Consider the following 51,560-nt stretch of genomic DNA (forward strand, 5'->3'; position numbering starts at 1 on the left):
GACGCCGTCGAACACCGCCGCGGGCCGCAGCAGGATGGCGCCGCCGGTGGCAGGCGCGTCCGGCGGCGCGCCGGCGCCGGTGAGCAGCCCCGCCATCATGATCGCCAACCAGCGCTTGGCCATGTCCCACTCCTCGTTCTAGGCTCGCCTCATGGTTACCCTGCTCCGGCGCGCGCGCAATCCGCTGATCTTCGCAAGCCTGCTGGCGACGACCGCCGCCGCGCCGCTGCCGGAGATGGCGCGATGGCAGGCCGAGGCGGCGCGGGTGACGATCACCCGCGACGATTGGGGCGTGCCGCATATCCGCGGCCGCAGCGACGCCGACGCGGTCTTCGGCATGATCTATGCGCAGGCCGAGGACGACTTCGCGCGGATCGAGGCCAATTACCTGACCGCGCTCGGCCGTACCGCGGAGGCGGAGGGCGAGAGCGCGGTCTGGAGCGACCTGCGCCAGCGGCTGTTCGTCGACCCGGCCGAATTGCAGGCGCAATATGCCGCCAGCCCCGGCTGGTTGCGGGCATTGATGGCGGCCTGGGCGGACGGGCTCAACTTCTATCTCGCGACGCATCCGCAGACCAAGCCGAAGGTGCTGACCCGGTTCGAACCGTGGATGGCGCTGAGCTTCACCGAAGGCAGCATCGGCGGCGATATTGAGCGCATCTCGCTCGCCGACCTCAAGACCTTCTACGGGCAGCCCACGCCGCCCTCGCCGCAGGAGCTGGGCGCCATCCCGCGCGAGCCGTCGGGATCGAACGGCATCGCCATCGCGCCCCGGCTGACCCAGGCGGGGCATGCGCTGCTGCTGATCAATCCGCACACCAGCTTCTACTTCCGCTCGGAAGCGCAGATGACCAGCGATGCGGGGCTCGACGCTTATGGCGCCAGCACCTGGGGGCAGTTCTTCGTCTACCAGGGATTCAACGCGCACGCCGGCTGGATGCACACCTCCGCCACCGTCGACAACGTCGACCAGTTCGCCGAGGCGGTGGTCCGGCGCGGCGACGGCTGGGCCTATCGCTACGGCCGTGAGGTGCGGCCGGTCACCACCCGCAGCGTGACGATCCGCGTCCGCCAGCCCGATGGCAGGCTGGGCGAACGGCGGTTCACCACTTGGGCGACGCATCATGGCCCGATCGTTGCGACGAAGAACGGCCGCTGGATCGCCACCGCTCTGATGTGGCGCCCGGTGCCGGCGCTCGAACAGAGCTGGCTGCGCACCAAGGCCAGGGATCTCGCCGCCTATACTGCGATCGCCGAGCGCAAGGCCAATTCCTCGAACGACACGCTGTTCGCCGACGATCGCGGCGAGATCGCGTTCCTGATGCCGCAATTCATGCCGGTGCGCGACGACCGCTTCGACTATACCCGCCCGGTCGACGGCAGCGACCCCGCCACCGACTGGAAGGGTCTGCACGCGCTCGCCACGCTGCCCAGCGTCGCCAATCCGCGCGTCGGCTGGGTGCACAACACCAATGACTGGCCGTGGAGCGCGGCGGGCCCCGACAGTCCGAAGGCAGCGGCCTATCCGCGCTACATGGACCAGATCGGCGGCAATGCGCGCGGCGACCATGCCGACCTGCTGCTGACCGGAAAGAGCGGCTGGACGCCCGAGCGACTGCGCGCCGCCGCCTATGACCCATATCTGCCCGCCTTCGCGCGGCTGCTGCCCGGCCTCGTCGCGGCGTGGCGGTCGCTGCCGGCGGGCGATCCGCGCCGGCGCACGCTCGCCGCGCCGGTCGCGACGCTCGCAAGCTGGGATGACCGCTGGGGCTATGACTCGGTCGCGACCAGCCTCGCAATCATCTGGGGGGACCAGTTATGGCGCGAGGTCGGCGCCTTCGCCCAGGCCGAGCGGATCAACGTACCCGATTATATCGCCACGCGGGTCACCCCCGCGGCCAAACTCGCCGCGCTCGACGCCGCGGTCACGCGGCTGACCCGCGATTTCGGCAGCTGGCGCACGCCGTGGCGCGCGATCAACCGGTTCCAGCGGCTCGACGACGCGATCCAGCCGCATTTCGACGACGCACGACCGTCGACCCCGGTCCCCTTCACCTCGGCGCAATGGGGCAGCCTCGCGTCGTTCGGCGCCAAGACCTGGCCGGGGACGCAGCGCTATTATGGCACCAGCGGCAACAGCTTCGTCGCGATCGTCGAGTTCGGCCCGCGGGTGCGGGCGATGGCGGTGATGGCCGGCGGCCAGAGCGGCGATCCCGCCTCGCCGCATTTCGCCGACCAGATCGACCGCTATGCCACCGGACGGCTGCGCCCGGTCTATTTCTACCCGGACGAGCTCTCCGGCCATGTCGAGCGTCGCTATCGCCCCGGCGATCCGACGCGCTGACGCGCTACATCGCCACGACGCGGCTGAGCGGGGAAACGCCATTCTCGTCGAACGCCTCGACCGCGACATGATAGCCCTGCCCCTTGGTCAGCGCGCGCAGCGGCAGCGTCGCCGCCGATCCAGTTGCGACGCGATCGGCGAACACCTGATAGGTCAGCGCGAGCCGGTCGGGGCGGATGCCCCAGCGGACGTTATAGCCGACCGCACCGGGAACGCGGCGCCAGCGGATCGTCGCGTCGCGCGAATCGGCGGCGCGCGTCGCCGCGATCAGCGCGGGGGCGGCGGGCGCCGCTCCGCCGGCGGTGCCGAAGACGCGCAGGTCGCTGATCGCGAGATTTGCGCCGCCGATATGACCATGGACATAGCGGACGAAGCGTGCGGCGGTCGGTCGCGGCAGTTCGACATAGGCGTTGGGGCGGTCGCGCCGCGGCTGTCCGGTCCGCGCCAGCGGCCGCCATGTCCGCCCGTCGCGCGACGATTCGAGGCGGAATTCGGTATAGATGTCGGGGGCGTCGCCGAACCGCCCGGCCTGATAGTCGGCGAAGTTGACCTGGACCGCGCGCAGCGTCTTCACCGCGCCGAGATCGATCGTCAGCGTCGCGCCCGGCGCCGCGTCGGGCGACAGCCAGAAGCTGCGCGGGTTCTCGTCGGCGGCATCGCTCGGCGGATGCCCGGCGACGCTGCCGCTCGCCTGCATCGGCTTGTGGTAGGAGAGCAGCATCCAGCCGGTGAACAGCGAGTCCGGATCGGTGACGCGCGTCGTCGGCATGCGCTGCGGGAAGTCGCCGAACCGGGTCGAGACGCGCATCTGCCCGTCGGCGTCGAACACCGTCGGCCACAGGCCGATGCGCCGCTCGAACGTCCAGTTATAGCCGATCCACGGCGTACCGGTGTTCCACCAATTGCCGTGCAGGTCTTGGAAGGTATTGCCGTGCCCCGCCCCCTGGACGAAGCCGCCCGGCTTGTAGCCGACCGGATTATAGGGCGCATAGGTGAACGGCCCCATCGCCGACGCGCCGACATAGGTGCCGGTGGCGTAGGAATTATATTCGGTGCCCGGGGCGCCATATTGCAGATAGTAGCGCCCGCCGACCTTGGTCATCCACGCGCCCTCCATGAACGGGTTGATCGGCGTGCCGTCGGGCAGGGTGCCGCTGTGATCCTGGCCGAACCGTTCCCAGCCATGCCGGTCGGGATCGAGCCGGATGAACGCCTTGCGCGGGCTGCCATAGGTCATCCTGCCCTCGGCGAAGCGGACCGGCGCGCCATAGATCGGAAAGACGTTGGACGAGTTCCAATAGAGGTACCAGCGCTTGTCGTCGTCGCGGAACAGGTCCGGGTCCCACGGGCCGGGCGGCACCTGATCGCCCGTGATGCTGTCCTCGAACCCCGACTTCACCGCCCCCGGCAGGACGGGCATGCGCCGGACGACATAGTCGATCCGGCCGCTCGCCGGATCGGAGGTGCCGTAGATCGCCCCCTGCCCGGTCATCGACGGCATGATCAGCAGCCGCTCGCCGTCCGAACTGACGGCCGGCGCGACGATCCCCTCCGCCGGCCAGCGGCTCGGGGTGACGAAGCGCCACGTCACCAGGTCGGCGGACCGCCAATAACCGTCCGCCAGCGTCAGGAAAAGATAATAGGCGCCCTTGAACGGCACGATCACCGGATCGGCGCCGGTGCGGTACGACACGCCCTCGTTGATCTGTTCGAAATTGTAGCGATAGTCGAGGTCGACCGGATTGGCATAGGTCTGGCCCGGCGCAGCTGCGGCGAGCGCGAGCCAGGCGATCATCATTGCGCCTGCACGAACAGATTGGCGGTCAGCCGCCCCTGCCGCGGATCGGCGCTAAGCGGCAGGTCGTCCGGGATGATCCCCGAATGGAGCAGGCAGCCCTGATAGATGACGACGCGGTCGCGCCGCGCCTCGACCCGGCCGATCTGCTCGAACGCGGCGTTGCTCGCGGTGATATAGCCGGCAGGCGCCGCGCCCTGGTCGCGCGCGGCGGCGACGAAGGCGGCGCAATTGCCCGCGTCGACCCGCTCGATGCCGGTGGCACGCTGGCGGTAGAAAGCGGTGCCCGCGGGCTGATCGGTCAGATAATGGAGCACGGCGATATAGCCCTCGTCGGTCGCGTCGAAATGCGGCGCACGTTGCACCGGGGTCAGCGCCGCGGGCGCGGCGGTGACGATCGAGAAGCTCGCCTCGATCCAGTCGAAGCCATCGACATCGAATGCGCCACCGATGAACGGCGCGACGCGATCGAGCAGCGCCGCCGCATAGTCATAGGCCGCGCCGTCGCCGGTGCCGAGCACGCGTCGCACACCGGGATAATGGCCACCCGCCACCGGGAACGGCGCGAGCGCCGCGGCACTGGCGACGATCCGGTCGACGTCGCCGCTGGCATCGTCGACGATGACGACCGGGCTCCGGCTGTGCCCGACGCGCAGCAGGCTCGGCGTCATCGCACTGGCCTCAGAACTTGTACCTCGCGCCGACCTGGAACGAGCGCGGCACGCCCTGCGTGTCATTCTCGCGCTTGCTCGGATTGACGCCCGATCCCGCGCCCCACGCCGAATAGGTGCGGTTGACCGAATCGAACAGGTTGAACGCCGCGAAATTGACCTCGAGGTCGGTCCCCCACGGCATCCGGAACGTCTTGGAGATGCGCGCATCGACCGAGGCATAGCCGACGATTTGGTCGGGCCAGAATACGCCGCCGAAATTGCCGTAGGCAGAGGCGTTCTCGGGTTTGACGGCCGGGAAGATGACCTGCCCGAACGACGGCCCCGAACTGAACGTCCCGGTGAGCGACAGCTTGGTGTCCCATGGCCCGCGCGCGATGCCGGTGCCGACGAAACGCCATTTCTCGACGCCGGCGACGTAATTCCAGCCATAGGCATCGACGCGCGGGCCGTTGTAGAATTCGTCGCTCTGCAATTCCTGCGCGACGTTGCTCTTCGCCTGCTGCAAGGTCAGCGTCGCGGTGAAACCCCATTTCGATCCGGTGACGAACGGCTTCTCCGCGGTGAAATAGACCGCATTATATTCGGCCTTGCCGTCGTTCGAACCGATGTTGAGCTTGCCGCTATAGCCCGGCAGGATGCCGGAGGCGGGGAAGTTGTCCTCGATCCACTGGTCGCCCTGGCTGGTGTACTGGCCGCTCGGCAGCCGGTTGCCGCGCACATATTTGAAGATGTTGTGGCTGCGGATGTGGCTGAAGGTGATCGAGGTCTGCACCACGCCGAGCCGCTTGCGCACGCCGAAGTTGAACTGGTCGGAATAGGGCAGCTTGGTGTTGTTGTTGAGCAGCCAGACGTCGCCGCCGACGCCGGTCGCCGTCGCGGCGGCGCGCAGATTGTCGACGTTCTTGTAGCTGTCGTTCCACACCAGGGTCGTCGCAGGCAGCACACCGCCGTTGTTGTTACGGACCTGGGCGCAGGTCGTCTGCCCGGCGCCGTCGCAGAAGTTGAGCGTGACGGTGCGCTGGTACAACGCCTTCACCGTCTCGATCGCCGAGGTGATGAACAGCGGCCGGTCGTAATAGCGCCCGGCACCGGCGAACAGCACCGTGTCGCGATCGCCGTTGATGTCGTAGGAGATGCCGAGCCGCGGCTGGAACGCCTTCCAATAGGGCTTCCGGTTGCTGCCGTTCGAAATATAGTCTTCCGGATTGATCCCCGCCGCCTGCCACGGCTGATAGTTGCGCAGCGCGGTGGCGATCGCATCGGGGGTGACGAAGTTATCGTTCTTGGCGTTGGTCTCGTAATCCCAACGGATGCCGGCATTGACCGTGATGTGGTCGTTGACCGTCCAATCGTCCTGGATGAACAGGCCGATCTGCGTGTCCTTGACCTTCGCCGCGGTCACCGGAACCACCGACACCGCCGCCTGCGTCGGCGTCGACGCATCGAACGTCGTATAGGTTGCCGGGGTGAAATAATAGGAACCGTTGCCAAGATTGTCCTCGGCGCGCGACAGATCGTTGAGCGACACCTTGGCGCCCGCCTTGATGACGTGGTCGCCGCTGAAGAAGGTGACGTTGTTCTTGAACGTCCAGGTCTTCTGCTCGTCCGCCTGTTCGAAGCCATTGGCGCCGAGCGCAGCGAGCACGGTGCCGGGCTGGCCGAGGATGATCTCCGGACCTGACGTGACCCGCGGCGTGCCGTTGAACACCGTATTATAGGCGATCGTCGCTTCGTTCAGCCAATTGTCGCCGCGGTGGTTCCACTCGAGCTGATAGAGGTCGATCTTCGATTGCAGCAGATGACCGTGCGACGGCACCGACGTGCCGCTGAAGTCGGCCAGATTGCTTTCACGGCGGAAGAAGCCGCTGAAATTGACCGTGTCGGCATTGCTGACGAAGGCGGTCAGCTTGCCGAAATAGAGCTTCTGGTGGAAGTCCTGCGGATAACTGCCGTTATATTGGTTGATGATCGCCTGCGGCACGCGCTGCGATTCGTCCGTCGTATTGGTCGCCCCGAGCAACACCGCGGTCGACGGCGCCTTCTGGTCGGTCGCCTCGAACGCACCGTAGAAATGCAGCACGTCCTTGATGATCGGGCCGCCGAAATCGCCGCCATATTGCTTGCGGTCGTAATCGCCCTGCTGGAGCGAGCCGTCGCGATTGTTCGCCTTGCCCGGCCGGTCGAAATATTTGGTGCCGTAAAACCCCTTGGGCTGCCATTCGCCGAAGATCGTGCCGTGGAACGAGGTGCCGCCCGACTTGGTCACCGCGGTGATGATCGCCGAACCCGCCTGCTCGTACTCCGCCTTGAAGTTCTGCGTATCGACCTTGAACTCCTGCACCGCGAGCTGCGGGAAGGGATTGCCCTGGCTGAAGTTCTGGCCGGCGACGCCGCCGTGATTGACCTGGTTCTTGAGGCTGAGGCCGTCGATGAAGACGTTGACGTTGTCGGCGCTGATCCCGCCCGCCTGCACCTGCCGGTTGCTGCGTCCCGGCGTCACCGCGACGCCCGGCGCGAGCGCGGCGAAGTTGAGGAAGTTGCGGTCGCTCTGCGGCAGACTCTCGATCTGCTGCTGCGAGACGTTGGTGGCGACCTCGGCGGTGCGCACCTCCTGCGTACGGCGGCCGGTGACGACGATGTCGCTGCCCGAGCCGCTGCCCGCATCGGCGGCGGTCGTCGTCTCGGTCGCGCCCGCCTCGGTCGCGGCGGCCGCGATGTTGATGTCGAGCGTGATCGTCTGACCGACCGGCACCACCACCTGTTGCGGCCGCTGGCCGTCGACCGCGACGCGGTAGGTGCTCGGGCGGATGCCGGGGATGGTGTAGGTGCCGGTATCGTCGGTACGGCCGCGGATCACCTGCCCGGTGGTGAGATCGGTGATGACGACGGCGGTGCCGGGCGCGACGCCCACCACCTTGCCGCGCAACGTCGAGGTCGACTGCGCAAGCGCCGGCGCACCGACGACGAGCGCCGCAGCCAGCGCCACGGCCGAAATGCCGCGACGGAACCGTGCGGCGTGAATCCCTGCTGCCATTGCAAACCCCTCCATCCGTTACCCGATCTTTGCTCCCGCCGGCACGTCGACGAGCGACGGCAGCGGATCGCGCTGGGCGTATGAAACCGGTTACTCGCGTCCGTAACCGGTTACAACCGGGCTGATGCTAAAGGCTGGCAGTGTTGCCGCCCGGCAACAGTCAGGCCTGGCAGTGACGGGCGATGAACGCTTCGTGCGTCGGCATGCCGGCGGCGACCTCGCCGATCACCTCCTCGACATCGTGGAGGAACGCCGTGGCCTGTTCCGCCGGCACCATGTCGACCATCGGATCATAGGTCGCGTGCAGCCGCTGGCCGAGCAGCACCTGCACCCAGCTCTCCTCGCGGAACAGTTCGGCGCTGCCGTGCAGGAAGAAGCGCGCCGACGCCGCGAACAGCGCAAGCCGTTCGGTGAGGCTGTCCGGCACCTCCATATGCTTGACGTAGCGCCAGAACGGCGTGTCCTCGCGCTCGGTGACCTTGTAATGCGCGATGATGAAGTCGCGCACGTCGCGATATTCGAAGTCGGTCTGGCGGTTGTATTCGGCGATGTCGGCGGGATGGAAGCCGCGCCCGGGAAACAGCGCGAGCAGCCGCAGGATGCCGGTCTGGATCAGGTGGATGCTGGTCGATTCGAGCGGTTCGAGGAAACCGCCGGCCAGGCCCAGCGCGACGACGTTCTTCTCCCATGCGCGCAGCCGCTTGCCGGGCCGGAAGCGCACCGGCCGGGGATCGCCGATCGCCGGGGTGTCGAGATACGCGAGCAGCGTCCGCGCCGCCGCCTCGTCCGAGACGAAGCGGCTCGCATAGACATGGCCGTTGCCGGTGCGATGCTGCAACGGGATGCGCCATTGCCAGCCGGCATCGTGCGCGATCGAGCGCGTATAGGGCGTCAGCGGCCCCTGCCGCGCGCTCGGCACCGCGATGGCCCGGTCGCAGAGCAGCCAGCGATCCCAATCCTCATAGCCGACGCCCATCGCGTCGCCGATCAGCAGCCCGCGCATCCCCGAGCAATCGACGAACAGGTCGCCGTCGACCGTCCGCCCGTCGGCGAGCACGACATGATCGAGGAAGCCGTCCTGCCCGCGCCGGTTGGCGGCGACGATCCGCCCCTCGATCCGCTCGACCCCCGCCGCCTCGGCGCGGCGGCGCAGGAAGGCGGCGTAGAGGGCGGCATCGAAATGATAGGCGTAATCGAGGTCGGCGATCGGCGAATGGGGATGCGCCGGATCGGGCAGCGCGAACCGGTTCATCCGCGCCGCGAGCGTGTTGAGGGAGTAATGGTCGAACGGCCGCGCATCGCCCGCCGCGCGCGCCTTGAGCCAGAATTGGTGGCAGTGCAGCCAGTAGAGATCCTGGCCGATCTTGCCGAAGCCGTGGATGTAGCTGTCGCCGACGCCGCCCCAGTTGCGGAATTCGATGCCGAGCTTGAACGTCGCCTGCGTCGCGCGGACGAATTCGAATTCGTCGATGCCGGCGAGTCCGTTGAACGTCCGGATGGCGGGGATCGTCGCTTCGCCGACGCCGATCGTGCCGATCTCCGCCGACTCGATCAGCCGGATGGTATAGGCGCCGAGCAGCAGCCGCGACAGCAGCGCCGCGGTCATCCACCCGGCGGTGCCGCCACCGACGATGGTGACCGTCTTGAGCGGCGGATTGGGATGGGCGGCGGTCATGCGCCCTGCCCTGTCGCGGTCGGCCGCGCGCGCTTGGACTCACGGCGCCGGACCCACCAGTGCTCCCGCGCAGGCAGAAGCCCAGTGTTCTTACCGCCACGCACCGGTGCTCTGCTCGGCCACTGGATCCCCGACTGCGCAGGAATACTGACGTGCGCTGCGGGATTGGCCCGCTCCTCCGTCGGCCGCGACTTTGCGGCAGTGGCGAGGCGTGCCCTCATCCCAGCCATCCCCCCGCGAAGCCGGCGCGCTGCAACCCGCGCCGGATCGTCGGCGAGCGGCGCATCACCTGCCACACGCCCTCGTCGCGCGTGTTGGCGATCGCGCCGAGGATCGCACCCTGATCGATGCCGAGATAATCGCCATCCACCCAGCCCGACGTCGAATCCACCGAACCCGCCTCCAGTCTGGCGTCGGTGTAGCGGAACGACGGGTTGAAGCTGTCGAGGAAGCCATATTGACCGTACAGCCTGGGCCGGGCCTTCATCGCCTCGGCGCAAGGGACGACGATCTCCGGCGCGAAGGCGAGGCTGCCGAGCGCGGCGGTCGGTGCCAGCGTACCGTCGTCGCGCCCGTCAGGCTGGCCGAGCGGTCCGCGCGCCGAATAGCCGAAGAAGGTCGCGGTCCGGCCCTTGAACGGCAAGGTGAGATTGCCCGGCCCGTCGCAGGCGGTCAGCCCCCAGATATCGCGGCCATAGCCGTCCCAGCGCATTGGATTGGCGATGCAATAGGCGCGGTTGGCATAAGTGGCGCGGCGGCTGTTCTCGAAATAGTCGATCCCCGCCCGGCGCATCACCGCATCGCGGATGCCGCGGAAGTCGATCCACATCTGGCTGTATTGATGGCCGAACAGCGGTGCGAAGGCGAGGTGCCGCGTCTTGCCCCGCCCGCGCCAGAAGGCGGGATAGGTCTTGGTCCACGCCTCCCACGCGCCGTCGGCGAGCGGCTTGCCGCGACTGCCGAGGCCGACGACATAGACCATCATCCCCTCGTTATACCCCTCCCACGCCCGGTCGATGAAGCCTTGCCCCGGGTGCCAGCCCATCGACACGTTGCCGCGGGCGTTGGTGAACCACGGCCAGTCGGCGCGATCGGTGATCGTCTGCGCCAGTTGCCGGATCTCCGCCTCGGCCGGGTCGGCGGCATCGTACCAGGCACCGGCGAACAGGATGCCGAGGAAGAGGAGCGTGGTGTCGACGCTGGAGAGTTCGGTGTCGCGGAAGCGCGTGCCGGTCTTCATATCGAGGAAATGGTAGAAGAAACCCTGGTGACCGCTCATCCCCGCCGGCGCATCGCCTTGCGGCGCGGTGGCGAAGAAGCGCAGGGTGGCGAGCGTCAGGTCGCGCGCCTCCTCGCGGCGAATCCAGCCGCGCGCGACGCCGATCGGATAGGCGGTCAGCGCGAAGCCGACCGCGGCGATGCTGGCGAAGGACGGGGTCGGCCAGCGATCCGGCACCAGCCCGTTGTCACGATTGGCGAGATCCCAGAAGAAGCGGAAGGTGCGCTCTTCGAGGTCGTCGAACCAGCCGGGCAGGACGACGCGCGCCGGCGCCGCCCCCGCCGCCGCGGGCAAGCAGGCGGCGGCGGTGGCGAGCGGGGCGCGGGCGAGCAGCGCGCGGCGGTCGATCGGGGCGAAGGTCATGTCGGCAAAGGTCCGGTGGTGGAACGGATGATGAGCTCGGTCGCGATGATCTCGGTGTCCGGCGACAATGCGCCGCCGTCGAGCGCGTCGATCAGTCGCGCGGTCGCCCGCGCGCCCATCTCGGCGAGGGTGATCCGCACCGTCGTCAGACCGAGGTAGCGGGCGAGCGGCACGTCGTCGAAGCCGGTGACGGCGATATCACCCGGCACCGCCATCCCCGCCTCGCGCAGCGCGCTCATCGCGCCCAGCGCCATCATGTCGTTGGCGGCGACGATGCCGTCGCACGTCTCGCCGCTTTCGATCAGCCGGCGCACGGCGGCGACGCCCGATTCCTCGCGGAAGTCGCCCGCGACGACGATCGGGGCGATGCCGGGGGCATGGACCGCCATCGCCGCGAGGAAGGCATCACGGCGTTCGCGTCCGTCGATATTGCCCTCCGGGCCGCTGATGTGCAGCAGCCGGCGACGGCCGGTCGCGGCGAGATGCGCGACCGCGGCGGTGATCCCGGCGGTATTGTCGATCCGGTAGGCGGCGCGGCCGACCGTCTCGCGGCAATTGACCAGCACCGCCGGCACGTCGCGCGGCAGCGCCTCGTCGAGCTCGGCGGTGTCGAGTTGCGGCGCCATCACGATCAGCCCGTCGACGCGGCCGCGCATCGACCGCATCGCCTGTGCAGCCAGCGCCGCATCGGCATGCATGTTCGACAGCAGCAGGTGATAGCCGCGCGCCGTGACCTCGCGATCCATGCCGCGGACAATCTCGGAGAAGAACTCGCCGTACAGATCGGGCAGCACGACGCCGATCGCATGGCTGCGCGCCAGCGACAGGCTGCGCGCGCCGGCATGCGGCACATAGCCGAGCGTCTTGGCGGCGGCGAGCACGCGCGCGCGCATGTCGGGGTGGACGCTGCTGTGCCCGTTGAGCGCGCGCGATACCGATGCGACCGATACCTCGGCGACGCGGGCGACGTCGCGGACCGTGGCGGATGCCTGTTTCATACCCTCCCCTTGCAAGCCATCCCCGGCCGTCTATCGTCGCGACACATCTTGTGCGACGCCTGCGAGCTGTGTAACCGGTTACAGGACAGCGTCAACGCGAAAAGCACCGGGGTCGTTCACGGGTACCGCCGGGCACGCGCTATGACGGCGATGAGGGGACGACCTGGATATGAGCGACTTCACCATCTCGCGGCGCGCGGCGCTGCTCGGCGCCGGAACGATCGCCGCATGGGCGGCGAGTCCGGCGCGCGCGTCGCTCGCCGCCGCGGAGGGCGAGACCCTGCCCGCCGCGATCGAGGCGCTGCTCGCCCGGATGACGCTGGAGGAAAAGGCGGGGCAGTTGCAGCTCAACGCCGCGGCGTGGAGCGGCGGCATCGCCACCGGACTCAACCCGCCGTCGAGCGGTGGCCCGAGCTTCGACGACCAGCTCGCCGACGCGGTTGCGGGAAAGCTCACCGGCGTGTTCAACGGCAATGGCGCGGTGATGGCGCGGCGGATGCAGCAGGCGGTGATGCGCCAGTCGCGGCTCAAGATCCCGCTGCTCTTCGCCGCCGACGTGATCCACGGCCACCGCACCATCTTTCCGGTGCCGGTCGCCGAGGCAGCGAGCTTCGATCCCGATCTGGCGATGCGCACCGCGCGCATGGCCGCCTATGAGGCCGCCGCGGCGGGGATCGACTGGACCTTCTTCCCGATGGTCGACATCGCCCGCGACCAGCGTTGGGGCCGGACGATGGAGGGCGCCGGCGAGGACACGTTGCTCGGGCAGATGTTCGCCGCGGCGCGCGTCCGCGGCTTCCAGGGCAGGAACCTCGCCGATGCCGACGCGGTGATGGCGTGCATCAAGCATTTCGCCGCGTACGGCGCGGCGGAAAGCGGGCTCGACTATAACAGCGTCGACCTGTCGGAACGGACGCTGCGCGAAGTGTACCTGCCGCCGTACAAGGCGGGGTTCGACGCCGGTGCGCTGAGCGGCATGGCCTCGTTCAACGAGATCAACGGCGTGCCCGCGACCGGCAACGCCTGGCTGATGCAGCAGGTGCTGCGCGACGAGTGGAAGTTCCCCGGCATCATCGTCTCCGACTATACCGGTGACGAGGAGATGATCGCCGCCGGCTTCGCCAGGGACGGCAAGGACGCGGCGCGCCTCGCCTTCCTCGCCGGGGTCGACATGAGCATGCAGTCGAACCTCTATGCGCTGCATCTCGCCGACCTCGTCCGCGAAGGCGCGGTGCCGCAGGCGACGCTCGACCGGTCGGTCCGGCGCGTGCTGATGGTCAAGCACCGGCTCGGCCTGTTCGACGATCCGTTCCGCCGCATCGACGCCAAGCGCGAGACGGCGCGCTCGCGCACCAAGGCGGCGCTGGCGCTGTCGCGCGAGGCGGCGCAGAAGTCGATGGTGCTGCTCAAGAACGACGGCGACCTGCTGCCGCTCGATCCGGCGCGGCGGATCGCGCTGATCGGCCCGTTCGCGAGCGGCCAGCACGATCTCAACGGGCCGTGGGTCGTCTATGGCGACAACAATCAGGCGATCGATCTCGCCACCGGCGTCAAAGCGGCGGGCGCGCGCGCGGTCAGCGTGACGCTCGGCTCGGGCGTCGAGGCGCCGCTCGCCGGCGGCATCGACGCGGCGGTCGCGGCGGCGCGCGCTGCGGATGTCGTCGTGCTCGCGATCGGCGAAAGCGAGACGATGTCGGGCGAGGCGCAGTCGCGCACGTCGATCACCGTGCCCGCACCGCAGATGGCGCTTGCCGAGGCGGTCGCGGCGACCGGCAAGCCGATCGTCGTGCTGCTCAAGAACGGCCGCGGCCTCGCGCTGGAGGGCGCGGTCCGGGATGCGCCGGCGATCCTCGTCACCTGGTTCCTCGGTTCGGAGACCGGGCATGCGATCGCCGACGTGCTGTTCGGCAAGGTCGGGCCGTCGGGCCGCCTGCCGCTCAGCTTCCCGCACGAAAGCGGTCAGGAGCCTTATTATTACGCGCATAAGGCGACCGGCCGGCCCGCCCCCGACGGCCCGCGCGAGCCGTACAAGGCACAGTGGCGGACGTCGCCCAATGCCGCGCTCTACCCCTTCGGCCACGGCCTCACCTACGGCAAGGTGAGCTATGCGGTGCCGGTGGTACCCGCGACGCTGGCATGGGACGGGCGGATCGAGGTGGCGGCGACGATCACCAACACCGGCAGCCGCGCCTGCGAGGAGCTGGTCCAGCTCTACATCCGCGACCGCGTCGCCAGCATCACCCGGCCGGTGCGCGAGCTCAAGGCGTTCCGCAGGCTCGCGCTCGCCCCCGGTGCCAGCGAGACGGTGCGCTTCACGCTGACCCGCGCGCAGCTGACCTTCCTCGGCCAGGACCTGCACCCGACCGTCGAGCCGGGGCTGTTCGACGTGTGGATCGCGCCCTCGGCGCAGGCCGACGGCGTGCATGGCAGCTTCACGCTGACCCGCTAGTCGCGCTGTCCTGGCGGGCGCGGGGTGCGGCGGGCGGGGCGGCAGCGGCCGTCCCGCTCGAAACCGGCAAATAGATCAGCCGTGTTGACCATGATGCTCTTGGCCCGCATCATCGGGTTCCGCAGGAGCACGACACGATGAAACGGCTGATACTCGCTGCGATCCTCGCCACCGCGCCGGCCGGTGCCGGCCCCGCCCCCGCGCCCGCCTTTCCGGTGACGATCGAGGTCGACGCGGGCCGGCCCGGCGCGGCGGTCGATCCCGTCTGGCGCTTCTTCGGCGCGGACGAGCCCAATTACGCGACGATGAAGGACGGGCGGACGACGCTGGCGACGCTCGGCGCGCTGGCGCCCGGCCGCGTCTATTTCCGCACGCACAATCTGCTGACGTCCGGCGACGGCACGCCCGCGCTCAAATGGGGGTCGACCGGCATCTACAGCGAGGATGCGGACGGGCGCCCGGTCTATGACTGGACGATCGTCGACCGGATCTTCGACACCTATCGCGCGCGCGGCGTCAAACCCTATGTCGAGCTCGGCTTCATGCCCGAGGCGATGTCGACCAAGCCGATCCCCTATCAGCATGACTGGCGGCCGGGCAGCGGCACCTTGCGCACCGGCTGGGCCTATCCGCCGCGCGACTATGCGCGCTGGGAGGAACTGATCCACCAATGGGTGCGGCATTGCATCGACCGCTATGGCCGCGCCGAGGTCGCCAGCTGGTATTTCGAGACGTGGAACGAGGCGAACCTGCCGCAATATTATTGGGGCGGCAGCCGCGAGCAATTCTTCCGCCTGCACGATGCCGCCGTCCGCGGCGTCCGCCGGGCGCTGCCGGAGGCGCGCGTCGGCGGGCCGGACAGCGCCGGCGCGGGTGACGATTTCCTGGGCGCGTTCATGGCGCATGCGCAGGCCGCCGGCACGCCGACCGACTTCCTCTCCTTCCACGCCAAGGGACAGCCCGAGGTCGTCACCGACGCGACCGGCAGCCATGTCCGCATGGGCCTCAGCACCCATCTCAAGGCCGCAGACCACGAATTCGCCGCGATCGCCGCCAATCCGGCGTTCCGGTCCAAGCCGATCATCATCGGCGAGTCGGATCCGGAAGGCTGCGCCGCCTGTCAGGGGCCGGCCAACGCCTATCGCAACGGCACGATGTATTCGAGCTATACCGCCGCCGTGTTTCCGCGCCTGCTCGCGCTGGCGCAGCGGCGGGGCCTGTCGCTGGCCGGCATCCTGACCTGGGCGTTCGAGTTCGAGGATCAGCCGCCGTTCGCCGGCTTCCGGCAATTGACCTCGAACGGCATCGATCTGCCGGTGATGAACATGTTCAAGCTGTTCGCCAAGATGACCGGCCGATACGTGCCCGCCACATCCGACCATCAGCTCGACCTCGATACCGTCATGCGCGATGGCGTGCGCGGTGCGGCGGACGTCGGCAGTGTGGCGAGCCGGGACGAAAGCTCGCTCGCCGTGCTCGTCTGGCATTATCACGACGACGACCGGCCCGGTCCGGACGCGGCGGTCCGTCTGCATCTCCGCCGCCTGCCGCCGGCTCTGTCGCGCGGCGCGCTGGTGACGCAATATCGGATCGACGACCGCCACGCGAACAGCTTCGCCGCATGGCGCGCGATGGGATCGCCGCTCGCGCCGACCGACGCGCAGCGCGCGACCCTGCTCAAGGCGGCGGAGCTGACGACGCCCGACGCAAGGCCGACCCGGCTGGCGCTGCGCAGCGGGACGGCCGATCTGGCGTTCGATCTGCCGCGTCAGGGCGTGACGCTGCTGATGGTGACGCCGGCGGCGCAATCCGGTGCGACGACACGGCGGCCGGTCGCCGGGTAGACCGCGCCTGCCCTCCTCGTCGCCGGCCGTCGACGGGAGCGAACGGCCATGCCCCGATCATCGACAGGCGACGCCCGGTCGCGTTAGGGATATCTCTCCACCACCACAGGGGGCCGACCTGCAGTTCCTCAACACCCGCCGCGCGTTGCTGCGCTCCGCCATGCTCGCGCCGCTGGGGGTCCGGACGATAGCGCAGGCCGGTGCCGCCGGCAGGTCGGCGGAGGCCGGCCTCGGGCGCGGCATCGCGCTCGATCTCGCGCGGCGGCGGGCGACGCAGCTTACCCGGTTACACTACGACCTGTCGCTCGACGTGACGGCAGCGGCGGTCGCGGTCGGCACCGTCGCCATCCGCTTCGATCGGGTCGCTTCGGCCGACGATCTGATCCTCGACTTTCGTGGCCCGACGCTGGCCGATCTGACGGTCAACGGCCATCCCCTGCACATCGGGCCGCGCACCGACGGGCATCTGGTCCTGCCGGCGCGCCTGCTGACGAAGGGCGCCAACCGCGTCACCGCGCGGTTCGAGACGCCGATCGCCGCCTCCGGCGCGGCGATCATCCGCTATCAGGACGACAAGGACGGCCAGACGTATCTCTACACTTTGCTCGTGCCGTCCGACGCCAATCTGCTCTTCCCCTGTTTCGACCAGCCCGACCTCAAGGCGCGGTTCCGCTGGACGCTGACCGCGCCCGCCGGGTGGACGGTGATCGCCAACGGCGCCTTGGAGGGACAGGAGACGACATCCGCCGGCACCCGCTGGCGGTTCGCCGAGACCGAGCCGATCTCCACCTATCTCGCCGCATTCGCCGCGGGCCCGTGGACACGCTGGACGTCGGCGCCCGCGGGCGAGCGCCCGATCAGTCTTTACGGCCGCGCCTCGCGCCGGGCGGAAGTCGATGCCGAGGCGCAGATCGCGACCAACCGCGCCGCGGTCGGCTGGCTCAGCCGCTGGTTCGATATCCCCTTCCCCTTCGCCAAGCTCGACCTGCTGCTCGCGCCCGCCTTCCCCTTCGGCGGCATGGAGCATGTCGGCGCCGTCTTCTACAATGAGGATCGCTTCATCTTCCGCGAACCGCCGACGCTGCCGCAGCGGCTGGCGCGCGATGCGACGATCTACCACGAGATCAGCCACCAATGGTTCGGCGACGACGTCACCATGCGCTGGTTCGACGATCTGTGGCTGAAGGAGGGCTTTTCGACCTATATGGCCGCGCGTATCCAGGCCGAGCTCCAGCCGGAGAGCAACGCCTGGACCACCTTCCTGCTCTCGACCAAGACGCCCGCCTATCGCGCCGATGCGACCAGCGGCACGCAGGCGCTGTGGCAGCCGCTCGACAATCTCGATGCCGCCAAGAGCAATTACGGCCCGATCGTCTACAACAAGGCGCCGGCGGTCATCAAACAGCTCGCCTTCCTCGTCGGCGAGGCAGGCTTTCGTCGCGGCCTCAACCGCTTCCTGACCGACCATGCCTATGGCAACGCGACCTGGCAGGATCTGCTCGGCGCGGTCGGTGCAGCCTCGGGCGTCGATCTGACCGCCTTCGGTCAGCACTATGTCCTGCGTGCCGGGCTGCCGCGCATCGACACGCAGCTCCGGCTGGCGGGCGGCAGCATCGCCTCGCTCGCCCTCGTCCAGCGGCCGGCGCGGTCGCTGCCGGACGACCGGGGCGGCGCGTGGCCGATGAAGGTGCGCGTGCGGCTCGGCTATCGCGACCGCGCCGACGTGGTGCTCGACGCGACCTTCGACGGCCAGACCGCCACCGTGGCGGCGGCAGCGGGACTGCCCGTGCCGGACTATGTCTGGCCGAACGACGACGATCAGGGCTATGGCCTGTTCCTGCCCGATAACCGCACCGTCGCCTGGATCGTCGCGCAGGTCGGGACGGTGTCGGACCCGCTGCTGCGCGCCATGCTGTGGAGCGCGATCTGGGACATTCTGCGCGAAGGCCGTTTCGCGCCCGCCCGCTACGTCACCATGCTGCTCGATCATCTGCCCGGCGAACGCGACGAGCAGATCTCGCGCACCATCCTGTCGCGCGGCGCCACCGCGCTCGACCTCTATTTGCCGGAGGAAGGCGCTGCACCGCTGAGAGGCCGCTGGGAACAGGCGCTGCTCGCGCGCATCGACGATCCTCGCCTCGGTTACGGCCTGCGCAAGGATGCGCTCGACCGCCTGATCGCGACCGCGCGCACGCCGCTCGCGCTGACGCGGCTGCGCGACCTGCTGGCCGGCCGGGCGACCTTGGTCGGTGCCGCGATCCGTCAGCCGACGCGCTGGGCGATCGTCCGCCGCCTGATCGCGATCGGCGCACCCGACGCGACCGCGCTCTACGCGAGCGAACAACGGCTCGACCAGTCGAGCGAGGCGGTGAAGGACGCCTTCGTCGCGCGCGCCGCGACCCCCGACCGGTCCGTCAAATCATCCTATTTCACCCGCTATTTCGACGATGCGGCGCTCAACGAAGCCTGGGCGAGCGAAAGCCTCGGCGCGTTCAACACGATCGAACAGGCGACGCTCACCCTCCCCTTCCTCCGCCCGGCGCTCGACCGGCTGGAGTGGATCCGTCAGAACCGCCGGATCTTCTTCCTGCCCGCGTGGATCGAGGCGTTCATCGGCGGCCAGCGCGATGCCGCGGCGCTTCAGATCGTCGACCGGTTTCTCGGCGACCATCCCGACCTGCCGGTCGACGTCCGCCGCAAGGTGCTGACGGCGCGGGACGAGCTCGCCCTGACGGTGCGGATCAGAACGACGCGATACTGAGGCCGGCGGCTGACCGGTCAGGGCGCCGTGCCGCCCTGACCGGTCAGCCGGAAGACCTCCTGCAGCATCGTCTGTTCCGCCCCGGTCAGATGGGGGTTCCAGACGTCGAAGATCAGCACGATACGGGATTGGTCGCTGTCGTTCCACGCTTCATGCTCGATGGTATCGTCGAAGGCGAAGGCCTCGCCCTCGCGCCACGCACGGGTCTCGCCGCCGACGCGGAAGCGGCACGGCTCGGGCACGACGAGCGGCAGGTGGACGATCGCTCGCGTGTTGGTCACTCCGGTATGGGCGGGGATATGCGCATGGGGCCTCAGGATCGAGAAGAACGCCGTCGGCGCCTTGCCCGGAATGTCGCTCTGCGGCACGGCGGCGAGCGCGGCCGCCGTTTCGGGGCAGAGCGCGCAGACCGGTTCGTTCCGTTCGCCATATTCCCATAGGAAACAGGCGCTCCAGTCGGCATTGCCGTCGAGCGGCGACCATTTGTTCGCCGGCGTCCCCTTGTCCTGCCGGACATAGGGCCGGATCGCATCGCCGCCCGCCGCGACCAGCGCCAGCGCCTCCGCGCGGATCGCCGGCGCCTTCGCCTCGAGGTCGGCGAACCAGGGAAACAGCGCGCGGTCGAAGAACTCGTCCGCCGGCAGGAACGGAAAATGGATGCCGGCGCACTGGTTGGTGTAGATGGCGCGACGCCCCAGCATATGATCGACGCAGGCGGCCATGCGCGGCGACGGATTGCCGGCAAGCGCGTCGTCGATGCGGCGGCCGAGGGCGGCGGTATGATCGGCGAGATAGGCGCGCCCGCGTTCCAGCACCGTGTCGATGGCGGGCGGGCGTTCCGGCATCGCTGCGGCCATCTGCACCACGCCGGACCAGGCTTGCGCGGCGTCGATCTCGCGCCCGCACCGCTGGTGCAATTCCGCCATGCGCAGCTGCGCCGTGAAGTTGAGCCGGTCGATCGACAGCGCCCGCTCGAGCATATCGCGCTCCGCCGCGTCGTCGCCGATCATGCGATGGACCGTCGCCTGATTGATCCAGAGGATGACGGCCTGCGGATCCTCCGCCGCCGCGCTGGCGAAAAAGCCGAGCGCCTCGGCAAGCGCGCCGTCGGCGAGCGATCGCATGCCGCGGGCATTCAACAGCTGCGGATGCCGGGGCGAGAGCGCCAGGGCGGCATCGAGCAGCTGCCGCTCGCCGGCGGCATCGCCGCGCTCGCGGGCGGCGATCGACTGGGCCACCAGGGTGCGGGCGCGCGATGATAAGTCGGTCATTGTCTAAAGAAGCCTCGCGCAGCAGGGGCTTGGGATCAACGAAAAAAGGGGCGGCCCGCAGTGAGCCGCCCCTCCGCAACGATCGGTGCGACGCCAGCGCTTAGAAGCGCAGCTTGCCCGACACGTTGAACAGCCGTCCCAGGACGTCATAGGTCGAGGGATAGGTGTTGCCGCTGTTGAACGACGTCGAACCCGCGGTGGAGCCGACCAGCGGCGCCTTCTTGTTGAGCATGTTGCGCACGCCGAACGTGAAGGTGAGATGGTCGTTGACTTCGACCTGCGCGCTGAGGTCGAGGTAGTTGTACGCACCGATGCGGTTGAAGTTGTAGGTGCCGCCGGCGAGCGGGGTCGGCCCGGTCACGACGCCCGAGAACAGCGGCGTCGTCACCTGACGCAGCGCGGCGTCGGGGGCGAGGGCCTCATATTTCACCGCACCGATATGCCGCCACAACAGCGACAGCGTGCCCGGACCGAAGCTCAGGCTGGTACGCTGGTTCCAGGCGAAGGCCGGCTGGATCGAGGCGCAGCTGGTGCTGAAATAACCCACGCAATCACGATCGTACGACGTCTCCGACGCACGGAAGTAATTGTGGTTGGTCCAGGTGCCCTGGAAGCCCACGTCGAGGCCGATCTCGCCCAGCGTGCGCTTGTAGTTGGCGTTGAGATCGATGCCGTCGGTGCGCAGACGCCCGCGGTTGGTCAGCGGCTGCGGCAGGCCGGCGACCGACGCGGACGAGCCACTGAGGCTGCCGTCCGCCGAATTGCGGCGGATGCTGGTGCAGGCCGAGGACGCCGCCTGCGCCGCGGTGATCGATGCCGGGCTCGACCCGAAGCAGGCCGACAGGATGTCCGCCGGGGTCGCGAATGCGATCGCGTTTTCGATCTTGATGTTGAAATAATCGACCGCGACGCTCAGCCCCGGCACCACGCCGCGCGGCTGGATGACGACACCGACGGTATAGGTCTTGGCGATCTCCGGACGAATGTCGGGATTGCCGCCGCCGGTGACGTTCGGCTGGCCCGAGATCGGCTCGCTGATCGAACCGATGCTCGATGCGGGCGCACCCTGGTTGCGGCACGCCAGCGCCAGATTGGCGCTGGTCAACGGCAGCGCGCCGACGCAGGGGTCGAGGCCTGGCGACAGATTGTCGAGCCCGGTCGCCACCGGCGAGAACAGTTCGCCGATGTTGGGCGCACGCACCGCGCGCTGGTAGTTGCCGCGGAACTTGATCTCCTCGACCGGCTCGAAGCTGCCACCGACCTTGTAGGTCGTCGCCGAGAACTTCGGACTGTTGGTCGCCTGCACCTTATAGTCGGAATAGCGGACGCCCGCTTCGAGCGTCAGCGAGTGGAAGAACGGCTTGTCGGCGACGAGCGGCGCGATCAATTCGCCGAACGCCTCGCGCACGTCATAGCTGCCCGAGAAGGGCAGCACCGCACCGCCCGCACCGCCCAGTTCGCCCGGGCTGAGCGCATAGGCATCGGGCACGCGGCTGTAGCTGTACTTGCGATATTCGCCGCCCGCCGCGAAGGCGATCGGCTCGTTGGCGAACGGCGAGGTGGTGCCGAAATCGCCGTTGAGCACGGCCTTGGCCTGCGACAGCGCGGTGTGGACGGCGATGCTGCTCTGGCCGCTCAGGAAGTTCGCCTGGTCCGAGCTGATCGAACCGGCGGCGCCGAACAGGTTGACCGGGACGCAGCCATTGGCCGTGTTGTTGCAGGTCGTCGTGTTCGTCGCGTTGAGCGCCTGCTGGACACGGCTGCGCAGCACGTAGCCGGTCTGCGACTGGTTGAGGTCGCTCTCGCCATAGGCGCCCGACACGTCGAGCTTGACGTGATCGGAGAAGCGCAGCCGCAGGCCCGCCTTATAGTCGAACACCGTCGTCGTGTAGGTCGAGACGCGCGGCCCGAGCTCCACCGACCGGCGATAGACCGCACCGAGCGGGATCGCGGTGTTGGTGTTGCAGGTCGCGCCTAATGCGATGCCGTTCGCCAGACACAGCTGATCGCGGATCCCCGACGGCAGATAGGGGTTGTTGCCCGGAATGGTCAGGTTTTCGCCGAACACGCCCGACGGGGCGATGATCTGCTGCACCGTATTCTTCGAGAACAGGCCACGCGTATAGACTTCGAGATTGTCGTTGATCTCGTAATTGGCCTGGCCGAAGAAGTTGTAGCGCTTATACGGCGTCTGGAAGATGTTGTACGGGTTGAAATTGAAGCCGTTGTAGAAGGCGACGAGCCCGGTGCCGGCCGGATTGACCTGCAGATTGCCCGAGGTCGGCACGCCGGCGAGCGCGGCCTGCGCACGATTGAAGGTCAGCGTCGTCGGCACGCTGGTCCGCGACGAACCCGAGGCGACGCCCGATCCCGAATCGATGCCGTAGACGGAGATGTCGCGGGCGCCCTGATACAGCGGATCGGCTTCCTGATAGCCGAGGCTCAGCACGGCGTTGCCGCGGCCGTCGTCGAAATTCGCGCCGACGGTCAGGTCCGCGCGGAAGTAATTGGCATCGCCCTTCTCGGTGATCTGCTGGCTGGCCGAGGCCTCCATGCCCGAGAAGTTCTTCTTGGTGATGAAGTTGACGACGCCGGACACCGCGTCCGCGCCATAGCTGGTCGAGGCGCCGCCGGTCAGGACGTCGAGGCGCTGGATCAGCGCGGTCGGGATGTTGTTGAGATCGACGCTGCCGCCCGACTGAGCCGGCACGATCCGGTCGCCGTCCAGCAGCACGAGGTTGCGCTGCGAGCCGAGGTTGCGCAGGTTGACCGTCGAGAAACCGCCGGTGCCGTTGTTCACGGCCGAGCCGATGCCCGGCACCGAGCCGGGCAGTTCGCGCAGGATCTGCTCGACATTGTTGACGTTGCGCAGCGTCAGTTCGTTCTCGGAGACCACGTTGACCGGGCTCGACGAGACGAGATTGGGGTTGCGGATCAGCGTACCGGTGACGACGATGTCCTGCCCTTCCGCGGCCGGCGGCGGCGTATTGGGATCGTCCGTCTGTTGCTGGGTTTCCTGCGTGGCGGGCGCCGTCTGCGCCAGGGCCGGCGACGCGACGAGCGCGACACCGACGAGCAGGGTCGAGTTGAGCAGATAAGAACGATGGCGTCGCGTCATAATTACCCCTTTGATCGCCGCTTCCCGTAAGTCGGCGCAGCGCCGTGCCTTTTTGGCCGGTCGCAGCAGATCAGTCGCAGGGTCGCGAAACGTTCACAATATTGAATCGCCCATCTGTGACGAAGACAAATCAAACGTGACATTTCAGTCACATCGTATCATCTTGCCGCCCATCATCCTACGTCATTTACCTAATAGACCCTGACCTAATATTCCTTCTGAAAGGTACGTCATGCTGTCCATCATCCTCTTTGCCATGGCGTCCGATCCAGCGCCCGGCCGGGACTTGCTGCAAAAGATGAGCGACTGTCGAACCATCAAAATCGATGCCGAACGACTTGCCTGTTACGATCGTACCGTGGTGGCGATCGATGACGCCAAGACGAAGAAGGATTTCGTCGTGCTGGAGCGTGGCGAGGTACAGAAAGCGAAGCGCGATCTGTTTGGCTTCTCGCTGCCGTCCATTCGCCTGTTCGGGGACGGTCAAGCGGACGAGCCGCTGAAACAACTTGTCGGCGTATTGCAAACGACAACCGGTCTGCCGGGCGGGCTGATGCGGTTCACATTACAAGGGGCTGGCATGTGGGAGACGACCGAGGCTACGATGGTCGGGCTGCGCCAGGGCGATACCGTGACGATCAAGGCGGGATCGTTGGGCAGCTATGTCGCGACGGCGCCGGGGCGGCGGTCGGTGCGGGTGCGTCGCCTGCGCTGAGCGGTCCTCGAATCGCGCTCCCCCACACTGGTTCCGGATCGAATCACCATGACATCACATGCCGTTATCGCCGCCCTGCTTCTCGCCGCGCCGGCGGCGGCCGCCACGCCGGGCGCGCCGGCGATATCGGCCGACCGCCTCTCCGCCGACGTCAAGGTGCTGGCGTCGGACGCCTTCGAAGGTCGCGCGCCGGGCACCGCGGGCGAGACGAAGACGGTCGACTGGCTGGTCGCGCAATTCAAGGCGGCAGGGCTCGAACCCGGCGGTCCCGACGGCGGCTGGACCCAGCCGGTGCCGTTGATCCGCACCCGGCTCGGCGCCGGCGCCGTCACCGCCAACGGCACCGCATGGACGAGCGCGCGCGACGTCTATCTGTCGACCGTCCGCCCCGTCGACCGCGCTACGGTGAGGAACGCGCCGATGGTCTTCGTCGGCTATGGCGTCAGCGCGCCCGAGCGGCAGTGGGATGATTTCAAGGGCGTCGACCTCACGGGCAAGGTCGCCGTCTTCCTCGTCAACGATCCGGATTTCGAAGCGACCGCCGGGGAGGATGCCTTCGACCGCTTCGGCAATCGGCGCATGACCTATTACGGCCGCTGGACGTACAAGTTCGAGGAGGCGGCACGGCGGGGGGCGGTCGCCGCGCTGATCGTCCACGACACCGCCGGCGCCGGCTATGGCTGGGCCACCGTCACCGCACCCGGTGGCGAGAACTACGATGTCGCCGCGCCGTCCGCGTCGCGGGTGACGTTGCAGGGGTGGATCGCGGGTGAGGCCGCAACCCGATTGTTCGCCGACGCCGGGCTCGACCTCGCCCGGCTGAAGGTCGCGGCGCGGCGCGCGGACTTCCGGCCGGTCACGCTGAAGGGCAGCGGCTTTTCCGCCGATCTGCCGGTCGCGGTGACCCGCGCCGAAAGCCGCAACGTCATCGCCAAACGCACCGGACAGGGCCGTCCCGACGAGACGGTGATCTACGGCGCGCATTGGGACGCCTATGGCGAGGGCGCGCCGGATGCGTCGGGGCGACGGATCCGGCCCGGCGCGAATGACGATGCGCTCGGGGTCGCCGGGGTGCTCGCGATCGCCCGCGCCGCCGCCAAGGCGCCCCGCCCCGCCCGGACGCAGGTGTTCGCGCTGTGGACCGGCGAGGAGCGCGGCCTGCTCGGCTCGGAAACCTATGCCGCGCATCCGCTGTTTCCGGTCGAGAAGACGGTCGCCAATCTGACGCTCGACATCCTGCAGACGGCGGGGCCGTCGCGTGACGTGCTGCTCGTCGGCGCCGGCCAGAATGCGCTCGAGGCGCGCCTTACCGCCGCCGCGGCGGCGCAGGGCCGCACGGTGACGCCGGAGGCCCTGCCCGAACGGGGCCTGTTCTACCGCGCCGATCATTTCTCGCTGGCGCGGCGCGGCGTGCCGACGCTGCTGCTGATGGCGATCAGCGGCGCGCCGGATCTGGTCACGGGCGGCCGCGCCGCGGGGCAGCGCTGGCTGGACGACTATATGCGCTGCTACCACCAGACCTGCGACGCCTGGTCGCGCGACTGGAAGCTGGACGGCGCCGCGGCGGACGTCGATCTGCTGCGCCGCATCGGCTTCGATCTGGCGGCGGGCGACGTCTGGCCGACGTGGAACGCAGGCTCCGAGTTCAAGACGGTCCGCGACGCGAGCGCGGCGCAGCGGCCGGGCGGCTAAGGCACCGCTCCGCCGCCCCGCCGCGCGATCAGGCGCGCGCGGCGATCCAGTCGTCGACCTGCCGTTCGAGCACCGACAGCGGCAGCGAGCCGGTGCCGATCAGCAGATCGTGGAAGGATTTGATGTCGAACTTCGGGCCGAGCGCGCGTTCGGCCTTGCGGCGCAATTCGATGATCTTGAGCATGCCGATCTTGTATCCGGTCGCCTGCCCCGGCAGCGTGATGTATCGGCGCACCTCCGACCGGGCCTGATCCGGCGAGGCGCGCCCGCTCGCGACCATATAGTCGACCGCCTGCTGTTCGCTCCAGCCTTGCGCATGCAGCCCGGTATCGACGACCAGGCGCGCGGCGCGGAACAGCTCCGCCTCGAGCCGCATAAAATCCGACGCGACGTCCGGATAGGCGCCCATCTCCTTGCACAAGGCCTCGGCATAGAGGCCCCAGCCCTCTCCGAACGCGACATAGCGCGTCGCCTGCCGGAACTTCGGCCCGCCGCTCTGCCGGACCTGGATGTCGCCTTGCATGACATGGCCGGGCACGCCTTCGTGGCACATCAGGTCGACGATCGCGTCGGGCGAGGGATCGTCGGTGGTGCCGAGCAGATGGACGTAGACGCGGCCCGGTCGCGCGCCGTCGCGGCTCGGCCCGGCGGCATGCGCGGCGCCGCCCGCGACCTCGCTGAACGAGGGTTCGCGCACCACCTCCATCCGATATTCGGGCAACGTGCCGAACAGCGGCGCGAGCAAGGTGCGGTTGCGCGCGATCACGGCGTTGGCGTTGCGGAGATAGTCGGCGCGCGAGGCGTCGGTCCACGGCTGCGGCGGCCGGCGCCTGGCGCGATCCGCATAATAAGCGACCCGGTCGGCAAAGCCCGCCTGCCGCGCCAGCGCATCCTGTTCGCCCTCGATCCGCTTGACCTCGTCGAGGCCGATGCGGTGAATCTGGTCGGCGGTGAGGTCGGTGGTGGTGTTGAGCCTCAGCGCCGCCGCATACCAGGCCTGGCCGTCGGGCAACGTCAGCGCCCCGACCCGTCCCGACGGCGCGGTGGCGAGGTCGCCGTCCGCCCAGGCGATCACCCGCTGATAGGCGGGTCGGATCGTCAGCAATGCCGCCTGCGCGTCGGCGAGCAGGGCCTGCGCTTCGGGCGCGGTGATCTTGCCCGCGGTCTGCAGGCGCGACACCTTGGCCTGCGCATCGGCCCATAAGGGCGAGGCGGTGCCGGCGTCGAACGGCGCCCCGGTGACGATCGCGCGACTGCCGGCGATCACCCGTTCGATCTCGAACCGCGGCGCGCGAATGCCCGCGCGGTCGGACACCCGGCTCTGCGCGATCGCTTCGTCGAGCACCGCCGGGATCGCCCGCAGCCGCGCGATATAGCCGCGCATGTCGGCGGCATCCTGGACGGTGTGCGTGTTGATCAGGAAATTGGGGAGCTGCGCGTGCAGCGAATAGAGGAACGAATAAAAGGGCGGCGACCATTGCCGGTAACGGTAGGCGAGTTCGGCGCGATCGAGCTCGAACGCCCAGATGTCGTAATTCGCCTGCGCCGCGGGCGACAGGCGCGCGCGCACGAACTGCGCCTTCATCCGTGCGACGCTCGCCCGCCGCGCGACGAGCCGCCGCAGGGCCGCGGCGTCGCTGATGTCGTCGAGCCGGTCCTGGCCTTCCTTCATGCCCAATTGCGTGGCGAGCTGCGGGCGGTCGCGCAGCTCGGCGGCGAATTCCTGATCGAGGAAGGCGTAGAGCCGCGCATCGTCGGCGGCCGCGGCGGGCGCAATGGCCTGCGGCGGCGCGACGGGTGCGGCGGCGAGCGTCGGCGCCGCGAGCAGGACCAGGATCGCGGCGCGGTGGGAAGATCGGATCACATGGGTCTCCGGATGAGGATAGCCGCAGCGGGCAAAGGGAGGTCGGCGCCAGCAGGAGGCAGCAGCCTCAGCCGGCGTAGACCTTGATCAGGTCGTAGAGATAGTCGCGCCCGCTATAGACCGCCTTGACGATCGCCCGCTCGTTGAGTCCGTGCGCGCCATTGCCGTCGGGATCGCCGTACAGGCCCGGCGGTCCGTAGGAGGGGATGCCGATCGCCTCGAGATAGATGCCGTCGGTCGCGCCGGTCGACATCAGCGGCGCCAGCGGAACGCCCGGATAATAACGCGCGAGCAGCTTTTCCGCCGGCCCGACGATCTTGGGATCGAGCGGCGGCGGCACCGCGGCGGGGCCGCGATCGTCGACCTGCTTCACCGTCATCCGCGGATCGGCGACGACCGTCGCCAGCGTCGCGCGCACCGCATCGGACGAGACGCCGGGGAAGATGCGGCAGTTGATGTTGACCCCGGCACGCTGCGGCAGCGCATTGTTGGCATGGCCGCCGTCGAGCAGCGTCGCGACGCAGGTGGTGCGCAGCATCGAATGATAGCTCTTGTCGCTGTTGAGCAGCGCCTCCGCCGCATGGTCGGTGGGATCGGCGGCGAATTTGACCATAGCCGCGCCCATCGCATCGCCGCGCGCCTTGCCCGCGACGCGGAAATAGGCGCGCGTCGTATCGGTCATCTGCACCGGAAAGTCATAGTCGCGGATCCGGCCGATCGCGTCGGCGAGTTCGTAGATCGCATTGTCGCGCACCGGCGCGGAACTGTGGCCCCCGGGATTGGTCGCCTCGATCCGGTAATTGACCGCGGCCTTCTCGCCGACATGCATGTTGGCGATCACCAGCCGTCCCTTGCCGTCGGTCCGACCGCCACCGCCCTCGTTGAGCGCGAATTCCGCCGCGATCAGATCGGGCTTGTTCTCAGCGAGCCATTTGACGCCGTTGAACGCCCAGCTGGTCTCCTCGCCGCAGGTGAGCGCCAGCTTGATCGTCCGCTTGGGCGTATAGCCGCTCTGCTTGAAGCGGATCATCGAATCGACCCAGATCGCGTCCATCGCCTTCATGTCGGACGTGCCGCGGCCGTAGAAATAGCCGTTTTCCTCGACCATCTTATAGGGATCGCGCGTCCAGTCCTCGGCCTTGGCGACGACGACGTCGATATGGCCGATCATCAGCATCGGCTTCATCGTCTTGGACGAGCCCGGCAGCACCACGACGATGCCGCCCTCCTTGGGATGATCGGGCACGGCGAAGCGCGTGATCGCCGCGTCGGTATAGCCCGCCGCCTTCAGCCGCCCCTCCACCTTGTCGGCGAGCGCGGTGCAGCTGCCGGTGGTGATGCTGGTGTCGGTCTCGACCATCTCCTGGTAGAGCGCGCGGAACGCCTGCTGATCGGGTCGCAGCGTCGATGGCGGGGCGGGCGCGACCTGCGCGCTCGCCGCCAGCGGCACGGCCAGCGCCGCCGCCCCGAACACGATCCGATGCCCCAGTCTCATGATATGTCCCCCAACGATTGCAGACCATAATGCACGATCGGCGCGCGGCCGGAAGCCGCCGGCCGGTTTTTATCGCTGCGTGAACAGCGCTTTGGGCAGCACGACATGGACGCCCTTGTTGCGATCGACCAATTCGGTAACCTCGACGTCGCCGGCGACGCTGACCAGCATGTAGGCGTCGTCGCGGCTCATGCCCTTTTCGGCGACGAGGAAGTCGATCATGTTGCGCAGCGCCTTGCGCGTCGCATGGCTGAGATCGTCGTCGAAGCCCATCGCGATATAGGCCTTGGGCGTCTCGGCACGCGGATAGGCGATCGCCGTCTTCTTGTGCAGCACGAATTCGAACGTGCCGGTCAGCGACGTCTCCAGCGCGGTGATGTCGACCTCGCCATTCCCTTGCGCGGCATGACCGTCACCGGCCTGGAACAGCGCCCCCGCGGCGTGAACGGGCAGGAACAATGTCGTCCCCGCGACCAGCGCCTTGTCGTCCATATTCCCGCCGTTGATCGTCGGCGGCGCGGAATCGTAGCGGCCGAAGGCGGGCGGCGGCGCGACGCCCATGCTGCCGAAGAAGGGCGCCAGCGGCACCTCGACCCCCGGCGCGAACCGGCCGATCATCCGCTTGGCGTCGAGCGGCACGATCTTCATCCGCGCATAGGGGAAATCGTCGGTGAGGAATCCCGCGCCGTAGCGAAAGGCGTTATAGGCATAGGGAATGGCGAGATCGATCTTGCGGATGCGCACCTCGAGCATATCGCCGGGCTCCGCGCCCTCGATCGCGATCGGGCCGGTGAGGATATGCCCGCCCGGCCCACGCGCGCTCGCCGGCACGCCGTCATAGACGGCGCGCAACGCCGGCTCGACATCGGCCGGCGCGACGCCCGCCTTCTCCAGCCCCGCCGGGCTGTTGGTGAGCAGCGTGTGGATCACCACCGTATCGCCCGACCGTATCGTCAGCACCGGCGTGTCGGTCGCGTCATAATGGCCCCAGGCGACCGTCTGCGGCGTCGCCTTCAGCTCATAGGTCGCGGCGGCGGCCGGCATGGCCGTCGCGGCGAGCAGCGCCGTCATCCAATATCGCATCGTCATCCCCCTCAATAGGCCAAAGCACAGCCGTCGGCGCGCATCTCGCTCGCCGCGGCATAGACGCGGGTGTCGCCGTCCATCCGATGCTCGACGCATTCGTAGCGGCCGAAGCCGCCGTCGGGCTCGCCGATCGTCCAGCCGATCTCCGCCAGCCGCTGCCGCGTCGCGTGCGGCACGCCCGTCTCGAGCCGCAGCAGGCCGCGCGGGCCGAGCCCGGCGGCATCCTCCCCCATCGACTGCGACGAGCCCTCGTGATGCCAGCGCGGCGCATCGCCGGCCGACTGGATCTCCAGCCCATAGTCGACCCGGTTGACGATGATCTGCGTCTGGCCCTGCGGCTGCATGTCGCCGCCCATCACGCCGAAGCTCATCCACGGATCGCGTCCCCGCGTCGCGAAGCCGGGGATGATCGTCTGGAACGGGCGCTTGCCCGGCGCATAGATATTGGGGTGGCCGTCCTGGAGGCTGAACAGCTGGCCGCGATCCTGGAACATGAAGCCGAGGCCGTCGGCGACCAGCCCCGATCCCATGCCGCGGAAGTTGGACTGGATCATCGACACCATCATGCCGTCCGCATCGGCGCAGCTGAAATAGGTGGTATCGCCATGGCTCGGCGCCTGTCCGGGATAGACGGGATCGAGGATGCGATCGGGCCGGATCAGCTTTGCGCGCTGGCGCGCATAGTCCTTCGAGATCAGCCATTCGACCGGCACCTTGCTGAACCGCGGGTCGGCGTAGAAGCGCGCGCGGTCCTCATAGGCAAGCCGCTTGGCCTCGGCCTGGAGATGGATCGACAGCGGCGACTGGAAACCCGCCTCGCCGAGGTCGAACGTCTCGAGGATGTTGAGCATCTGCAACGTGGCGATGCCCTGCGTATTGGCGCCGAGCGCGTGAACGTCGACGCCGCGATAGCCGGTACGATGCGGCTCGACCCATTCGGAATGGTGCGCCGCCAGATCCTCATAGCGCAACCAGCCGCCGATCCGCTTGAAATAGCGGTCGATCGTCCGCGCGATATCGCCGGTGTAGAAGGCGTCGCGGCCACTGGCGGCGATCGCGCGATAGGTGCGGGCGAGATCGGGATTGCGGAACACCTGCCCCGCCGCCGGTCCCTTGCCATCGGCGAGGCCATAGGTGCGCAGCGCGTTCGCCGTCTCTTCGATGCCGTTACCCGGCCGGCGGAACGCCGCCATGCTGCGGCGGATGTAATAGGCGATGATGTCGGGCACCGGCGCCCCCGCCTCGGCATGGGCGATCGCCGGCTCGAACAGCTGCGCCCACGGCAGCCGCCCGTAGCGCCGGTGCATCGTCCACCAGGCATCCACCGCCCCCGGCACCGACACCGACACCGCGCCGAGCGGCGGCAGCGCGCCGCCCCGCGCCCGCGACCGCACCGTCTCCAGGCTCAGCCCGCGCGGCGACGCGCCCGATCCCGCCAGTCCGACGACCTTGCGCTGCCGGGGGTCCCAGATCATCGCATAGGCATCGCCGCCGATGCCGCTCGACGTCGGTTCGAGCATGCCGAGACAGGCGTTGATCGCGATCGCGGCATCCACCGCCGAACCACCGCGGCGCAGGATGTCAATTCCCGCCTGCGTCGCCAGCGGGTGCGCGGTGCCGGCGGCGCCGTGCAGGCCGTAGACGGCGGTGCGCGACGCGAAGCTCGCGCCGACCGGGCGATCACCGGCGGACACGTCGGGGCGCAGGAAGCGATCGGCGCCCGCCTCCCATCGGGGCGGCAGCGCCGGCGCCGCCGGTGACCGCGCGCCCCCCTGCCCCGGCCCCGGCGCGCCCTGTCCGCCCGGCACGCCGCGGCCGTCCTGCCCCGCCGCCGCGCCGGCAGCGGGACCCAGCGCCGCCGCCGGCAGGGCGGCAAGGAACGTACGACGATGCATGATGGATCTTCCCGACGTTGATCGCTGATCCTCGCGAGCTTCGCCCGCGTGCACAAGGGGTTGCTTGACGTAGCTGCGATAGGGCGGCCGCCGGCGCGCAACCGGCTTGCACAGGTCGATCATCGTCGCCTAGCGTGCCGCGTTTCGGGCCTCCTATCAGGATCATCGGCATGGATCGTCGCGTCTTCATCATGTCCACCGCCGCCACCGCCGGGTTGAGCCTGCTGCCCGCCCGATCCGCCCTCGCGCAGGCCGCCCCTGCCAATGCGACGCCGGCGTCGGCGGGTGACGCGCGGCTCAACGCCGCCTTCGATCAGGTGCTCGACGAAACCGTCCGTCAGTCGCCCGAATTCGCCACCTCGCTCGGCCTCGACACCGGCAAGAATGCCGCCCTGCGCCACACGCTCGGCGACAACAGCTACAAGGCGATCGCCGACGATCTCGCCCGCAACCGCCGCGCGCGTGCGCTGATCACCGCGGTCGATCCCGCCTCGCTGTCGCCGCAGGCGCGGATCGATCGCGAGGTCGTCCTCTACAATATCGAATCGAACATGGTCGGCCCGGAGCGGTTCGGGCTCGCCTCGCCGCAGGGGCCCTATCCGATCTCGCAGCAGGACGGTGTCTATTTCTCGCTGCCCGACTTTCTCGCCTCGACCCATCCGGTCAAGACCGCGGACGATGCGGAGGCGTATCTCGACCGGCTGGCGCTGATGGGCCGCCAGCTCGACAATGAGACCGAGGTGCAGCGGCGCGAGGCGGCGAAGGGCCGGGTCGCGCCCGATTTCTCGCTCGATCTCACGCTCGGCCAGATGGCGAAGCTGCGCGCCCCCGCGCCCGCCGACAGCCAGTTGGTCCAGTCGCTGACCCGCCGCACCGCCGCGGCGACCATCCCCGGCGACTGGCAGGCCCGCGCCGCCAGGATCGTCGCCGCGCAGGTCTATCCCGCGCTCGACCGGCAGATCGCGCTGCTCCGCGCGCTGCGCCCGAAGGCGCGGTCGGCGGCCGGCATCTGGGCGATTCCCGACGGCGCGGCGATCTATGCCGCCGCCCTGGCGCAATCGACGACCACCGATCTGTCACCCGAGGCAGTTCATCGCATGGGCCTGCAACAGGTCGCGGAGCTTACCGCGCAGCTCGATCCGATCCTGCGCAGCCAGGGGCTGACGCAGGGCAGCGTCGGCGCCCGCCTCGACCAGCTCAACCGCCTGCCCGCGCAGCTCTTCGCCGACAGCGATGCGGGCCGCACCGCATTGCTCGCCAGCCTCAACGCCGGCGTGCGGGCGATGCAGGCCCGGCTGCCGCAGGCGTTCAGCAATCCGCCCAATGCGGCGCTCGAGATCCGCCGCGTCGCGCCCGAGATCCAGGACGGCGCCCCCAACGGCTATTATTTCCGCGCGCCGCTCGATGGCTCGCGCGCCGCCATCTACTGGATCAACCTCAAGAGCGTGAACGACTGGCCGAAATACACGCTGCCGAGCCTGACCTATCACGAGGGCGTGCCGGGCCATCACCTGCAGATCTCGACGGCGCAGCGCGCGCCGACGCATCCCTTGCGCAAGATCGCCTTCTTCAATGCCTATCTCGAAGGCTGGGCGCTTTATGCCGAACAGCTCGCCGACGAGCTTGGCGGCTATGCCTCACCGGTGGAGCGCGCCGGCTATCTCCAGTCCTTCCTGTTCCGCGCCGCGCGTCTGGTGGTCGATACCGGCATCCACACCAAGCAGTGGACGCATGACCAGGCGACACGATACCTCGTCGACACCGTCGGCTTCGCGCCCGGCCGCTCGCAGCGCGAGGTCGAGCGCTATTGCGTCTCGCCCGGTCAGGCATGCAGCTACAAGATCGGCCACGCCGCCTGGCTGCGCGCCCGCGAAACCGCCAGGACGATCGCCGGCGACCGCTTCGATCTCAAACATTTCCACGACGTGCTGGAGGCCGGCGCCATGCCGCTCTCGATGCTGCAACGGATCGTCGAGGAGCGCGCCCGCGCGATTTGACCGGCGCGGCGGATGGGCGTGGTCAGCGGCCTTCATGCAGAGATGCGGTTCGGGCGCCTGGCCTAGCCGCCGTTTCCTCCGGAGATCGCAAACAGGCCGCCCACGCCGAGAGCGTAGAGGACCAGCACCGTCAGGGAGTCGATCCCCATCCGCAAGATCTGCCGCTTGGGCCGGAAGATCAGGCCTGCGGCGTAGACGCAGGTCAGCAGGACACCGAGACCTGCGAGATAGATGTCGCTGGCCTGCGCGTCTGGCAGCACCGCCTTGCCGGAAATGACGACGGCCACCAGAAAGAGGACGGGGAGAAAGGCATTGCCGCCGAAAATATCGCTGACCGCGAGCTGATAGTCCTTCATCCGGACCGACGCGATACCGGTGGACAATTCGGGTAGCGACGTCGCCGCCGCCAGTACCGTCGCGCCGAACAGGACCCCGCTGAGCCCGATGGTCTCGGCGATGGCACCGCCGCTACGTTCCAGCAGCACACCGGCCGCCAGCGTGGCCAGCGCAGCCGCGCCGAAGACCAAGGCGACGCGGACCGTGCTCTCACCCTTCCGACCGGATGCAACGTCCTTCTTGGCCTGCGAGTGACCCTTGGGTTCGTCCTGGCCATCGGGTGCGGTGCCGCTCGCGTCGTGCCATGGCAGCCCCTTACTGGCTTTGCTGGAGAGCCAAACGCCGATCACCCACAGAACCGCGATCAACACCGCCCCGGGAGTCAGGCGGGCCGCGATCAGCGTACCGGGCAATTGCGTCGCCATGATCGCCACGATCAGCACCGCGACGACCAAAACGGCTTCCACGACCAGCGTGAGGCTGGCGGCACGGTAGGTCAGGGGCATTCGTTCCGTCATGGCGACATCCATCGCCACGAGCACGACCGTCTGGATCGCGATGCCGCCCAGGATGTTGCCGACCGCCACCCCCAGATTGCCAGCCAATGCCGCACTGACCGTGATCGCGATCTCGGGCAGGTTGGTGGCGACGGCGAGCACGATGATGCCGCCCAGCGCCTTGCCGAGATGAAGCCGCGAGGCGAGGATGTCGGTGGTATCAGCAAGTTTCACGCCGGCGACCCAAATCACGCCCGCACAGCCGGCAAAGATCGCGAGCAGGACCGGTAGGCTGAGACCGTTTAACATGCGTGACTTTCGATGTGCCTGCGAGCGACAGGCGATCGACCATAGCGAACCGGCTGAACAAGCGTTCCTGGACGATCCAGCTTTCAATACGGGGCCGGTTGCACGACCGATGCGATCGTGTCGGTCACCGCGCCGACCACCACATCGCCTCAACTGCCGGAACCGGACCGATTCCAAGCAATCAGAGGATCGATCGTCCGCAAATATTTGCTGAGTGTATCGCCCGCCCGTACGTCTCACCATCATGCGACTGGTACGATCCGATCCGGCGGGGGGCACGCCCGACCTGCTCGCGGTGCTGCGGCAGATGCGGCCGGCGCTGCTCGCCTTCTTCCTGCGCCGCCTGCACGATCGTACGCTCGCCGAGGATCTGGTGCAGGACATGTTCGTGCGGATCAGCGGCATGGACGGACGCGTCGCCGGCAATCCCGAAGGCTATATCTTTCAGACCGCGGCCAATCTGTTGCGCGATCACGTCCGCCGCGAGGCGACGCGGGTGCGCTATATCCAGTCTTGGGCGGAAGACGGCAGCGCCGACGTCGACACGTTCGACGCCGAACGCCTGCTCACCGCGCGGCAGAGCGTGGGCTGCGTCGCGACGACGCTTGCCACCCTGCCCGACCGGACCCGCCAGATTTTCATCCTCTACCGGCTCGAGAACCTGCAACGCAAAGCCATCGCCGCGGCGTTCGGCATCTCGGTCAGCGCGGTCGAGAAGCATATCGCCAAGGCGATGCAGGCGCTGCTCGCGAATGCGGAGGAGCGGCGATGAGCGGCGACGCGGCGATGGCCGACCGGGAGGCGGCGATCGGCTGGTGCATCCGGCTCGACGCAGGCGACCTCAGCCCCGCCGAACATCGCGCCTTGCGCGATTGGCTCGCCGGCGATGCGAACCGTCAGTCGCATCTCGATCAGGCGCTGGCGCTATGGGCGGGGATCGAGGCGGACGCCGAGACGCCCGAGCTGATCGCCTTGCGCCACGAGGCCCGCGACGCGATGGCGTGCGCCGCCGCGCGGCGTCCGCTCGCCATGCTGCGCCGGACGCTGTGGCAGGCGATCGCAGCGGCGCTGGCGCTGGTCGCCGTCGCATTGGCGGCCTTGCTCTGGCAGCAGCAGGGCGGCGCCGTCTACAGGACCGGGATCGGCGAGCGGCGCGTCGTCGCGCTCGCCGACGGTTCGCGACTGTCGCTCGACGCCGACAGCGTGGTCTCGACCGCCTTCACCGATCAGCGCCGCGACCTGACGCTGGTGCGCGGCCGCGCGCGCTTCAAGGTCGCCAAGAACCCGCTGCGCCCCTTTGCCGTCCACGTCGGCCGCGACGTGGTGGTCGCCACCGGCACCGAATTCTCGGTCGAGGCGCTGACCGGCGAAATCCGCGTCGGCCTGTTCGAGGGCCATGTCGCCATCCTCCGCGATGCCGGGCGCGGCCCGGTCGCGACGCTGGCCCGCCGCGGCGACCGGCTCGTCCCCGCCGAGCGCGCCCTGGTGCCGGGCAGCGAACTGCGGCTGGCGGCGGGTGCGGCCGCGGCGTCGATCACGCCGCTCGCCGCGGGGGACGGGCTCGACGAGGGGCAGCTGAGCTTCACCGCCGAACCGCTCGCGATCGCGGCGGAGCGGATGAACCGCTTTGCCGGCGCGCGCCGGATCGTCGTCGCGCCGGCGGTCGCCGACCTGCGGATCAGCGGCGTGTTCAACGCCGGTGACAGCGACGCCTTTGCCCAGGCGGTCGCGGCGACCCTGCCGACCCGCGTCGAAACCGGTCGCGACACGCTCACGCTCGTCGCGCGCTAATAGCCAATCCCATACCAATCTGCAGGACAGGTATTAATTTCGCGCAACGTGCTGAGCATCCGGAGCCCTCGTGCGTCATAAAAACACAACATAAGAGGGGTTTCGATACATGGCCGGATGTCGCCATCTGTTCACCGCCGTCAGCCTGGCGGCCCTCGCCACGATGACGATCGCATCGCCTGCCGTCGCGCAGCAGCGTCCGGTTCGTATCGCCATCAAGGCGCAATCGCTCGGCCAGGCGCTCCGCATGTTCGGGCGGCAGGCGCATATCCAGCTCGCCTTTGACGAAGCGCTGCTCGGCACGCGCACCGCCCCCCCGCTCGTCGGCAGCATGACCGTCGAGACAGGGCTGGACCGGCTGTTGCAAGGCAGCGGGCTCGCCGTCGCGCGGACGCCGCAGGGCGTCTATGTCATCAGCCGCGCCGCGGGCCTGGTGCCGGCCGCGTTGACCGCACAGAGCGATACGGTCGGCCCGGTCGATGCGCAGGCCGATCGTCAGGACGATCCGAGCCCGGATGGCGAGGATGTCGTCGTCACCGGATCGCGCATCCGCTCGAAGAACCTCGTCGAGACCGCACCGGTGACCAGCGTCGGCCAGGCCGAGATCAAGCTGCAATCGGCGTTCAGCGTGCAGGAGGTGCTCAACCGCGTACCCGCGATCAAGAACAGCGACACCAATCTGTCGAACGGCAATGGTCGCCAGCAATTCGATTTTCACGGCCTCGGCACCAACCGCACGCTGACGCTGATCGACGGTCAGCGGATCGGCGTGACCGAAGGGATCGACGCGTCGGTGATACCGGTCGGGCTGATCGAGCGCGTCGACCTGCTCACCGGCGGCGCTTCCGCGGTCTATGGCTCGGATGCGATCGGCGGAGTCGTCAACTTCATCCTGCGCAAGGATTTCGAAGGGCTCAACGCCAATATCAACTACGGCTTCTACAACGCCGACAATCGCGACAACATCGCCGCCCAGGCGGCACGCAATTCGGGTTTCGCCGTGCCGACCGGCGCGCGCAACGACGGCGGCCGGTTCGACGCCAATATCAGCATCGGCCACAATTTTGCCGGCGGTCGCGGCAATATCGCGCTGTTCGGGGCGTACAGCCAAGTCGAGCCGGTGCTCGCCACCTCGCGCTCCTTTTCGGTCTGTCCGATCACGCTGTCGGGCCAGACCGTGGTCTGCGCCTCCCCCTCGTCGGCGACACCGGCCGGTTATTTCCAGGCGCTGTCCGGCCCCGCCCAGACCGGCGCCATCTTCACCAATGCCGCCGACGGCGCGCGTGCCTTTGCCCCGTATACCGGCACCAACGGCTATAACTACAACGACGCTTTCTATTTCCAGCGTCAGAATACCCGCTACAACGGCGCGGTCTTCCTAAACTACGAAGTGTCGCCGGCGATCCAGCTCTACGCCAACGGCCTGTATCTCCGGTCGGACGCCACCAGCCAGTCGGCACCGGCGACGATCCAACCCGGGTCGGTGGCGTACAGCATCAATTGCGACAATCCGCTGCTGTCTGCGCAGCAGGCGCAATCGCTGTGCGGCACGGCGGCGGGCACCGCGACCAGCGTCACCACGGACGTGCGCTATCGCTTCAGCGCGCCGCAGATCACCCGTTCCCGCAACGAAATCTATCGCGGCGTCGCCGGCGTCCGCGGCGATCTCGGCAGCGCCTGGCATTATGACGTCGGCGGGGTCTATTCGACGACCCTGTATCGCCAGCGCCAGCTCAATCGCGTCGATCCGGTCAAGGTCGCCAACGCCTTGCAGGTGGTGGACGTCAATGGCGTCGCGACTTGCGCCGCAGCGGCGAGCAATCCCGGCTGCGTCCCGCTCGATATCTTCACCACCGCCGGGCCGAGCGCCGCGGCGATCGACTATGTCTCCTATCCCGAAGGCGGCGGGCTGTTCCGTGAACGCTACGAACAATGGGTCGGCAATGCCAATATCACCGGTGACCTCGGCGAATATGGCATCCGCAGCCCGTTCTCGAGCAAGGGGGTGAATGTCGCGCTCGGCACCGAATATCGCAGGAACACCTATCGCTCCAACCCGGACGCCGCTTATACCGCAGCCTTCGGATCGACGGCCAATAGCCTGTCGAACCACGCCTTCGACATCTATGGCGAGATCAACGTGCCGCTGGTCAGCGACCGGCCGTTCGTCCGCGATCTGAGCTTCGGCGCGGCGATCCGCGGCTCCGATTATTCCGGCGTCGACAAGATGCGCTCGACCTACAAGATCGACGGCAGCTGGCGCCCGGTCGAGGACCTGCTCCTGCGCGCCAGCTACAACAAGGCGACGCGCGCGCCGAGCATCTACGAACTCTCGTCCAACGCCTCGGTCAGCTACGGCACGCTCGACGCCAATACATTGGGCGATCCGTGCGCCGGTGCGACGCCATCCGCCAGCCTCGCCGTCTGCCAGAGAAGCGGCGTGACCGCCGCGCAATATGGCACGATCCCGCAATGTCCCGACAATCTCTGCACCGTCCGCAACGGCTCGCAGGGTCTCGTCACCCCGGAGATCGCCCATACCTATACTTATGGTCTGGTGGTGACGCCGCACTGGCTGCGTGGCCTGTCGCTCACCGCCGATTATTACAGCATCCAGATCGAAAACGGTATCGGCTATTATCGCGCGATCGATTTCCTGCAGACCTGCGCCAACACGGGCTACGACTTCTTCTGCGGCCAGCTCGTCCGCAATGCCGACGGCAGCCTGTTCAGCAACACGGGATCGACGAGCGGTTACATCAATCAGGGCTACAGCAATCTCGGCAAGACCAACGCGCGCGGCTTCAACTTCTCGGCCAATTACGATCGGCGGCTCGGCGGCTGGGCGAAACTGTCGACCAGCTATGTCGCGACGTTGCAGACCGCCAAGGGCGGCGACCTCGGCCTGCCGGACACCGACTTCAACGTCGTCGGCCTGTTCGGCCCCTATGCCGGCCAGGGCTACCGCCGCTACCAGCATAATGTCCGCGTAACGCTCGCCTCGCCGGACAGCGCGAAGACGCAGGGGCTGGTGTCGCTCAACTGGCGGCACAATTCGGGGCTCAAGAATTCACGGCTCGACGGCAATCCGATCTTCGGCGCCGACGATGCGAGCGTTCCCGACGCATACAAATATCTGCCGGCCTATGATCTGTTCGATCTCAGCACCAGCGTCACCGTATCGCGCAGCCTGACGCTGCGGGTCGTCGTCAACAATATCTTCAACACCAATCCGCCGGTGCGGCCCAGCCCGCCGCTCGAAGCGGCGGAGCGGGTCAACACCTCGCCGTCGGTCTATGACGCGCTCGGCCGATCGATCAACATGGGGGCGACACTCAATTTCTGATGATCCTCACCCCGGCGCCGCACCGGCCGATGCGTCGCGACGCGAGTTGCTCGTCGGGGGCGGTGCGGCCTTCCTGCTCGGCCTGACCGCCGTGGACGGGGCGGCGCAGGCCGGCGAGCCCGCCGGGCGGCGCGGGCATCGGCTGGTCGCCGCCACGCCCGCCAGCGAATGGCTGCTCGGCCACCCGGTCGGCAACGGCCGGATCGGCGCGATGATGGGCGGCGCCGTCGCGCAGGAGGTGATCGCGCTCAATCACGACAGCCTGTGGTCGGGCCAGCCGGCGGAGCGGCCCGACCATGACGGCCGCGCCGCACTCGCCGCGGTGCGCGACGCGGTCTTCGCCGGCGATCCGCGCGCGGCCGACCGGCTGAGCAAGCGCCTGCAGGGCGCCTTCAGCCAGAGCTATGCGCCGATGGCGAACCTGCTGCTCGACCTGCCGCACGATGCGCCGGTCAGCGACTATCGCCGCGAACTCGATCTCGACCGCGGCATCGCCACCGTTTCCTACCGCTGCGCCGGTACGACGTTTCGCCGTGAACTGTTCGCCTCGCATCCCGATCAGATCCTCGTCCTGCGCCTCACCGCCGATCGCGCCGGCGCGCTCGACGGCCGGATCACGCTGGCGACGCTATTGCAGGGCGAGGCGGTCGCGCAGGACGACCGCGTGACGCTCACCGGCAAGGCGCCGACACGCTGCGCGCCGGACTATCGCGACGTCGCCGATCCGGTCGCCTATTCGGACCGGCCCGGCCACGGCATGGCCTTTGCGACGATCCTGTCGGTCGAGACCACGGGCGGCCGCGTCGCGAGCCGGGGCGATGCGCTGCACGTCACCGGCGCCGATGCCATCGTCATCCGCATCGCCGCGGCGACCGGCTTCCGCGGTTTCGACCGCATGCCCGACACGCCCGCCGCGACCGTCGTCGCCGAGGCGACGCGCGTCCTGGCGGCCGGCGGCAGACCGTTCGCGACGCTGCGCACGCGCCATCTGCGCGATCATCAGGCGCTCTACCGGCGCACCGCGCTGGCGTTGACCGATGCGGCGGACGATGCGGAGGCGGCGCAGGTCGAGCGGCTGTTCCACCTCGGCCGCTATCTGCTGATCGCCGCCTCGCGCGTCGGGACGATGCCCGCCAACCTGCAAGGCCTGTGGAACGCGAAGCTGCGGCCGCCGTGGAGCTGCAACTACACCACCAACATCAACGTGCAGATGAATTACTGGCCGGCGGAAAGTTGCAATCTCTCCGAATGCCACCTGCCGCTGATCGATCATATTGAGCGGCTCGCCGTCAATGGCGCGCGCACCGCGCGCACGCTCTATGGGCTGCCCGGCTGGTGCGTGCATCACAACAGCGATCTGTGGGCGATGACCAACCCGGTCGGCGAAGGCGCGGGCGACCCCAATTGGGCGAACTGGCCGATGGGCGGGGCGTGGCTCACCCGCCATGTCTGGGACCATTATCAGTTCACCGGCGACCGCCGCTTCCTCGCCGAGCGCGGCTTCCCGCTGCTGCGCGGCTGCGCCGACTTTTGCGCGGCATGGCTGGTCGCGGATCCGGCCGGCGCGCGACTGACCACCGCACCGTCGATCTCGCCGGAGAACCTGTTCGTCGTCGCGCCCGGCCAGACCGCGGCGATCAGCGCGGGCTGCACGATGGACCTCGCGCTGATCCGCGAGCTGTTCCGGCATTGCATCGCCGCGGCCGCGCTGGTCGGCGACACCAGCGATCTCGCCCCGCGGCTGACCGCGCTGCTTGACCGGTTGGAGCCCTATCGGGTCGGCCGCTACGGCCAGTTGCAGGAATGGTCGCAAGATTATGCGGAGCAGGACCCCGGCCACCGCCACGTCTCGCATCTCTACCCGCTCTATCCCGGCGCCGAGCTGACGCCGCAGCGCACGCCGGCGCTGGCGACCGCGGGCGCCGTGTCGCTCGCACGACGCGAGGCGCATGGCGGATCGAGCACCGGCTGGAGCCGTGCCTGGGCGACGGCGATCTGGGCGCGGCTCGGCCGGCGCGAGGATACCGCCCGGTCGCTGACCGCCTTCCTCGGCCATGCGGTCGCCGCCAATCTGCTCGACACGCATCCGATGCAGCCGCGGCCCGTCTTCCAGATCGACGGCAATTTCGGCATCACCGCCGCCATCGCCGAGATGCTGCTGCAGAGCCACGACGATGTCGTCGCGCTGCTGCCGGCGATGCCGGCGGGCTGGCGATCGGGCAATGTCACCGGCCTGCGCGCACGCGGCGGCCATACCGTCGACATCACGTGGCAGCCGGACGCGATCCACGCCACGGTGACGGCAGGCGGCGATGCGCTCGTCCTGCGCGCGCCGCCGGGCTTCGCCGTGGCGACGATCCGACAGGGTCACCGCCGCTGCGACTTCGGGCGCGGTGACGGCGTCACCCGCGTGCGCACGCGGCGCTGGCTGCGTTATGCGATCACCCTGCGTCCTGTGCCGCCCGCTCCGGCGACTGCGGCCTGACCGAACCTCCTTTCAGGACCTTTCATGCCGATCCTATCGCGTCGCACCCTCATGGCCTCGGGCCTCGCCAGCGCGGGCATCAGCCTCGCCCAGGCCTCACCGCCTGGGCCGGCCGCCCCGGCCCCCTACGGTGCGACGCCCTCGCCCCGCCAGCTCGCCTGGCACCGGCGCGAGCAATATGCCTTCGTCCACTTTTCGATCAACACCTTCACAAATCGCGAATGGGGCTATGGCGACGAAAGCCCGGCGCTGTTCGACCCCACCGACTTTTCGGCCGATCAGATCGTCGATGCGGCCAAGGCGGGCGGCTTGCGCGGCCTCATCCTCACCGCCAAACACCATGATGGCTTCTGCCTGTGGCCGACCCGGCTTACCGAGCATTGCGTGCGCAACAGCCCGTTCCGCGGCGGCAAGGGTGACGTCGTTCGCGAATTCGAACGGGCCTGCCGCCGGGCTGGGCTCGCCTTCGGCCTGTATCTGTCGCCATGGGACCGTAATCATGCCGATTATGGCCGGCCCGCCTATATCGATTATTACCGGCGACAGATCGTCGAGCTCTGCACCCGCTACGGCCCGCTGTTCGAATTCTGGTTCGACGGCGCCAATGGCGGCGACGGCTATTATGGCGGCGCGCGCGAGACGCGGAAGATCGACGCCGAGGCCTATTACAAGTGGCCCGAGATCGTCGCGCTGGTGCATCGCCATCAGCCGATGGCCTGCACCTTCGAACCGCTCGGATCGGATGCGCGCTGGGTCGGCAATGAGGATGGCGTCGCCGGCGATCCCTGCTGGCCGACCATGCCGAACCACAAGCCGAGCCAGGCGGAGGGTAATGCCGGGCTGCGCGACGGCCCGCTCTGGTGGCCGGCAGAGACCAATACCTCGATCCGGCCGGGCTGGTTCTACCATGAAGACGAGGATTCGAAGGTCAAGGATACGCAGCGGCTGGTGCGGCTGTACGACGAGTCCGTCGCGCGCGGCACCAATCTGATCCTCAACCTGCCGCCCGACCGGCGCGGCCGGCTCGCCGACATCGATTGCGCGGTGCTGCGGTCGTTCGGCGATGCGCAGCGCGCCACCTTCGCGAACGATCTCGCCCGGGGTGCCGTCGCGCAGGCCGACCATGTCCGTGGCAGCGCCTATGCCGCGGCGCGGGTGCTGGACGGCGATCCGAGCAGCTATTGGTCGACGCCCGATGCCGTCCATACGCCATCGCTGGTCCTCGAGCTGCCGCCCGGACGCGCCTTCGACCTGATCCGCTTGCGCGAATGTCTGCCGCTCGGCGTGCGCGTCACCCGCTTCGCGATCGATCTCGACCGCGGCAGCGGCTGGGGCGAGGTCGCCGCAGGTGCCTGTATCGCCGCGCAACGCATCGTCCGCCTGCCCGCGCCCGTACAGGCCCGTCGCCTGCGCCTGCGCATCACCGAGGCGCCGGCATGTCCCGCGATCAGCGAGATCGCCCTGTTCCGGCAGGTGACCCCACTGCCGGTCGCGCGCCCTGCCGCGCCCGATCAGAACGCGGTCTCACCGGCGGAGTGGACGCTGGTGTCGAGTTCCGCGCCGGATGTGCAGGCGCTGTTCGACGCGGATGCCGGGACGGTCTGGCGGATGCCTGTGTCGGGCGGCCCGGCAGAGGCGGCGGTCACGCTTCGCTTCCATACCGCGCAGCGCCTCGCCGGCTTCATCCTGACGCCTTCACGCGCCGTCATGGACGATGCCGCGCCGCCCAAACGCTATACGGTCGAGGCCAGTCCCGACGGCAGCAGGTGGCATCCGCTCGCAGACGGCGAGTTTTCCAATATCGTCAACGCACTGTCACCGCAGCATATTGCCTTCGCGTCCCGTGCGGCTGTGACATGGCTGCGCTTCGTCTTCCACCAGACCGCACGGCCCGCCGGCGCTATCGCGATCGCCGATCTTTCCATCCTGAGGCGTTGAGCGTGGGGTCTCGCCGCTGTGTGACCGTGACGGTGACGGTGACGGTCGCATGGCGGCGCAACCATTCTCCTGCATCGGCCTGACGTCTCGGCTCTCCGCGAGGCGCGGCCAGCCTATGGCTGGTCCATAAGGTGCGCCCCCCCCCGGCGCCCCGGGGCAGGTTCGGGAAGACCCCACCAAGGTCCGGGCGAAAGAAACCTCGTCGAGATATCGCGATGACCCGTCTGTCGACAGACGCTACGGGCAGGTGATCGTGCTGACCGCCCGCTTCGAGACGTAGAACGACGCGCCAGCCAGGCGAAGCAATCCGATACAGGATCGAACGCTGACAGGCATTCGGCTTGGATCGACGAGGCAACGGCCAAATCATCGTGCACATTGCGCCCGGAGGCTGGAATGGGCCGCGGTCAATCCGGCGTCGCCGGCCGTGCCGCGCGCCGGTCGTCACAGGTGCGGTCATGCGGCTTACGACGGCAGCAGGCTGGCCCTCAGGAGCCACCACCCATGGCGATCGCGCGTGGGGGAGCAGACACCCGTCCCGCGCGTTCTGCCAGCGTAACGACAGGAGTCGGATGTGATTGTGAAATTGGGTCAGTTATCGATAGTCGCCTTGCTCCTGGCGGGATGCAGCATCAGCGTCGCCCCCGACAATCAAACGACGAGCGCCACTACGGGCGCATCCGCGGCCGCCGCGCAATGGACCAAAGAGACGCGCGAGCAGTTGCGCCAGGCGATCGACGCGCGGGCGGCGCACGGGCTCGACCAGATGGCATTCGCCAGCAACGCAGGTGACGAGGCCGGCGTAACGCAGCAGGCGCTCGCCTATGCCGCCGCCCTGGCGCGCGGCGCCACCGATCCGACCAAATTATACGAGGTGTATACGGTGCCGCGGCCCAATCCCGACCTGCGCGCCGGGCTGGCCAATGCGCTGCGCGCCAACGACGTGAAAGGCTGGCTCGCCAGCCTCGCGCCAGCCGATCAGAATTACACGCGCCTGTCGAAAGCCTATCTCGCGCTGCGCCAGCAGCCCGGCACGCCGACCCCCGCGATCCCCATCAATGGCGAGGCGATCAAGCCCGGCGCGGTCGATCCGCGCGTCGCGACGATCGCGCGTGAACTGGTGATCCTCGACTATCTCGATCAGCGATCGGCGCAGGGCGATCGATATACGCCGACGATGGCCAAGGCGGTGCAGCAGATGCAGGCCGATTACGGCATGAAGCCCGACGGCGTCATCGGCAGCGCGGTGCTCGCGATCCTCAACATGTCCGATACCGATCGCGCGCGCGCCATTGCGATCGCGATGGAAAGGCTGCGCTGGCTCGAACGGACACCGCCCGCGACGCGGATCGACGTCAATCTCGCGGCGGCACGGTTGACCTATTGGCGTGACGGCAAGATCGCCGACAGCCGCAAGGTCGTGGTGGGCGAACCCGACCGCGAGACGCCGCAACTCGGCTCGCCGATCTTCCGCCTCGTCGCCAACCCGACCTGGACGATCCCGCGCTCGATCGAGGGTGAGACGGCGGCGAAGGGCGCGGCCTATCTCAAGGCCAACAATATCGCGCGCAAGGACGGCTGGTTGGTGCAGCAGCCGGGGCCGAAGAATTCGCTCGGCCTCGTCAAGTTCGACATGCTCAACGACCAGGCGATCTACCTGCACGACACGCCCGCCAAGCAGCTGTTCGCGATGATCCAGCGGCAGCGCAGTCACGGCTGCGTGCGCGTCGACGACGCGCTCGGTTTCGCTGAAATCCTCGCGCATGACGAGGGCGTGACCGATCAATGGCATCAGGCACGCGCCACCGGCAAGGAGACGTTCGTCAAGCTGCCCAAGCAGATACCGGTGCGGATGCTCTACCAGACGGTGCTGTTCGACGATGCCGGCGAACCGATCGTGCGCAACGATCCCTATGGCTGGGATGACCGGGTCGGCGCGGCGCTGGGCTTCAAGGCGGGCAAGGCGCTACGCGTCGAGACCCGCGCCAGCGACGAGGGGCCGTGAGCCGCCCGTCGCGCGTCGTGCATCCGGGAACGGATAGCGCGACGCGTCGCTGCCTTGACGACGATGGCGTCGCGCAGCGATCCGCGCGGTCGATCCCGTAAGGGCAAGGGGTGCGATGTTCACGAGCGAAAGCGGCTGGATCCACCTTGCGACCAATGCCGTCGAGATCGTCGGCACCGCGATCATCGTCGTCGGCGCGTTCGCCACGCTGGGGGCGTTCCTCATCGGGATGATCAAAGGCGCGACCGACCGGGCAGTATTGATCGCCGATTTCCGATCGGGACTTGGCCGGTCGATCCTGCTTGGTCTGGAGTTTCTCGTCGCGGCGGACATCATCAATACAGTGGCGGTCGAGCCGACATTGGAGAGCCTCTTGGTCCTCGCCGGCATCGTCTTGATCCGGACCTTCCTGAGTTTCTCGCTGGAAGTCGAAATAGACGGGCGCTGGCCGTGGCAGAAACGCCGGTCGGCCCGAGCGACGCCCTCTGCCGGCGACGCGGAAGACTGATCCGACGCATCTGCGAGCCCATCAGCTTGCCCCGCCCGGCACGCGCGCGGGTGGAGCAGCAGCGGGAGCGGCTGCTGGGGTGAGGCCAGGCCGTCGGGAACGCACGAAAGCCCCGGGCCGTGGGGGCTGGGGCATTGGTGGTGTTTTGGGATGGTTGCGGGGACAGGATTTGAACCTGTGACCTTCAGGTTATGAGCCTGACGAGCTACCGGGCTGCTCCACCCCGCGACACTGGGTGTTGTGCGGGGTTGTGCCCGGCACGGTGTGCCTCTCTGTGGGAGAGGGTGTGTGAATGGGTTCTTGTATATTCATCCGCCGGCTACAATGCCTGGCGACGACCTACTCTTCCATCGCTTGAGCGATAGTACCATTGGCGCAGTCGGGTTTCACGGCCGAGTTCGGGATGGGATCGGGTGGGACACCGACGCTATAGCCACCAGGCAATGGAGCGGGCGGATGAATCTCGCATCGAAGTGGGACTTCGATGCGGGAGTGCCGAGGGTCGTCTGGCGATTGCCTTGCGGCGGGCCATCGGATCCCCGGTTGGTTCAAAATCGATGCGTGCACTTATTGTTTCAGCTGGGAGTGTATCATCCGCCTCATGCAACCCAAGGTTGTCATTGATGGTGTGTAACTCTCAAGCGCGACTAGGACAATTAGTATCGGTTAGCTCCATGCGTTACCGCACTTCCACATCCGATCTATCAAGGTGATGGTCTTTCACCGTCCTATGAAATCTTATCTTGAGGGAGGCTTCCCGCTTAGATGCTTTCAGCGGTTATCCCGTCCGTACATAGCTACCCTGCTGCGCCGTTGGCACGACGACAGGTACACCAGAGGTACGTTCAACCCGGTCCTCTCGTACTAGGGTCAACTCCTCTCAAATTTCGACGCCCACGGCAGATAGGGACCAAACTGTCTCGCGACGTTCTGAACCCAACTCACGTACCACTTTAATTGGCGAACAGCCAAACCCTTGGGACCTGCTCCAGCCCCAGGATGTGATGAGTCGACATCGAGGTGCCAAACAACCCCGTCGATATGAGCTCTTGGGGGTTATCAGCCTGTTATCCCCGGCGTACCTTTTATCCGTTGAGCGATGGCCCTTCCACGAGGGACCACCGGATCACTATGACCGACTTTCGTCTCTGCTCGACTTGTCAGTCTCGCAGTCAGGCGGGCTTATGCCATTGCACTCTAACAGCCGGTTTCCAACCGGCCTGAGCCCACCATCGCGCGCCTCCGTTACTCTTTAGGAGGCGACCGCCCCAGTCAAACTACCCGCCACAGAGGGTCCCTGCACCGGCTAACGGTGCGAGGTTAGACATCAGAAAACAACAGGGTGGTATTTCACCTATGGCTCCACGCCGGCTGGCGCCAACGCTTCAAAGCCTCCCACCTATGCTACACAGTTCTTTCCTAATGCCACTCTGAAGCTGCAGTAAAGGTGCACGGGGTCTTTCCGTCTAACCGCGGGTACTCCGCATCTTCACGGAGAATTCAATTTCGCTGAGCATGTCCTGGAGACAGTGGGGAAGTCGTTACGCCATTCGTGCAGGTCGGAACTTACCCGACAAGGAATTTCGCTACCTTAGGACCGTTATAGTTACGGCCGCCGTTTACCTGGGCTTCATTTCAGAGCTTGCACCCCTCCACTTAACCTTCAGGCACCGGGCAGGCGTCAGGCCCTATACGTCGTCTTGAAGCCGACTTAGCAGAGCCCTGTGTTTTTGCTAAACAGTCGCTACCCCCTGGCCTGTGCCCCCAGCAAGAGCTTGCGCTTATGCTGGGCCTCCTTCTTCCGAAGGTACGGAGGCAATTTGCCGAGTTCCTTCAGGACACTTCTCTCAAGCGCCTTGGTATACTCTACCTGACCACCTGTGTCGGTTTCGGGTACGGTCTATACGGTGGGGCTATTTCCTGGAACAGTTTCGAAGCCCGGCCAATCCGTTAAGGCCGAACAACTCACACCATCCGTCACACACCACCAGGCCCACGAATATTAACGTGGTTCCCATCGACTACCCCCTTCGGGCTCGTCTTAGGGGCCGGCTCACCCTGCGCGGATTAGCCTTGCGCAGGAACCCTTGGTCTTTCGGCGAGAGGGCATCTCACCCTCTTTATCGCTACTCATGTCTGCATTCGCACTTCCGATACCTCCACGACCCATTACCAGATCGCTTCACAGGCTTACGGAACGCTCCGCTACCGCGTGGCTTGCGCCACACCCTAAGCTTCGGTGTATCACTTGAGCCCCGTTACATCTTCGCCGCAGAAACCCTTGTTTAGACCAGTGAGCTGTTACGCTTTCTTTAAAGGATGGCTGCTTCTAAGCCAACCTCCTGGTTGTTTTGGGATTTCCACATGCTTTCCCACTTAGTGATAACTTGGGGACCTTAGCTGTAGGTCAGGGCTGTTTCCCTTTTGACGACGGACCTTAGCACCCGCCGTCTGTCTCCCGGATATCACTCCTAGGTATTCGGAGTTTGGTTAGAGTTGGTAGATCTCGCGACCCCCGCATCCATCCAGTGCTCTACCCCCTAGGGTGTCCATCCGAGGCACTACCTCAATAGTTTTCGCGGAGAACCAGCTATTTCCCGGCTTGATTGGCCTTTCACCCCTAAACACAACTCATCCGGTAACTTTTCAACGTTAATCGGTTCGGACCTCCAGTGCATGTTACTGCACCTTCATCCTGGTCATGCCTAGATCGCCGGGTTTCGGGTCTAATACTTCAAACTCAGTCGCCCTATTCAGACTCGCTTTCGCTGCGCCTACACCTAACGGCTTAAGCTTGCTTGAAACATTAAGTCACAGACCCATTATGCAAGAGGTACGCTGTCAGGCCTCAAGGACCCTCCAACTGCTTGTAGGCAATCCGTTTCAGGTACTGTTTCACTCCCCTCATCGGGGTGCTTTTCACCTTTCCCTCACGGTACTAGTTCGCTATCGGTCATGTACGAGTATTTAGGCTTGGAGGGTGGTCCCCCCATGTTCAGACAGAATTACACGTGTTCCGCCCTACTCGAGTCTTCCTACATCACTTTCGCATACGGGGCTGTCACCCGCTATGGCCCAACTTTCCAGATGGTTCTGCTAGTTGAATAGGAAGCACTGGCCTGGTCCGCGTTCGCTCGCCACTACTAACGGAATCTCGGTTGATGTCTTTTCCTCCAGCTACTGAGATGTTTCAGTTCACCGGGTTCGCTTCACGAAACCTATGTATTCAGTTCCATGATACCTGTTCCCGCCTAACCAGTTGCGCCCCCGGGCGACACGCATGACGCGTGCCGCCGAGCGGCTCAGCTGATTAAACGGATAGGTGGGTTTCCCCATTCGGAAATCTGCGGGTCAAAGGTTGCTCACACCTCACCGCAGCTTATCGCAGCGTGCCACGTCCTTCATCGCCTGTACATGCCAAGGCATCCACGAATTGCCCTTACCTCACGCTTGAGAGTCCACACCACCAACGACAACACTGGATCGCCATCCTCGAAGAGGGGCGACACGAAACTCGGCAGAGCAGTGCAGCGTGGTTCTACCAGACGCCTTGCGGCGTCATCCTGGTGCGGATGATTATAATCTCAGCCAAATAATAAGTGATTGAAGTCGGTATGGGAGACGCCCGCTCGATACCTGGCCCTTGCGAGCCAGCGCATCCGCGCTTCGCTTGTCCCAACCAACACCATCACGGCATCGATTTTAAGAACCCATTCACAATGTCAAAGAGGGAGGCTTGCTCCCAAATACCGCTGCCTTGCGACAGCGGATCTCGTGTCTTCATCAAACTGGATAATCGTCCGGGCGGAAGAATGGTGGAGCCTATCGGGATCGAACCGATGACCTGATGCTTGCAAAGCAACCGCTCTCCCAGCTGAGCTAAGGCCCCATGCGCCAGCAGCAAGACGCAATAGCGACGCTATTGCGCACGGCGGCGTGGCAAGGCCACAACGCCGATGATGGTGGGCCGAGTAGGAGTTGAACCTACGACCTCAC

Annotated in this window: 28 protein-coding genes, 3 tRNA genes and 2 rRNA genes (2 of these 33 running past the window's edge); 14 read left to right on the forward strand and 19 right to left on the reverse strand. The window is 67.5% G+C overall.

The genetic code is table 11. The features are described from left to right. Positions 1 to 123 carry the start of a metal-dependent hydrolase family protein gene (locus PBN85_RS11540; RefSeq protein ID WP_271299081.1) on the reverse strand. The gene continues 1,155 nt to the left of window position 1, outside the view, so 123 of the gene's 1,278 nt are visible here — the first part of the coding sequence; it begins with the start codon at positions 121 to 123; its stop codon lies off the left edge, out of view. 28 nt (positions 124 to 151) lie between these two features. Between PBN85_RS11540 and PBN85_RS11545 the strand changes: the two genes are divergently transcribed. After that, positions 152 to 2,344: a penicillin acylase family protein gene (locus tag PBN85_RS11545; protein WP_271299082.1), complete on the forward strand. Its 2,193-nt coding sequence runs from the start codon at positions 152 to 154 to the stop codon at positions 2,342 to 2,344. 4 nt (positions 2,345 to 2,348) lie between these two features. Here the strand turns inward: PBN85_RS11545 and PBN85_RS11550 are convergent, their stop codons facing one another. The 6 genes from PBN85_RS11550 to PBN85_RS11575 form a co-directional block, all read right to left on the reverse strand. Continuing rightward, positions 2,349 to 4,139 carry a family 43 glycosylhydrolase gene (locus PBN85_RS11550; protein WP_271299083.1) on the reverse strand — a complete coding sequence of 597 codons (1,791 nt, stop codon included), beginning with the start codon at positions 4,137 to 4,139 and terminating at the stop codon, positions 2,349 to 2,351. Continuing rightward, the gene (locus tag PBN85_RS11555; RefSeq protein ID WP_271299084.1) at positions 4,139 to 4,810 is read right to left on the reverse strand and encodes a DUF6445 family protein; all 672 of its coding nucleotides are present in this window, start codon (positions 4,808 to 4,810) and stop codon (positions 4,139 to 4,141) included. The genes PBN85_RS11550 and PBN85_RS11555 overlap by 1 nt, the downstream gene beginning before the upstream one ends. A gap of 10 nt (positions 4,811 to 4,820) precedes the next feature. After that, a complete protein-coding gene (locus PBN85_RS11560; protein WP_271299085.1) occupies positions 4,821 to 7,847 on the reverse strand; it encodes a TonB-dependent receptor domain-containing protein in 3,027 nt (1,008 codons plus the stop codon). 160 nt (positions 7,848 to 8,007) lie between these two features. Continuing rightward, positions 8,008 to 9,522, reverse strand: a complete 1,515-nt coding sequence (locus PBN85_RS11565) for a tryptophan halogenase family protein (protein WP_271299086.1) — start codon at positions 9,520 to 9,522, stop codon at positions 8,008 to 8,010. Between the two features lie 217 nt (positions 9,523 to 9,739). After that, positions 9,740 to 11,164 (reverse strand): glucoamylase family protein, encoded by a 1,425-nt coding sequence (locus tag PBN85_RS11570; RefSeq protein ID WP_271299087.1) that lies wholly within the window; start codon positions 11,162 to 11,164, stop codon positions 9,740 to 9,742. Next, the gene (locus PBN85_RS11575) at positions 11,161 to 12,162 is read right to left on the reverse strand and encodes a LacI family DNA-binding transcriptional regulator (protein WP_037533615.1); all 1,002 of its coding nucleotides are present in this window, start codon (positions 12,160 to 12,162) and stop codon (positions 11,161 to 11,163) included. The genes PBN85_RS11570 and PBN85_RS11575 overlap by 4 nt, the downstream gene beginning before the upstream one ends. A 169-nt stretch (positions 12,163 to 12,331) precedes the next feature. On the opposite strand from PBN85_RS11575, the gene PBN85_RS11580 reads away from it, so the two are divergent. The 3 genes from PBN85_RS11580 to PBN85_RS11590 all read left to right on the forward strand — a co-directional run bounded on the left by PBN85_RS11580 (position 12,332) and on the right by PBN85_RS11590 (position 19,216). Beyond that, positions 12,332 to 14,611, forward strand: a complete 2,280-nt coding sequence (locus PBN85_RS11580; RefSeq protein WP_271299088.1) for a glycoside hydrolase family 3 N-terminal domain-containing protein — start codon at positions 12,332 to 12,334, stop codon at positions 14,609 to 14,611. 137 nt (positions 14,612 to 14,748) lie between these two features. Next, complete coding sequence (locus tag PBN85_RS11585; RefSeq protein WP_271299089.1) at positions 14,749 to 16,455, forward strand: GH39 family glycosyl hydrolase; 1,707 nt, start codon at positions 14,749 to 14,751, stop codon at positions 16,453 to 16,455. 145 nt (positions 16,456 to 16,600) lie between these two features. Next, the gene (locus PBN85_RS11590; protein WP_271299090.1) at positions 16,601 to 19,216 is read left to right on the forward strand and encodes a M1 family metallopeptidase; all 2,616 of its coding nucleotides are present in this window, start codon (positions 16,601 to 16,603) and stop codon (positions 19,214 to 19,216) included. 17 nt (positions 19,217 to 19,233) lie between these two features. On the opposite strand, the gene PBN85_RS11595 is transcribed toward PBN85_RS11590, so the two are convergent. Beyond that, positions 19,234 to 20,487: an aspartyl/asparaginyl beta-hydroxylase domain-containing protein gene (locus PBN85_RS11595; protein ID WP_271299091.1), complete on the reverse strand. Its 1,254-nt coding sequence runs from the start codon at positions 20,485 to 20,487 to the stop codon at positions 19,234 to 19,236. Between the two features lie 100 nt (positions 20,488 to 20,587). After that, positions 20,588 to 23,605, reverse strand: a complete 3,018-nt coding sequence (locus tag PBN85_RS11600; RefSeq protein ID WP_271299092.1) for a TonB-dependent receptor domain-containing protein — start codon at positions 23,603 to 23,605, stop codon at positions 20,588 to 20,590. A 232-nt stretch (positions 23,606 to 23,837) separates the two neighbouring features. Here PBN85_RS11600 and PBN85_RS11605 point away from each other — a divergent pair, with 232 nt between their 5' ends. Both PBN85_RS11605 and PBN85_RS11610 read left to right on the forward strand, forming a co-directional pair. Further along, on the forward strand, positions 23,838 to 24,320 hold the full coding sequence (locus PBN85_RS11605) for a hypothetical protein (RefSeq protein ID WP_271299093.1): 483 nt from the start codon (positions 23,838 to 23,840) through the stop codon (positions 24,318 to 24,320). Positions 24,321 to 24,368: 48 nt separating this feature from the next. Further along, positions 24,369 to 26,012 (forward strand): M28 family peptidase, encoded by a 1,644-nt coding sequence (locus PBN85_RS11610; RefSeq protein ID WP_271299094.1) that lies wholly within the window; start codon positions 24,369 to 24,371, stop codon positions 26,010 to 26,012. 28 nt (positions 26,013 to 26,040) lie between these two features. Here PBN85_RS11610 and PBN85_RS11615 read toward each other — a convergent pair whose 3' ends face one another. The 4 genes from PBN85_RS11615 to PBN85_RS11630 all read right to left on the reverse strand — a co-directional run bounded on the left by PBN85_RS11615 (position 26,041) and on the right by PBN85_RS11630 (position 32,352). Next, positions 26,041 to 27,876: a DUF885 domain-containing protein gene (locus PBN85_RS11615; RefSeq protein ID WP_271299095.1), complete on the reverse strand. Its 1,836-nt coding sequence runs from the start codon at positions 27,874 to 27,876 to the stop codon at positions 26,041 to 26,043. Between the two features lie 67 nt (positions 27,877 to 27,943). Further along, the gene (locus PBN85_RS11620; protein ID WP_271299096.1) at positions 27,944 to 29,371 is read right to left on the reverse strand and encodes a M20/M25/M40 family metallo-hydrolase; all 1,428 of its coding nucleotides are present in this window, start codon (positions 29,369 to 29,371) and stop codon (positions 27,944 to 27,946) included. Between the two features lie 69 nt (positions 29,372 to 29,440). Continuing rightward, on the reverse strand, positions 29,441 to 30,460 hold the full coding sequence (locus PBN85_RS11625) for an acetamidase/formamidase family protein (RefSeq protein ID WP_271299097.1): 1,020 nt from the start codon (positions 30,458 to 30,460) through the stop codon (positions 29,441 to 29,443). 5 nt (positions 30,461 to 30,465) lie between these two features. Continuing rightward, the gene (locus tag PBN85_RS11630) at positions 30,466 to 32,352 is read right to left on the reverse strand and encodes a gamma-glutamyltransferase family protein (protein ID WP_271299098.1); all 1,887 of its coding nucleotides are present in this window, start codon (positions 32,350 to 32,352) and stop codon (positions 30,466 to 30,468) included. A gap of 170 nt (positions 32,353 to 32,522) precedes the next feature. Here PBN85_RS11630 and PBN85_RS11635 point away from each other — a divergent pair, with 170 nt between their 5' ends. Beyond that, entirely contained in the window at positions 32,523 to 34,349 is a 1,827-nt protein-coding gene (locus tag PBN85_RS11635) for a DUF885 domain-containing protein (protein ID WP_271299099.1), read from the forward strand. Positions 34,350 to 34,411: 62 nt separating this feature from the next. Here PBN85_RS11635 and PBN85_RS11640 read toward each other — a convergent pair whose 3' ends face one another. After that, on the reverse strand, positions 34,412 to 35,491 hold the full coding sequence (locus PBN85_RS11640) for a sodium:calcium antiporter (RefSeq protein WP_271299100.1): 1,080 nt from the start codon (positions 35,489 to 35,491) through the stop codon (positions 34,412 to 34,414). 244 nt (positions 35,492 to 35,735) lie between these two features. Here PBN85_RS11640 and PBN85_RS11645 point away from each other — a divergent pair, with 244 nt between their 5' ends. The 7 genes from PBN85_RS11645 to PBN85_RS11675 all read left to right on the forward strand — a co-directional run bounded on the left by PBN85_RS11645 (position 35,736) and on the right by PBN85_RS11675 (position 47,564). Further along, positions 35,736 to 36,263, forward strand: a complete 528-nt coding sequence (locus PBN85_RS11645; protein WP_271299101.1) for an RNA polymerase sigma factor — start codon at positions 35,736 to 35,738, stop codon at positions 36,261 to 36,263. Further along, complete coding sequence (locus PBN85_RS11650) at positions 36,260 to 37,282, forward strand: FecR family protein (protein WP_271299102.1); 1,023 nt, start codon at positions 36,260 to 36,262, stop codon at positions 37,280 to 37,282. The genes PBN85_RS11645 and PBN85_RS11650 overlap by 4 nt, the downstream gene beginning before the upstream one ends. Positions 37,283 to 37,391: 109 nt before the next feature. Then, entirely contained in the window at positions 37,392 to 40,628 is a 3,237-nt protein-coding gene (locus tag PBN85_RS11655) for a TonB-dependent receptor (protein ID WP_271299103.1), read from the forward strand. Between the two features lie 46 nt (positions 40,629 to 40,674). Further along, positions 40,675 to 43,113 (forward strand): glycoside hydrolase family 95 protein, encoded by a 2,439-nt coding sequence (locus PBN85_RS11660; RefSeq protein WP_271299104.1) that lies wholly within the window; start codon positions 40,675 to 40,677, stop codon positions 43,111 to 43,113. Between the two features lie 24 nt (positions 43,114 to 43,137). Beyond that, positions 43,138 to 45,051, forward strand: coding sequence for an alpha-L-fucosidase (locus PBN85_RS11665; RefSeq protein ID WP_271299105.1), 1,914 nt, complete (start codon positions 43,138 to 43,140; stop codon positions 45,049 to 45,051). A gap of 610 nt (positions 45,052 to 45,661) precedes the next feature. Beyond that, on the forward strand, positions 45,662 to 47,056 hold the full coding sequence (locus PBN85_RS11670) for a L,D-transpeptidase family protein (protein ID WP_271299106.1): 1,395 nt from the start codon (positions 45,662 to 45,664) through the stop codon (positions 47,054 to 47,056). A 115-nt stretch (positions 47,057 to 47,171) separates the two neighbouring features. After that, entirely contained in the window at positions 47,172 to 47,564 is a 393-nt protein-coding gene (locus PBN85_RS11675; protein ID WP_271299107.1) for a DUF1622 domain-containing protein, read from the forward strand. Positions 47,565 to 47,715: 151 nt separating this feature from the next. Here PBN85_RS11675 and PBN85_RS11680 read toward each other — a convergent pair. From PBN85_RS11680 to PBN85_RS11700, 5 genes are all read right to left on the reverse strand, one after another. Then, a tRNA-Met gene (locus PBN85_RS11680) sits at positions 47,716 to 47,792 on the reverse strand. Between the two features lie 98 nt (positions 47,793 to 47,890). Then, positions 47,891 to 48,005, reverse strand: a 5S ribosomal RNA gene (rrf, locus tag PBN85_RS11685). Between the two features lie 195 nt (positions 48,006 to 48,200). Further along, positions 48,201 to 51,017: ribosomal RNA gene (locus PBN85_RS11690) — 23S ribosomal RNA — on the reverse strand. 360 nt (positions 51,018 to 51,377) lie between these two features. Then, a tRNA-Ala gene (locus PBN85_RS11695) sits at positions 51,378 to 51,453 on the reverse strand. 71 nt (positions 51,454 to 51,524) lie between these two features. Beyond that, positions 51,525 to 51,560: transfer RNA gene (locus PBN85_RS11700), tRNA-Ile, on the reverse strand (it continues 41 nt past the right edge of the window).

The organism is Sphingomonas sp. CV7422 (genome assembly GCF_027945725.1).
GTDB classification, from domain to species: domain Bacteria; phylum Pseudomonadota; class Alphaproteobacteria; order Sphingomonadales; family Sphingomonadaceae; genus Sphingomonas; species Sphingomonas kyungheensis.

What these genes read in the sequence shown, in the direction of transcription:
- PBN85_RS11545 (WP_271299082.1), top strand. Translation starts at nt 152, where the DNA reads ATGGTTACCCTGCTCCGGCGCGCGCGCAATCCGCTGATCTTCGCAAGC.
- PBN85_RS11550 (WP_271299083.1), bottom strand. Translation starts at nt 4,139, where the DNA reads ATGATCGCCTGGCTCGCGCTCGCCGCAGCTGCGCCGGGCCAGACCTAT.
- PBN85_RS11555 (WP_271299084.1), bottom strand. Translation starts at nt 4,810, where the DNA reads ATGACGCCGAGCCTGCTGCGCGTCGGGCACAGCCGGAGCCCGGTCGTC.
- PBN85_RS11560 (WP_271299085.1), bottom strand. Translation starts at nt 7,847, where the DNA reads ATGGCAGCAGGGATTCACGCCGCACGGTTCCGTCGCGGCATTTCGGCC.
- PBN85_RS11565 (WP_271299086.1), bottom strand. Translation starts at nt 9,522, where the DNA reads ATGACCGCCGCCCATCCCAATCCGCCGCTCAAGACGGTCACCATCGTC.
- PBN85_RS11570 (WP_271299087.1), bottom strand. Translation starts at nt 11,164, where the DNA reads ATGACCTTCGCCCCGATCGACCGCCGCGCGCTGCTCGCCCGCGCCCCG.
- PBN85_RS11575 (WP_037533615.1), bottom strand. Translation starts at nt 12,162, where the DNA reads ATGAAACAGGCATCCGCCACGGTCCGCGACGTCGCCCGCGTCGCCGAG.
- PBN85_RS11580 (WP_271299088.1), top strand. Translation starts at nt 12,332, where the DNA reads ATGAGCGACTTCACCATCTCGCGGCGCGCGGCGCTGCTCGGCGCCGGA.
- PBN85_RS11585 (WP_271299089.1), top strand. Translation starts at nt 14,749, where the DNA reads ATGAAACGGCTGATACTCGCTGCGATCCTCGCCACCGCGCCGGCCGGT.
- PBN85_RS11595 (WP_271299091.1), bottom strand. Translation starts at nt 20,487, where the DNA reads ATGACCGACTTATCATCGCGCGCCCGCACCCTGGTGGCCCAGTCGATC.
- PBN85_RS11600 (WP_271299092.1), bottom strand. Translation starts at nt 23,605, where the DNA reads ATGACGCGACGCCATCGTTCTTATCTGCTCAACTCGACCCTGCTCGTC.
- PBN85_RS11605 (WP_271299093.1), top strand. Translation starts at nt 23,838, where the DNA reads ATGCTGTCCATCATCCTCTTTGCCATGGCGTCCGATCCAGCGCCCGGC.
- PBN85_RS11610 (WP_271299094.1), top strand. Translation starts at nt 24,369, where the DNA reads ATGACATCACATGCCGTTATCGCCGCCCTGCTTCTCGCCGCGCCGGCG.
- PBN85_RS11620 (WP_271299096.1), bottom strand. Translation starts at nt 29,371, where the DNA reads ATGAGACTGGGGCATCGGATCGTGTTCGGGGCGGCGGCGCTGGCCGTG.
- PBN85_RS11625 (WP_271299097.1), bottom strand. Translation starts at nt 30,460, where the DNA reads ATGACGATGCGATATTGGATGACGGCGCTGCTCGCCGCGACGGCCATG.
- PBN85_RS11630 (WP_271299098.1), bottom strand. Translation starts at nt 32,352, where the DNA reads ATGCATCGTCGTACGTTCCTTGCCGCCCTGCCGGCGGCGGCGCTGGGT.
- PBN85_RS11635 (WP_271299099.1), top strand. Translation starts at nt 32,523, where the DNA reads ATGGATCGTCGCGTCTTCATCATGTCCACCGCCGCCACCGCCGGGTTG.
- PBN85_RS11640 (WP_271299100.1), bottom strand. Translation starts at nt 35,491, where the DNA reads ATGTTAAACGGTCTCAGCCTACCGGTCCTGCTCGCGATCTTTGCCGGC.
- PBN85_RS11645 (WP_271299101.1), top strand. Translation starts at nt 35,736, where the DNA reads ATGCGACTGGTACGATCCGATCCGGCGGGGGGCACGCCCGACCTGCTC.
- PBN85_RS11650 (WP_271299102.1), top strand. Translation starts at nt 36,260, where the DNA reads ATGAGCGGCGACGCGGCGATGGCCGACCGGGAGGCGGCGATCGGCTGG.
- PBN85_RS11655 (WP_271299103.1), top strand. Translation starts at nt 37,392, where the DNA reads ATGGCCGGATGTCGCCATCTGTTCACCGCCGTCAGCCTGGCGGCCCTC.
- PBN85_RS11665 (WP_271299105.1), top strand. Translation starts at nt 43,138, where the DNA reads ATGCCGATCCTATCGCGTCGCACCCTCATGGCCTCGGGCCTCGCCAGC.
- PBN85_RS11675 (WP_271299107.1), top strand. Translation starts at nt 47,172, where the DNA reads ATGTTCACGAGCGAAAGCGGCTGGATCCACCTTGCGACCAATGCCGTC.